At 70.6% G+C, this 40,441-nt stretch carries 35 protein-coding genes, 1 tRNA gene and 1 pseudogene; 24 read left to right on the forward strand and 13 right to left on the reverse strand.

All coding sequences use genetic code 11. The features are described from left to right. Nucleotides 1-153 (reverse strand): nickel-binding protein (locus ACQKIP_RS05845; RefSeq protein WP_427742283.1); only part of this gene is annotated, 153 nt, incomplete at its 3' end. 129 nt (nt 154-282) lie between these two features. Further along, a complete protein-coding gene (locus ACQKIP_RS05850) occupies nt 283-1,338 on the reverse strand; it encodes a LacI family DNA-binding transcriptional regulator (protein WP_365857537.1) in 1,056 nt (351 codons plus the stop codon). Nucleotides 1,339-1,651: 313 nt separating this feature from the next. Here ACQKIP_RS05850 and ACQKIP_RS05855 point away from each other — a divergent pair, with 313 nt between their 5' ends. The 7 genes from ACQKIP_RS05855 to ACQKIP_RS05885 all read left to right on the forward strand — a co-directional run bounded on the left by ACQKIP_RS05855 (nt 1,652) and on the right by ACQKIP_RS05885 (nt 11,679). Beyond that, entirely contained in the window at nt 1,652-2,965 is a 1,314-nt protein-coding gene (locus ACQKIP_RS05855) for an ABC transporter substrate-binding protein (RefSeq protein ID WP_365857535.1), read from the forward strand. Nucleotides 2,966-2,970: 5 nt separating this feature from the next. Further along, entirely contained in the window at nt 2,971-3,972 is a 1,002-nt protein-coding gene (locus tag ACQKIP_RS05860) for a carbohydrate ABC transporter permease (RefSeq protein ID WP_365857533.1), read from the forward strand. Continuing rightward, complete coding sequence (locus tag ACQKIP_RS05865) at nt 3,969-4,916, forward strand: carbohydrate ABC transporter permease (protein ID WP_427742271.1); 948 nt, start codon at nt 3,969-3,971, stop codon at nt 4,914-4,916. The genes ACQKIP_RS05860 and ACQKIP_RS05865 overlap by 4 nt, the downstream gene beginning before the upstream one ends. A gap of 133 nt (nt 4,917-5,049) precedes the next feature. Then, nucleotides 5,050-6,471, forward strand: coding sequence for a GH1 family beta-glucosidase (locus ACQKIP_RS05870; RefSeq protein ID WP_365857530.1), 1,422 nt, complete (start codon nt 5,050-5,052; stop codon nt 6,469-6,471). 104 nt (nt 6,472-6,575) lie between these two features. Beyond that, nucleotides 6,576-8,255 carry an aspartate-alanine antiporter gene (aspT, locus tag ACQKIP_RS05875; protein WP_365857528.1) on the forward strand — a complete coding sequence of 560 codons (1,680 nt, stop codon included), beginning with the start codon at nt 6,576-6,578 and terminating at the stop codon, nt 8,253-8,255. Nucleotides 8,256-8,279: 24 nt separating this feature from the next. Continuing rightward, nucleotides 8,280-9,983 (forward strand): aspartate-alanine antiporter, encoded by a 1,704-nt coding sequence (gene aspT / locus ACQKIP_RS05880; RefSeq protein WP_365857526.1) that lies wholly within the window; start codon nt 8,280-8,282, stop codon nt 9,981-9,983. A 46-nt stretch (nt 9,984-10,029) separates the two neighbouring features. Next, entirely contained in the window at nt 10,030-11,679 is a 1,650-nt protein-coding gene (locus tag ACQKIP_RS05885) for a bifunctional aspartate transaminase/aspartate 4-decarboxylase (protein ID WP_365857524.1), read from the forward strand. 109 nt (nt 11,680-11,788) lie between these two features. On the opposite strand, the pseudogene ACQKIP_RS05890 reads toward ACQKIP_RS05885, so the two are convergent. From ACQKIP_RS05890 to ACQKIP_RS05900, 3 genes and pseudogenes are all read right to left on the reverse strand, one after another. Next, nucleotides 11,789-12,682 (reverse strand): annotated as a pseudogene (locus ACQKIP_RS05890) (chitinase); the annotation flags it as partial. A 356-nt stretch (nt 12,683-13,038) separates the two neighbouring features. Then, entirely contained in the window at nt 13,039-14,433 is a 1,395-nt protein-coding gene (locus tag ACQKIP_RS05895; protein WP_365857520.1) for a sensor histidine kinase, read from the reverse strand. Further along, nucleotides 14,430-15,119 (reverse strand): response regulator transcription factor, encoded by a 690-nt coding sequence (locus ACQKIP_RS05900; protein WP_361186427.1) that lies wholly within the window; start codon nt 15,117-15,119, stop codon nt 14,430-14,432. Before ACQKIP_RS05900 ends, ACQKIP_RS05895 begins: the two co-directional genes overlap by 4 nt. Before the next feature lie 77 nt (nt 15,120-15,196). On the opposite strand from ACQKIP_RS05900, the gene ACQKIP_RS05905 reads away from it, so the two are divergent. Then, nucleotides 15,197-15,727, forward strand: coding sequence for a hypothetical protein (locus ACQKIP_RS05905; RefSeq protein ID WP_365857518.1), 531 nt, complete (start codon nt 15,197-15,199; stop codon nt 15,725-15,727). A gap of 75 nt (nt 15,728-15,802) precedes the next feature. Here ACQKIP_RS05905 and ACQKIP_RS05910 read toward each other — a convergent pair whose 3' ends face one another. Further along, the gene (locus ACQKIP_RS05910; protein WP_365857516.1) at nt 15,803-16,663 is read right to left on the reverse strand and encodes a spermidine synthase; all 861 of its coding nucleotides are present in this window, start codon (nt 16,661-16,663) and stop codon (nt 15,803-15,805) included. A 67-nt stretch (nt 16,664-16,730) separates the two neighbouring features. Next, nucleotides 16,731-17,249, reverse strand: a complete 519-nt coding sequence (locus ACQKIP_RS05915; RefSeq protein WP_427742284.1) for a hypothetical protein — start codon at nt 17,247-17,249, stop codon at nt 16,731-16,733. 275 nt (nt 17,250-17,524) lie between these two features. Between ACQKIP_RS05915 and ACQKIP_RS05920 the strand changes: the two genes are divergently transcribed. Beyond that, nucleotides 17,525-18,970, forward strand: coding sequence for a tetratricopeptide repeat protein (locus ACQKIP_RS05920; protein WP_365857514.1), 1,446 nt, complete (start codon nt 17,525-17,527; stop codon nt 18,968-18,970). A gap of 18 nt (nt 18,971-18,988) precedes the next feature. Here ACQKIP_RS05920 and ACQKIP_RS05925 read toward each other — a convergent pair whose 3' ends face one another. Further along, complete coding sequence (locus ACQKIP_RS05925) at nt 18,989-19,582, reverse strand: histidine phosphatase family protein (protein ID WP_365857512.1); 594 nt, start codon at nt 19,580-19,582, stop codon at nt 18,989-18,991. A 256-nt stretch (nt 19,583-19,838) separates the two neighbouring features. On the opposite strand from ACQKIP_RS05925, the gene ACQKIP_RS05930 reads away from it, so the two are divergent. The 7 genes from ACQKIP_RS05930 to ACQKIP_RS05960 all read left to right on the forward strand — a co-directional run bounded on the left by ACQKIP_RS05930 (nt 19,839) and on the right by ACQKIP_RS05960 (nt 26,522). After that, nucleotides 19,839-20,894: a phosphatase PAP2 family protein gene (locus tag ACQKIP_RS05930; protein ID WP_365858009.1), complete on the forward strand. Its 1,056-nt coding sequence runs from the start codon at nt 19,839-19,841 to the stop codon at nt 20,892-20,894. Beyond that, a complete protein-coding gene (locus ACQKIP_RS05935; protein WP_365858007.1) occupies nt 20,845-21,999 on the forward strand; it encodes a hypothetical protein in 1,155 nt (384 codons plus the stop codon). Before ACQKIP_RS05930 ends, ACQKIP_RS05935 begins: the two co-directional genes overlap by 50 nt. Nucleotides 22,000-22,225: 226 nt before the next feature. Continuing rightward, nucleotides 22,226-23,812 carry a hypothetical protein gene (locus ACQKIP_RS05940; RefSeq protein ID WP_365857510.1) on the forward strand — a complete coding sequence of 529 codons (1,587 nt, stop codon included), beginning with the start codon at nt 22,226-22,228 and terminating at the stop codon, nt 23,810-23,812. After that, nucleotides 23,809-25,173 (forward strand): AAA domain-containing protein, encoded by a 1,365-nt coding sequence (locus ACQKIP_RS05945; RefSeq protein WP_365857508.1) that lies wholly within the window; start codon nt 23,809-23,811, stop codon nt 25,171-25,173. The genes ACQKIP_RS05940 and ACQKIP_RS05945 overlap by 4 nt, the downstream gene beginning before the upstream one ends. A 120-nt stretch (nt 25,174-25,293) precedes the next feature. After that, a complete protein-coding gene (locus tag ACQKIP_RS05950) occupies nt 25,294-25,644 on the forward strand; it encodes a hypothetical protein (RefSeq protein ID WP_365857506.1) in 351 nt (116 codons plus the stop codon). A gap of 190 nt (nt 25,645-25,834) precedes the next feature. Next, entirely contained in the window at nt 25,835-26,458 is a 624-nt protein-coding gene (locus ACQKIP_RS05955; RefSeq protein WP_365857504.1) for a bifunctional DNA primase/polymerase, read from the forward strand. Beyond that, nucleotides 26,449-26,522: transfer RNA gene (locus tag ACQKIP_RS05960), tRNA-Lys, on the forward strand. The genes ACQKIP_RS05955 and ACQKIP_RS05960 overlap by 10 nt, the downstream gene beginning before the upstream one ends. A gap of 96 nt (nt 26,523-26,618) precedes the next feature. Here the strand turns inward: ACQKIP_RS05960 and ACQKIP_RS05965 are convergent. Further along, nucleotides 26,619-27,899 (reverse strand): M6 family metalloprotease domain-containing protein, encoded by a 1,281-nt coding sequence (locus tag ACQKIP_RS05965; protein ID WP_365857502.1) that lies wholly within the window; start codon nt 27,897-27,899, stop codon nt 26,619-26,621. A 337-nt stretch (nt 27,900-28,236) separates the two neighbouring features. On the opposite strand from ACQKIP_RS05965, the gene ACQKIP_RS05970 reads away from it, so the two are divergent. Next, entirely contained in the window at nt 28,237-30,042 is a 1,806-nt protein-coding gene (locus tag ACQKIP_RS05970; protein ID WP_365857500.1) for a putative bifunctional diguanylate cyclase/phosphodiesterase, read from the forward strand. Nucleotides 30,043-30,045: 3 nt separating this feature from the next. Here the strand turns inward: ACQKIP_RS05970 and ACQKIP_RS05975 are convergent, their stop codons facing one another. From ACQKIP_RS05975 to ACQKIP_RS05985, 3 genes are all read right to left on the reverse strand, one after another. Continuing rightward, nucleotides 30,046-31,146 carry an LLM class flavin-dependent oxidoreductase gene (locus ACQKIP_RS05975; protein ID WP_365857498.1) on the reverse strand — a complete coding sequence of 367 codons (1,101 nt, stop codon included), beginning with the start codon at nt 31,144-31,146 and terminating at the stop codon, nt 30,046-30,048. 108 nt (nt 31,147-31,254) lie between these two features. Further along, nucleotides 31,255-31,992, reverse strand: a complete 738-nt coding sequence (locus ACQKIP_RS05980; RefSeq protein WP_365857496.1) for a maleate cis-trans isomerase family protein — start codon at nt 31,990-31,992, stop codon at nt 31,255-31,257. A 12-nt stretch (nt 31,993-32,004) separates the two neighbouring features. Next, nucleotides 32,005-32,853, reverse strand: coding sequence for a maleate cis-trans isomerase family protein (locus ACQKIP_RS05985; protein WP_365857494.1), 849 nt, complete (start codon nt 32,851-32,853; stop codon nt 32,005-32,007). A 321-nt stretch (nt 32,854-33,174) separates the two neighbouring features. Between ACQKIP_RS05985 and ACQKIP_RS05990 the strand changes: the two genes are divergently transcribed. Both ACQKIP_RS05990 and ACQKIP_RS05995 read left to right on the forward strand, forming a co-directional pair. Further along, the gene (locus ACQKIP_RS05990; RefSeq protein ID WP_365857491.1) at nt 33,175-34,131 is read left to right on the forward strand and encodes a D-2-hydroxyacid dehydrogenase; all 957 of its coding nucleotides are present in this window, start codon (nt 33,175-33,177) and stop codon (nt 34,129-34,131) included. 79 nt (nt 34,132-34,210) lie between these two features. After that, the gene (locus tag ACQKIP_RS05995) at nt 34,211-35,614 is read left to right on the forward strand and encodes an amidase (RefSeq protein WP_365857489.1); all 1,404 of its coding nucleotides are present in this window, start codon (nt 34,211-34,213) and stop codon (nt 35,612-35,614) included. Nucleotides 35,615-35,629: 15 nt separating this feature from the next. Here the strand turns inward: ACQKIP_RS05995 and ACQKIP_RS06000 are convergent, their stop codons facing one another. Beyond that, nucleotides 35,630-36,130, reverse strand: a complete 501-nt coding sequence (locus ACQKIP_RS06000) for a DUF3830 family protein (protein WP_361186465.1) — start codon at nt 36,128-36,130, stop codon at nt 35,630-35,632. Between the two features lie 97 nt (nt 36,131-36,227). Here ACQKIP_RS06000 and ehuB point away from each other — a divergent pair, with 97 nt between their 5' ends. The 5 genes from ehuB to ACQKIP_RS06025 all read left to right on the forward strand — a co-directional run bounded on the left by ehuB (nt 36,228) and on the right by ACQKIP_RS06025 (nt 40,322). Further along, on the forward strand, nt 36,228-37,151 hold the full coding sequence (ehuB, locus tag ACQKIP_RS06005; protein WP_365857487.1) for an ectoine/hydroxyectoine ABC transporter substrate-binding protein EhuB: 924 nt from the start codon (nt 36,228-36,230) through the stop codon (nt 37,149-37,151). Then, the gene (ehuC, locus tag ACQKIP_RS06010; RefSeq protein ID WP_365857485.1) at nt 37,151-37,885 is read left to right on the forward strand and encodes an ectoine/hydroxyectoine ABC transporter permease subunit EhuC; all 735 of its coding nucleotides are present in this window, start codon (nt 37,151-37,153) and stop codon (nt 37,883-37,885) included. The genes ehuB and ehuC overlap by 1 nt, the downstream gene beginning before the upstream one ends. Next, nucleotides 37,882-38,529: an ectoine/hydroxyectoine ABC transporter permease subunit EhuD gene (gene ehuD / locus ACQKIP_RS06015; protein ID WP_365857483.1), complete on the forward strand. Its 648-nt coding sequence runs from the start codon at nt 37,882-37,884 to the stop codon at nt 38,527-38,529. Before ehuC ends, ehuD begins: the two co-directional genes overlap by 4 nt. Nucleotides 38,530-38,563: 34 nt before the next feature. Then, nucleotides 38,564-39,334: an ectoine/hydroxyectoine ABC transporter ATP-binding protein EhuA gene (ehuA, locus tag ACQKIP_RS06020; RefSeq protein ID WP_427742289.1), complete on the forward strand. Its 771-nt coding sequence runs from the start codon at nt 38,564-38,566 to the stop codon at nt 39,332-39,334. Nucleotides 39,335-39,563: 229 nt separating this feature from the next. Beyond that, nucleotides 39,564-40,322, forward strand: coding sequence for an IclR family transcriptional regulator (locus ACQKIP_RS06025; RefSeq protein WP_365857479.1), 759 nt, complete (start codon nt 39,564-39,566; stop codon nt 40,320-40,322). Nucleotides 40,323-40,441: the final 119 nt, after the last annotated feature.

Genomic DNA, 40,441 nt, shown 5'->3' on the forward strand with positions numbered 1-40,441 from the left:
ACAGTAGACCGTGCCGGACTGCGGGTCCGCCCAGGCCTTCTCGAAGTGAACGCCTTCTTCCTTCTCGATGGCCAGGTCGGCCTGGTGAGCCTGCTTCAGCTGCTCGGCGGTGATGTCCTTCATCCCGTGGTGGACGTCCATGAACCGGGACATGGCGTCGCACCCCCTTCCGGCGTGCGTGTTCGGGCGCTCAGGGCCGCCGAGAAAGCTCGTCGGCCCCACTCTCCATCCTGCGCCCGTACGACCGCGGATGCGACCGAGCCGGCCCGTGGCCGCCCCGGCTCAGGACGAGGCCCGCTCCACCAGTTCCGTCGGCAGGACCAGCTGGCGGTGCTCCAGGCGGCGGGCCGATGCAGGCCGGTCGTCGGCGATCTCGGCGAGCAGGAGGTCGATCATCGCGCGGCCCATGTCCTCGATCGGCTGGCGCACGCTCGTCAGGGGCGGGTCCATGTGGCGGGCGATCGCCGAGTCGTCGAAGCCGACGAGCGCCACGTCGTCCGGTATGCGGCGGCCCGCCTCGCGAAGGACCTGGCGGGCGCCCGCGGCCATCACGTCCGAGCCCGCGAAGACCGCGTCCACGCCGGGGCAGGCGGCGAGCAGCTCGGTCATCGCCCGGCGGCCGCCCTCCTCCGTGAAGTCGCCCGGCGCGATGAGGCTCTCGTCCACCCGGTGGCCCGCGTCCGTGAGGGCGGCGCGGTAGCCGTCGAGGCGGCGCTGGGCGCCGTAGACGTCCAGGCGGCCCGTGATGGTGGCTATGCACGTGCGGCCGCGCGCCAGGAGGTGCTCCACCGCCGAGTGCGCGCCCGCGAAGTTGTCGGAGTCGACCGAGGGCAGTGCCTCGTCGGCCGAGCGGCGGCCGCTGATCACCGCGGGGATCTCCAGCTGGGCGAGCAGGTCCGGCAGCGGGTCGTCGGCGTGCACCGAGACAAGCAGGACCCCGTCGACGCGGTGGGCCGCGAGGTACTGGGCCAGGCGCTGGCGCCTGCGGTCGTTCCCGGCGAAGATCAGCAGGAGCTGCATCTCGGTCTCGCCGAGCTCTGCCCCGACTCCGCGCAGGACGTCGGAGAAGTACGGCTCGGCGAAGAACCGGGTCTCGGGCTCGGGCACGACCAGGGCGATGGCGTCGGTGCGGTTGGCCGCGAGGGCGCGGGCCGCCGTGTTCGGGACGTAACCGAGCTCCGCGACGGCGGCCTCGACCGCCGAACGGGTCGCCTCGCTCACCCGCGGCGATCCGTTGATCACCCGGGACACCGTCCCGCGGCCCACTCCCGCCCGTGCGGCGACCTCCTCCAGGGTGGGTCGCCCGCCACTGCGGCTGCGTGCACCGTGAGCTGCCATTGTCCGCCTCCCGTCGCACTTCCCCCGGCGAGGAATGTAGAGGAATGTAACAGCCTGATCTTTGCCGGGCGGAAGGGCCGATCATGCGAGCGTCCTCGTAACAGCCCGATAACTGAAGACATATCTCTCTGTCCGGTCCCTTGACACCCCCGCTTCAAGCTACGACTCTTCAACTCATCACTTGTGGGAGCGCTCCCACAGTACCTGACACGTACACATCCCGCACGTTCCCCGCCCGAGCCGAAGAGTCAAGCAACGGGGCAAGAAGTGCAGTTGGCCGGGGGGTCGGCACGTCAGGCAACAGGAGGACGTAATGCGCACGACTTATCGCCGACCCGGTCGGCTGGTGGCCTTCGCGGCCGTGACCGCGCTGGCCACAAGCCTGCTGGCCGGTTGTTCAAGTGACGACGAGGGCGACTCGGCGAGCAGCGACGGCAAGGTCACGCTCAACGTGGGCACGTTCGGCGTCCTTGGCCTGAAGCAGGCCGGGCTCTACGACGAGTACGAGAAGTCGCACCCGAACATCAAGATCAAAGAGAACGTCATCGAGCGCAACGACGCCTACTACCCGAAGCTGCTCACCCAGCTCCAATCGGGCGCGGGCGTGAACGACGTCGCCGCCATCGAGGTCAGCAACATCACCGAGGTCGTGCAGACCCAGGGCGCCAAGTTCGAGGACCTGAGCAAGGCCAAGGGCGTGGACAAGTCCACGTATCTCGACTGGAAGTGGAAGCAGGCCACGACCGACGACGGCAAGACGGTCGGCCTCGGCGTCGACATCGGCCCGACGGCGCTCTGCTACCGCAAGGACCTCTTCGAGAAGGCCGGTCTGCCCACCGACCGCGAGGAGCTCGCCAAGGAGTGGGCCGGCGACTGGAACAAGTACGTGGCGCTCGGCGACAAGTACATGAAGAAGGCGCCCAAGGGCACCAAGTTCGTGGACTCCGCCTCCAGCGTCTACAACGCCGTCTTCGCCGGCGCGACCGAGCGCTACTACGACAAGAGCGGCAAGGAGATCTACGAGAAGAGCCAGGGCCGCAAGGACGCCTGGAACGCGGCGATGAAGGTCGCCAAGGGCGACATGTCGGCCAAGCTCAAGCAGTTCGACCCGACGTGGGACCAGGGCTTCGCCAACGCCAAGTTCGCCACCGTGGCCTGCCCGGCGTGGATGGCCGGCTACATCCAGGAGAAGACCGGCCCGGAGGGCAAGGGCCAGTGGGACATGGCCAAGGCTCCGGGCGACGGCAACTGGGGAGGAACGTTCCTGGGCGTGCCGAGCGCGGGCAAGCACAAGAAGGAGGCGACCGAGCTCGCCGTCTGGCTGACCCAGCCCGAGCAGCTCGCGAAGGTCTTCGCCAAGCAGGCCAGCTTCCCCTCCACCCCGTCGGCGTACGACACGCTGAAGCCGTCGCCCGCCACGAAGGCGTACTTCAACGACGCGCCCATCACGGAGATCTACGCGGACATCGCGAAGAACACCCCTTCGGCGATCTACGGTCTCAAGGACGCCCAGATCGGCCAGTCCATCACGGACATCGGTGTGCTCCAGGTGGAGCAGCAGGGCAAGTCTCCGGCTGAGGGCTGGGAGGCCGCGCAGAAGGAGATCAAGGATGTTCTGGGACAGTGACGCGCATGTCCGAGACCACTGAGTACGCCGAGACCGCGTCCCCTTCGGGGGACGCGGCCCCGGCCGCGTCCGGGACCCGCAAGGGCTCCCCCACGTCCTCGTGGCGCAGTCGCCTGTACCGCTGGGACATAAAGGCGTCGCCGTACGTCTTCGTCGCCCCGTTCTTCCTGTTCTTCGGTGCCTTCGGCCTGTTCCCGCTGCTCTACACCGGCTGGGCCTCGCTGCACCGCCTCGAGCTGACCAACCTGGACGACAGCACCTGGCTGGGCCTGGAGAACTACACCAACCTGCTGCAGAGCGACTACTTCTGGAACGCGCTCGGCAACACCTTCACCATCGGCATCATCTCCACCGTTCCGCAGCTGGCCATCGCGCTCGGTATCGCGCATCTGCTCAACTACAAGCTGCGCGGTTCCACCCTGTGGCGCGTGGCGATGCTCGCTCCGTACGCCACGTCGGTGGCGAGCGCCTCGCTGGTCTTCACGCTGCTCTTCGCGTGGGACGGCGGCATGGTCAACTGGCTGGCCGGGTCCATCGGCATCGACCCGATCAACTGGCGTGAATCGTCCTGGGGTTCGCAGTTCGCGGTGTCCTCGATCGTCATCTGGCGGTGGACCGGCTACAACGCGCTGATCTACCTGGCGGCGATGCAGGCCGTACCGCACGATCTCTACGAGTCGGCCTCGCTGGACGGCGCCTCGCGCTGGCAGCAGTTCCGGCACGTGACCATCCCGATGCTGCGTCCGACGATCCTGTTCACGGTGGTCGTCTCCACCATCGGGGCGACCCAGCTCTTCGGCGAGCCGCTGCTGTTCGGCGGCACGGCCGGCTCCAAGGGCGGCGCCGACCACCAGTTCCAGACCCTTGGCCTCTATCTGTACGACCAGGGCTGGATCAACGGCCATCTGGGCAGGGCCTCGGCCGTCGCCTGGCTGATGCTCGCGATCCTGCTGATCATCGCCGCGGTCAATCTGCTGATCGCCCGACGTCTGAGGAAGGCCCAATGAAGTCCCGCGCCACGGGCCCGACGACCGACGTCGCCGAGGCCCCGCAGACCGACGTGATCGCGAGCCCGAAGACCGCCCCCGCCAGGGGCCCGAAGCCGGGCCGTCCCCTCGGGCTCAAGGCCGGTCGCACGATGCACGCGGGGCCCGTGACATACGTCGTCCTCGCGCTGTTCACCGCCGTCTCCCTCGCCCCGCTGATCTGGACGGCGATCGCCGCGTCGCGCACGAGCGGGCGGCTCGCCCAGACGCCGCCACCCCTGTGGTTCGGCGGGAACCTCTTCAAGAACCTGGAGCGGGCCTGGACGGAGGCGAGCCTGGGTGACGCGATGCTCAACACCACGATCGTGGCGGGCAGCATCACCATCGGCACCGTCCTGTTCTCCACGATCGCCGGATTCGCCTTCGCCAAGCTGAAGTTCAAGTTCAGCGGTCTGCTGCTCCTCCTGACGATCGGCACGATGATGGTGCCGCCGCAGCTGAGCGTCGTACCGCTGTATCTGTGGGTCGCCGACCTGCAGTGGACCAATCAGCTCCAGGCGGTGATCCTGCCGACGTTCGTGAGCGCCTTCGGGGTGTTCTTCATGCGGCAGTTCCTGCTCCAGGCGCTGCCCAGCGAACTCATCGAGGCGGCCCGGATGGACGGCGCGAGCAGCCTGCGGATCATCTGGCACGTGGTGTTCCCGGCGGCGCGGCCCGCGATGGCGGTCCTCGGCCTGCTCACGTTCGTCATGGCCTGGAACGACTTCCTCTGGCCGATCATCGCCCTCAACCAGTCGAACCCCACCGTGCAGGTGGCGCTCAACTCCCTCGGTACGGGCTACATCCCGGACCGGGCGGTGATCATGGCGGGCGCTCTGCTCGGCACGCTGCCGCTCCTCTTCGCGTTCATCCTCTTCGGCAAGCAGATCGTGAGCGGCATCATGCAGGGCGCGGTCAAGGGCTGAGGCGCGCCGTCGCCCGCGGCGCCCTCCCCGCCAGGGCCAGGGCCGAGCAGCCGCCACCTCGGCCCTGGCGCCCGCTCTTCGTTCTCCGCCTTCTCTTCCTGTCCTGATTCCCCCTTTCCATGGGAGCGCTTCCATGCCTGAACCCATTACTTTTCCGGCCGACTTCCTCTGGGGAGCCGCCACGTCCGCGTACCAGATCGAGGGCGCCGTACGCGAGGACGGCCGCACCCCCTCCATCTGGGACACCTTCAGCCACACGCCCGGCAGGACCGTCGGCGGCGACACCGGTGACGTGGCCGTCGAGCACTACCACCGCTACCGCGACGACGTGGCGCTCATGGCGGACCTCGGCCTGAACGCCTACCGCTTCTCCGTCTCCTGGTCGCGGGTGCAGCCCACCGGGCGCGGCCCCGCCGTCCAGCGCGGCCTGGACTTCTACCGGCGGCTGGTCGACGAGCTGCTCGCCAAGGGCATCAAGCCCGCCCTGACCCTCTACCACTGGGACCTGCCGCAGGACCTCGAGGACGCGGGCGGCTGGCCGGCGCGCGAGACCGCCCACCGGTTCGCCGAGTACGCGGGCTTCGTCGCCGAGGCCCTCGGTGACCGCGTCGAGTCGTGGATCACGCTCAACGAGCCGTGGTGCAGCGCCTTCCTGGGCTACGGCTCCGGCGTGCACGCCCCCGGCCGCACCGACCCGGCGGCCGCGCTCCAGGCCGCGCACCACCTCAACCTCGCGCACGGCCTGGGCACACAGGCGCTGCGCGCCGCCCTGCCGGCCCGCGCCAGGGTCGCGGTGAGCCTGAACTCCTCGGTGGTCAGGGCGGTTTCCGACAGCCCCGCGGACCAGGACGCCCGGCGCCGCATCGACAACCTCGCCAACGGCGTCTTCCACGGCCCGATGCTGCACGGCGCCTACCCGGCGGACCTGCTCACGGACACCGCCCGGATCACCGACTGGTCCTTCGTGCAGGACGGCGACCTGGCCGCCGCCCACCAGCCGCTGGATGCGCTCGGCCTCAACTACTACACGCCCGCGCTGGTCTCGGCCGCGAACGACGACGCGGGCAACCCGCGCGCCGACGGGCACGGCGCCAGCGATCACTCCCCGTGGCCGGGCTCGGACGACGTGGCCTTCCACCAGACGCCGGGCGACCGCACCGAGATGGGCTGGACCATCGACCCGACGGGGCTGCACGACCTGATCATGCGCTACACCCGCGAGGCACCGGGCCTGCCGCTGTACGTCACCGAGAACGGCGCGGCCTACGACGACAAGCCCGACGCGGACGGCCGCGTGCACGACCCGGAGCGCATCGCCTACCTCCACGGCCACCTGGCCGCCGTCCGCCGCGCCATCACGGACGGCGCCGACGTCCGCGGCTACTACCTCTGGTCCCTCATGGACAACTTCGAATGGTCCTACGGCTACAGCAAGCGCTTCGGCGCGGTGTACGTCGACTACGAGACGCAGGCCCGCGTCCCGAAGTCCAGCGCCCGCTGGTACGCGGGCGTCGCGGCGGCCGGCGAGCTGCCGCGGGAGGGCGCTCTGGGCTGACCGGCCCGGCTGTACCCCTGAGGAGCCGAGTGGCACACCGTCGCACGGCTCCTTAGGTTTCCCATATGCCACATAACGCAATAGACCAGGCACGGTGAGCGCCGGTGGGCGTACTCCGTGATCACCCCGAGTTCGCGCTGTTCGTCTGCCTCGCCCTGGGCTACCTGCTCGGCAAGGTACGCGTCGGCCCCATCACCCTGGGCGGTATCTGCGGCACCCTGATCGTCTCGCTGCTGCTCGGCGCCTGGGCCAAGGTAGTCGTCTCCGACGACGTCAAGACGATCTTCTTCGCGCTCTTCATCTTCGCCCTCGGCTATCTCGCGGGCCCCCAGTTCTTCGCCAACCTCAACCGCAAGAGCCTGCGGTTCTTCGCGCTCTGCGCGATCGAGCTCGTCTGTGTCCTGGGCATCGCTTTCGGCCTCGCCAAGGCCTTCGACCTGGACGTCGGCACGGCGTCGGGCATCCTGGCGGGCGCGGCCACCGAGTCGGCCGTCGTCGGTACGGCGACCGAGGCCATCGGCAAGCTCGACGGGCTCACCCCGGACCAGATCACCCAGTACCAGGGGCACGTCGCCACCGCGTACACGGTCTGCTATCTCTTCGGCCTGATCACCATCGTGCTCTACACCAGCCAGATCATGCCGATGATGCTGCGCGTCAACCTGCGGGACGCCTCACGCGAGCTGTGGGAGAAGATGCGCGGCTCCGGCGGCGGCCTGGAGTCCGACGAGCGCCAGGCCCTGCCGGGCATGGTCGGCCGCACCTATCTGGTGACGACGGCCGACGGCAGGACCGTCGGCGACCTGGAGTCCGAGCTCGGCGGGCGGATCACCGTCGAGGCCGTCAAACGCGGCAGCAAGACGCTCACGCCCCGCCCCGATCTCGCCCTGACCCTCTCCGACCTGGTCCTCGTGGTGGGCCTGCGGGCCAACACCATCGAGGCGGGACGGCTGATCGGCACCGAGACCCCCGGCATTCCCGGCGTCGACACCCCGCTCGCCACCACCCAGGTCGCCGTCACCGAGAAGTCGTCGGACGGCCTGAGCGTGGAGGAGTTGCAGCGCGCCCATCCCGAGTTCGTCAAGGACGGCGTGTACGTCACCGACGTACTGCGCGGTGACCAGCATCTGCCCGCCGCCGGAGGCACCACCGTGCACCGCGGTGACGTGCTCACCCTGGTGGGCGCGCGATCCGGTCTGAACAAGCTGGTCTCGAAGATCGGTGCGGTCGTCAAGAACGACGCCACCGACTTCATCTACCTGGGGCTCGGGATCGCGGCCGGTTCCCTGCTCGGGCAGGTCGTCGTGCACTTCGGCGACGTGCCGATGTCGCTCGGCACGGGCGGCGGCTGTCTGGTCTCCGGCCTGCTCTTCGGCTGGTTCCGCTCCCGCAAGCAGACCTTCGGGGCGTTCCCGCCGCAGGCCGCGAACACCCTCAAGGACATGGGCCTGGCGATCTTCATCGCCTGTACGGGGCTCGTCTCGGGACCGCAGGCCTGGCCGCTGCTCAAGCAGTACGGGGCGCTGCTGCCGTTCGCCGGGATCGCGATGGTCCTCGTACCCGCGACGATCTCGCTCTTCGTCGGCCGAAAGCTCCTGAAGATCGAGAAACCACTGCTCATCGGCGCCATCGCGGGCCAGCAGTGTTCGACCCCGGCGATCACCTCCGTCACCCAGGTGGCCCAGAGCTCCGTACCTCTGCTCGGCTACACGATCACGTACGCGCTCTCCAACTTCCTGCTCCCCCTGACCGGCCCGATCCTCGTCGGCGTACTCGGCGCCTGAAGCAGTGCACCCGGAGCGTAGAAAATGATCGATTTCCTCAACCGGAACATCTTCCAGCCCCATCCCGAGCTGCTCGTCTTCATCACCGTGGCGATCGGCTTCCTCTTCGGGAAGCTGCGCTACAAGGCGATCGCCCTCGGCGCGGTCACCGGCTGTCTCGTCGCGGGGCTGCTGCTCGGGGCACAGTTCAAGGTCGAGATCGACGGGACGGTGAAGAACCTCTTCTTCACGATGTTCCTCTTCGCCCTCGGCTACAAGGTCGGCCCGCAGTTCTTCCGCGGCCTGAGGAAGGACGGCCTTCCGCAGGTGCTCAACGCGGTCGTGGTCTGTGTGACCGGCCTGCTCGTCTGCTGGGGCTTCGCCGCGATGCTCGGCTACGGCCCCGGGCTCTCGGCCGGGCTCCTCGGCGGGGCGCTCACCCAGTCCGCGGTCATCGGTGTCGCGGGCGACGCGATCTCCAATCTGCCGGGGCTCAGCTCCGCGCAGGTCAAGAGCGAGTCGAACCTGGTCGCCATCGGCTACGCGGTGACGTACCCCCTGGGCACGATCCTCTGCGCGATGCTGCTCGCCAACGTCCTGCCGAAGCTCTACCGCAAGGACCTGGCGGCCGAATCCGCCGCCCTGGCAGCGGAGTTGGACGCCCCCGGCGACAACCCCGACCTGGCCGAGGGCTACTACGAGGTCGTGCTGCGCGCCTACACCATCCAGCGCCCCGACCTCGCGGGCCGCACCATCGAGGACTTCGAGAACCAGCAGCGCGAACTGGGCCGCCGGGTCTACATCACCCGCGTGCGCAGGGAAGGGAACATCCTCGACCACGACCAGCAGCTCGCTCTGCGCGAGGGCGACGTCGTCGCGCTGAGCGCACTGCGCGGCTCGCTCGTCGAGTTCGACGCGCGGACGCACATCGGCGCCGAGACCGACGACGTCGAACTCCTCGGCTACCAGACCGAGACGCTGCACGTGGTGGCCTCCGAGAAGGCCCGGCTCGGCCAGAGCATCGGCGACCTGCGCCGCGAGCCGTTCATGGTCGGCGTCTACGTCGACAAGCTCTACCGCTCCGGATCCGAGTTCCCCTACCGCCTGACCACGAAGCTGGAACGCGGCGACACCCTGATCCTCACCGGACCCAAACGCCTGGTGGACCCGGCGGGCAAGGAGCTCGGCAAGGCCGTGCCGACGTCTTTCGCCACCGACATGATCTGGGTGGGCCTCGGCATCTTCCTCGGCGGCTGCATCGGTATCCCGGCGCTCACCGCGGGCGGCGTGCCGATCTCGCTCTCCACGTCGGGCGGCGCGCTCATCATGGGGCTCGTCTTCGGGTGGATCCGCGGCAAGTACCCGACGTACGGCAACGTACCGCCCGGCGCCCAGTGGTTCATGGACACCCTCGGGCTCTGCCTCTTCGTCGCGGTCGTCGGCATCAACGCGGGCCCGAGCTTCACCTCCGGGCTCTCCACGGCGGGCTGGGGGCTGCTGCTCTTCGGCGCGATCGCCACGGTGATCCCGCTGATCGTCGGTTTCCTCTTCGGGCACCACGTCCAGAAGATCCGCTTCCCGATCCTGATGGGCGTCCTGGCCGGCGGCCAGACGACCACCGCGGCGATCGGCGCGATCAACGAAACCTCCCGGTCCCAGATCCCGACGCTCGGCTACACGATCCCGTACGCCATCAGCAACGTGCTCCTGACCATCTGGGGCGCCGTCATCGTCCTGCTCCACCACTGAGCCCGCCCGACCACCGATCACTCCGTACGCATGTGAGGAACGAGCCGTGCCCAAGACCACCTTCACCCGCGAGGAAATCCAGTCGTTCGCCCAGCTCAGCCCGTTCGAGCTGAAGGACAAGTTCATCGAGATCGCCCGGGCCGTGCAGGAGGACAAGCCGGGCCAGAAGGAGAAGTCCATCCCGCAGATGCTCAACGCGGGCCGCGGAAACCCCAACTGGATCGCCACCGGACCCCGCGAGGCGTTCTACGCGCTGGGCTACTTCGCGCTCTCCGAGTCCCGCCGCGTCTGGACCGCCGACAACCTGGGCGGCATGCCGGAGAAGACGGGGTCGGGCGCCCGCTTCGACAGCTTCGTACGGCAGCACCCGGACCTGCCGGGCATCGACCTGCTCCAGAAGTGCGTCGAGTACGCCGTCGAACGCTTCGGCTTCGTCAGGGACGACTTCGTCCATGAGCTGACGGACTGCTCGGTCGGCGACAACTACCCGGTCCCCGACCGGATGATGACGCACGCGGAGCAGATCGTGCGCGGCTACGTCGCCGACGAGATGTTCGACCACAAGCCCCCGGCTGGCAATCTGAGCCTGTTCGCCACCGAGGGCGGCACGGCCGCGATGTGCTACATCTTCGACTCGCTCATGAAGAACGGCGTCCTGCACAAGGGCGACAAGATCGCCCTGATGGTGCCGGTGTTCACGCCGTACGTGGAGATCCCCGAGCTCGACACCTACGAGTTCGACGTGACGTACGTGCAGGCCAGCATGTTCGCCGAGGCGGGCGTGCGGGAGTGGCGCTATCCCGAGGAGGAGGTGGCCAAGCTCTCGGACCCCGCCATCAAGATGGTCTGCCTGGTCAACCCCTCCAACCCGCCCTCACTGGCGCTGAGCCAGCGGGTCGCGGACCAGATCAAGCAGATCGTCGCCACCTCGAACCCGAACCTGCTGATCGTGACGGACGACGTGTACGGGACGTTCGTCGAGGGCTTTCGCTCCATCGCCGCCGACCTGCCCCACAACACGCTGCTCGTCTACTCCTACTCCAAGCACTACGGCTGCACCGGCTGGCGGCTGGGCGTCATCGGCCTCAACGACGACAACGTCATCGACACGCTGATCGCCGCGCTTCCGCAAGGCGAGAAGGACCGGCTCGCCAAGCGGTACGGGACGCTGACGCTGGAGCCCGAGAAGATCAAGTTCATCGACCGCCTCGTCGCGGACTCCCGGCAGGTGGCCCTGAACCACACCTCGGGCCTCTCGCTCCCCCAGCAGATGATGATGGTCCTCTTCTCCCTCTTCGACATGCTGGACGAGGGACAGGCGTACAAGCAGCGCATCCGCGCGATCGTGCAGCAGCGGCTCCAACTCCTGCTCGAAGGAGCCGACATGAGAGTCTCGGAGGACCCCAAGCGGGCCGGCTACTACATCGAACTCGACCTGCTCGCCGAGGCGGAACGCGTCCACGGCAAGGACTTCGCCGACTTCCTGGAGAAGAACTACGAACCGGTCGACCCGCTGTTCCGCCTCGCCGAGCAGACCCATGTGGTGCTCCTGAACGGCGGCGGCTTCGAGGGGCCCGAGTGGTCGGTGCGGGTGTCGCTCGCCAACCTGGACGACCTCGACTACCTGAAGATCGGGCATCATCTGCGGGCGATCTTCCACGACTACGCGTCGGAGTGGCAGGCGTCCACGGCTTAAGCGCGGGAAAGAGGTGGGCGCCCCGACCGGGTGGGGGGAATGCGGTGATTCCGGTCGAGGCGCCGTGGGGGGCGGTGGTTCTGGGGCGGTGGTTCTAAGGGGCCGGGCTCTACTTGTAGGCGCCGAGCGCCTTCGTGAAGGCCAGCGGCTCCTGCTCGACCGACGAACAGGTCGGCTGGGCGCCTCCGCCGCCGCCCTCACAGGCCTTGTCGCGGGTCGAGGACCACATGGAGAGCCAGCCGAGGCCCTTCTCCTTCGCGAACTTCACCAGCTGCGCGGCGTCGTCGACATTGAAGACCTCGGTGGTGACGTCGTTCACGCCGATCATCGGGGTGACCGCGACGGCCTTCCACGCGGCCTCGTCGGACAGGTCGAGGGCGCCCTTGATCTGCTTCTGCGTGGCGGTCGCCGCGTCGATGGCGTACTGGCCCATGTCGCCGCTGTAGGACGGCCCGTAGTCCATCGCCATGATGTTGACGGCGGAGACCTTGACGCCGTTCTTCTTGGCGTCGGCGACGAGGTCGACGCCCGGCTGGGTCAGACCCTCGGGCATGACGGGCAGCGTGAACGACACGTCCAGACCCTCGTGGTCCTTCTGGAGCTGCGCGATGGCCTGCGCGCGGCGGGTGTTGGCGGCGGTCTCGGGCAGGGCCGCGCCCTCGATGTCGAAGTCGACCTTGGTCAGCTTGTACTTGTCGATGACCTTGCCGTACGCCTCGGCGAGCGCGTCGGCGCTGTCGCACTTGAGGCCGAGCTCGGAGCCCGCGGCGCCGCCGAAGGACACGCGTACGTCGCCGCCCTTGGCCCGCAGTGCCTCGATCTGCGCGGCGACCTTGTCGTCGTCGAGCCCGGTGGCGCCGCCCCACAGGGGCTCGCAGCTGCCGCCGGAGGTGATGAAGGCGAGGTTGAACTCCTTCACGCCGGTCTTGTCCGCGGTGTCGACGAGGTCGTACGCCGGGGCGAGCGAAGTGTCCACGAACGGGGAGAACTTGGCGCCTTCGGCTGCCTTCGCCGCGGGCTCGGCGGGGGTCTTGCTGGCCAGCGCCGTCCCGGAGAAGGCGAAGGCGCCGCCGCCGACGAGTGCGGCTGCCGCGAGCCCGCCCATGACCTTGGACCTGGTGCTCACCGTGCGCCGATGCGTGCTGCTCATCGCGTGCCTGCCTTAGCTGTGCGGGGGGTGGGGGTGCGTGCAGCACGCTAGCCCCGCAGGATCCGGCTTTTGGGGCCAATCGGACCCCCGGTCCGGATCTTAGGACGGGCTTAAGGAAGCGATCGGGGACGGTTAAAGGTCACGCTCGACGCGGCGGCTGCGGGGCAATCGGGTGGGTGGGCGGGAAAGATCCGCCGCGAAGCGGCGATTCAGGGCCGGCGCACGCTGGGCGCACGCTTGCGACGGCGTACGGACCCCCCGTGGCCACGGCCCCCGGCCACGACTCTGCGCCCGTCGAGCTGGATCCAGATGCGGACCTCCGTGCCGCCAAGGACGGACCGCCCGATGCGGACATCCCCGCCGGTGGACTCCGCGAGCTGCCGGACGATGTCGAGCCCCAGGCCGGTGGAACCGTCGGCCCCCGACCCGGCGCCCCGCGCGAGCGCGGCCTCGGGGTCGGCGATGCCCGCCCCCGCGTCCGAGACGAGGACGATCACGGCGTCCTCCCCGCTGTGCACGTCCACCGCGAACGCCGACCCCTCCCGCGTGTGCCGGAAGACGTTGCCCAGCAACGCGTCCAGGGAGGCGACCAGCTCGGGGCGCGCGACCGGTATCCACACCGGTCGCTCCACGCCCGCCACGCGCACCTCGCGCCCCTCGTCCTCCGCGAGCGCCGACCAGAAGGCCATCCGGTCCCGGATCACCTCGGAGGCGTCGCAGCCCGCCCCGGGGCCGACCGCGGCGGTCTGCGGTTTGGCGTCACGGGCGGTGCGGATGATCGTGTCGACCTCGCGCTCCAGCTTCTCCACGGCGATACGGGTCTGCTCGGCCGCGGGGCCCTCGCCCAGCGAGGCCGCGTTGAGCCGCAGGACCGTCAGCGGGGTGCGCAGGCGGTGCGAGAGGTCCGCCGCCAGTTCCCGCTCGTTGGCGAGGAGTTGCACCACCTGGTCGGCCATCGAGTTGAACGCCACCGCGGCAAGCCGCAGTTCGGTCGGCCCCTCCTCCTGCACCCGCGCGCCCAGCTTTCCCTCGCCGAGGGCGCGCGCCGCCCCGACGAGCCGCTTGGCGGGCTGCACCATGCGTACGCCGAGCCGGTCAGCCACCGCCACGGAGCCGATGACCAGCGCGACGCCGACGCCGGCGAGCACCAGCCACGCCGTGGTCACTCCGTTGCTGACCGCACCCTCGGGCACGAAGATCTCGACCACGGCGATCCGGGTGGAACCCAGGGCCATCGGCTGGAGCAGCGCGAAGCCGCCGTCGACCGTCACCGTGCGGGCCCGCCCCTCTTTGCGCGTGGTCTCCACCGCGTGCGCGTCGGCCCGTGCGTCGCCGATCTCCAGGGCGGGCGCCTTGTCGACGGCCGGTACGTACACGGCCATCCGCCCCTCGCCGCCCGCCTCGGACGTGGCGACGGCCCGGGTCAGCTGATCGCGGTCGGTGGTGATGGAAAGGGTGGGGCCCATACCGGCCGCGTGCCGCTCCGCGTTGGAGAAGGCCCGGTCCCGTGCCATCTCCTGGATGACCAGGCCGAGCGGCACCGCGAACGCCACCACGACCATCGTCGTGACGGCCAGGCACACCTTGACGAGCGCCCACCTCACAGCGGTGGCTCCAGCTTGACGCCGACACCCCGCAGCGTGTGCAGATAGCGCGGCCGGGCGGCCGTCTCGCCCAACTTCCTGCGCAGCCACGACAGATGGACGTCGATGGTCTGGTCGTCCCCGTAGCTCTGCTGCCACACCTCGGCGAGCAGTTCCTTGCGCGGTACGACGACACCGGGCCGCCCCGCGAGGAAGGCGAGCAGGTCGAACTCGCGCCGGGTCAGATCGAGCCGCGTTCCGTCCAGCTCCGCCTGGCGGCGCAGCGGATCTATGGCGAGCCCGCCCACCCGTATCTCGCTGCTCGGCGGGGTCTCGCCGGCCGCGACGCGCGAGCGGCGCAGGACCGCGGCCATCCGGGCCGAGAGGTGCTCGACGGAGAACGGCTTGGTCAGATAGTCGTCGGCGCCGTCGTTCAGGAGCCGGACGATCTCGGTCTCGTCGTCACGCGCGGTGGCGATGATCACGGGGACGTCGGTGATCCCGCGGAGCATCTTCAGCGCCTCGGACCCGTCGAGGTCGGGCAGACCGAGGTCCAGGATCACCACGTCGAACCGGAAATGGGCCACCTCGCGCAGCGCTTCCAGGGCCGTGCCGACGCTGCGCACGGTGTGCGATGCCTCGGTCAGATGCCGGATGAGAGCGGAGCGTACGAACTGGTCATCCTCGACGACGAGCACACTTGCCATGGGCGGCACCGTACGCCATATGAGTGATGCCGGTCTGCCGGGACGCCGGTGGCCCCTGTGGTGCAGTATGGCTCGCGATGCGCAGAGGACTCGTACACGCAATAGCTTGGTCGCTCGCCACGGGCGCGGCGGTCACGCTCTCCTGGTGGGGCGTCCACACGGTCATGGCGGGCACCGCCTACGACCCGCCGCGCGCCGTTCCGCTGGCCGCCGACGGCGACCGGGCCGAGCCGCTCTCGTCCTCCACGCACCGCCCGGACCCGACGCCGACGCCCTCGCCGTCGAAGTCGAAGAAGCCCCCGAAGACCACGAAGTCGCCCGTGGACAAGCCGTCGAAGCCGCGGTCCAGCAGGCCGAGCACCCCTTCGGCGCCCGCGGCGACACCCGGCAGCGTGAAGAGCTACGCCTCCGAAGGCGGCCGGGTCGTCTTCGACCTCGGCAAGGATTCCGCGACGCTGGTCTCCGCGACCCCGGCGGCGGGCTGGTCGGTTCAGGTGTGGAAACAGGACACCTGGATCCGTGTGGAGTTCACGTCGGGCGCAGAGAAGGTCTCGGTGTTCTGCACGTGGCACGACCACGCCCCGGCGGTAGAAATCAACGAGTACTGACCGGTTGGTTCGGCGGATGCCCCAGAGTTGAGAAAGTTCCGGCCCGGCGGGCCGGAAAAGCCCCGCGGACCGTCCTCAGCGGAACACCGAGGGCGGCGGCGCGGGCGACGCCACGGCGCTCGCGTCCGTGACCGCCGCCGCTCCCCCGCTGAAGTCGACGAGCGCCCTGCCGTGCTCGACCCGTGCCGGATGCGAGTCCCCGGCACTGCGCCGGGTCAGCTCGGCGATCGGCAGCGGCCGGTCGCAGCCCACGAGGACCGCGTTGCCGAATCGCTTGCCGCGCAGGACCGCGGGATCCGCGATGAGCGCGAGCTCCGGGAAGAGCGCGGCGGCGGTGGCGAGCTGGCCGCGCAGATGCGCGAGCGGCGGGCCGTCGGCGAGGTTCGCGGCGTAGTACCCGCCGGGCTTCAGGACCCTGCGTACGTCACCCAGGAACTCCGCACTGGTGAGGTGCGCGGGCGTGCGGGCGCCGCTGAATACGTCGGCGACGACGAGGTCCGCCCAGCCGTCCGCGATCTTCGCGAGCCCTTCGCGGGCGTCGGTGCCGCGCACCCGTATCCGCGCCTGCGGGTCCAACGGCAGCTCGCGCCGGACGAGTTGGATGAGCGCCGTGTCGCGCTCGATGACCTGCTGGGTGGAGCGCGGGCGGGTCACGGCTATGTACCGGGCCAGCGTGAAGGCGCCGCCGCCGAGGTGCAGGGCCTGGATCGGCTTGCCGGGCGGCATGACGAGGTCGGCGACGTGACCGAGCCTGCGCTGGTACTCGAAGTCGAGGTACGCCGGGTCGTCGAGGTCGACGTGGGACTGCGGGGCACCGTCGACGAGCAGCGTCCACGCGCGCGGCCTGTCCCGGTCGGGCATCAGCTCGGCAAGCCCGCCGTCCACCTTCTCGACTATGGCTTGCGCCTCTTCCCGGGATCGCCTGTTCCTTGCCATCGGACCATTATCGGCGTACGGGGACGGGGCGGCCCGATGACCTTGGGGGCACCGCGGCGACGCGGGCTCAGCGGCAGTTGTCGGCGGCCTCGATGGTGCGGGCCGCCATGCCGAGCGCCGCGCGCAGGACGGCGGGGTCGGTGACCGGATCGGTCTCATCGGGGGACAGCAGCCAGCCGGTGCCGGCGACCGGGGGCGGCGGCGGCACGGGCTCCGGCTCCGTGTGCAGCCGGGTGCCGCGGCCGAAGGTCTGCGTACAGGCGCTGCCCGGCAGGTCCCAGCCGTCGGCGGTGCCGGGCGGCACCAGGAAGCCGAGGGTGTCGCAGCCGCCGTCGTGCAGGACGGGGCCGACCGCTTCGGCGGCTCCGCGGCGCAGGATGTCGACGGCTTCGAGGCCCTGGCGGGCCGGGACGGTGACGAGATCGCAGAAGCCGGCGGGCTCACCGGGCCGCGCACCCTGCTGTGCCGCCTGCCCCGGTCCCTGCCACGGCCCCTGCCGCGGTGGTGCGCTGCGGTCCTGGGTCGGCAGGTGCCGCGCCGTAGTCAGCGACGCCCGCGATTCGCCGTTCTCCATGCCGATCTCCAACAAGGGGACCCCTCCTCGCAAGGGCGGGAGCCGCGTCGCTCCCTCTCCCCATGGTTCAACGCGGGACGGCGTCAACAGCTACGGCGTAATGCTGCCGCAAAGGATGGCAGTTCATGGCAGATCATGGGTGAGATATCCGGTTTGTAGCCAAACTCTGCGTGAAGGGACCATCACGCCGGGTACGTTCGTGCTTCGCCGGAACAGGGGCAGCACGCATCGCCGGATCCGCAGGATCCGGCGCAACTCCGGCACGATCCGTACGAGAGGGTCAGGCCATGGCGTCGTCATCGATGGCATCGTCAACTCCGTCCGCACGACCGAATCTTCGCTTCCGGCAACTGCGCGGACAGCGCTCACCGGGCGAATTCGCCGCCGTGATCCGTCGCGCCGCTCACGAGATCGGTGAGCGCGTCAGCTGCGACGCCCGTTACATCGGACGCGTCGAGGCGGGTGAGATCCGCTGTCCCAACTACGCGTACGAGCGGGTCTTCCTGCACATGTTCCCCGGCCGGACGCTCACGGACCTGGGGTTCGCGCCCCGCTCCGCGGTACGCGGCCGGGGGGCGCGCACCGAGTCCAGGGCGCCCGCGTCACACACCACGATCCATCTGTATGAGTCTTCTCCGTCCGGGCCGACCGGCCCCGAAACGCACGAGTGCGACCCGTACGAGATCCAGAGCCACGAGGAGAGCGACGTGCGGCGTCGCGCATTCATGAGCGGCACGGCCTCCGCGGCCGCCGCCTCTTTGGGTTCCTTCGGGCTCGCCGCCCCGAGTCCGGCCGAGGCCACCGCACGACGCGGCGGCCGGGCGGGCGAGGCCGAGGTGAGCGCGGTCGAGGAAGCCGTACGACAGATCAGGCTGCTCGACGACCGGCACGGCGCCGACGGCCTCTACCGCCGGGCCGCCACTCCGCTGCGGACCGCCTACGCGCTGCTCGACGCGGGCACCAACCGCCAGTCCACGGCGGACCGGCTGCACACGGGCGCCGGTGAACTGGCCATCTCCGTGGGCTGGCTCGCGCACGACTCGGGCCGTTTCGACGACGCTCGCTCGCACTACGCGGAGGCACTCGCCACGTCCCGGATGGCCGCCGACGCGGCCCTCGAAGCACACGCCTTCTGCAATACGGCCTTCCTGGCGCGGGACGCCGGACGGCCCCGCGAGGCGGTGCGGGCCGCACAGGCGGCGACGCGGGCAGCCCTGCGCCTCTCGTCGCCGCGGCTGCTCTCGCTCATCTCGCTGCGCGAGGCCGGGGGCTGGGCGGGGCTCGGCGACCGGGCCGGCTGCGAACAGGCGCTGGCCCGCGCGCACGCCCTCTTCGACCGGGGCCCCTCGGACGCCGACCCGGAGTGGATGACCTTCTACGGGCCCGCCGAGCTCGAAGGACTCGAGGCGCAGTGCTGGTCGGCGCTCGGCGACTGGAACCGTGCCTCGCGGCACGCACGGCGTGCCGTGAGCGTGGCGTCGACGCAGACCCCGCAGTTCACCCGGAACATCGCGCTCTACACCGCGGAGCTCGCCGACGACCTGGCGCGCGCCGGGCGGCCCGACGAGGCGGCCACCGCGGGCATGCGGGTCCTCGCGCTCCTGAACGAGGTGCAGTCCTCGCGCATCCAGTCGATGCTCGCCACGACGGCCAGGGTGCTGCTGCCGCACCGGCGGGCTTCGGGGGTGTGCGGCTTCCTGGAGCGGCATGCTTCATTGCCGCGGGTGGTCTGAGCCGCGGTTCTCCGGCCGCTATGCCAGGTGGCCCGTGTCGTTCCATGACTCGATGGCCGGCTCTCCGTAGGCCCAGCCGAGGGTGGAGAGCGAGGTCGGGTTGAGGCGGATGCGGGCGGCGAAGTCGATGCCGAGGCCCAGCCAGCGGGCGCCGATGGACCGCAGGATGTGGCCGTGCGCGAAGACCAGGACGTCGCGGTCCGCGCCGCGCGCCCAGTCCACCACCTCGTCCGCGCGGGCGGTGACCTGTGCCAGGGTCTCGCCCCGGGGGACGCCGTCGCGCCAGATGAACCAGCCGGGGCGCACGCCCTGGATCTCGGCCGGGGTCATGCCCTCGTAGGAGCCGTAGTCCCACTCCATCAGCGCGTCCCAGGTGGTGGCGCGGTCCCCGAAGCCGGCGATCTCGCAGGTCTCGCGCGCGCGAGACAGGGGGCTTGTGCGCACCTCGACGTCCGGGAGGCCGTCGAAGGGGGCGCGGTGCAGGCGCTCGCCCAGGAGCTTCGCGCCGTCGCGGCCCTCTTCGAGGAGCGGGATGTCCGTCCTGCCGGTGTGCTTCCCGGACAGGGACCACTGGGTCTGTCCGTGCCGGGCCAGCAGGATGCGCGGTGCCATGTCGAGCCTTTCCGAGCCGACGGCCTGCGGTGGGGACCATCGGCCGTCATAGAGCGAATTCTGCGGACAGACAGCTGTCCGTGCCCTCCATCATCACTCACGCGCGATGTCGCGATCATCCGTGCCCACGAGGAGCAACCCGCTCGGCGATCTCAGCGTCCTAGACAGCCGGGGACCGCCTCAGGACGGTTTCGCGTACGCCGTAGGGTGAGGCGGCGAACACCGCATGAACAAGAACGGATGGGGGACCGACCGGATGCCGCAGACCGACACTCCGGGCACCGGAGGCACGGGCGGGCTTCGGCTTCGCTGGTGGACGGAGCTGCCGCTGATCCTGCTGGTGTACGGCGCGTACTCGGCGGGCCGGCTGCTCGCGCGCGGTGACGTGTCCACCGCCGTCGATCACGGCATCGGCATCCTCCGCATCGAGCAGTTCCTGCACATCAATGCCGAGAGCCCGCTGAACCGTCTCTTCACCGACAACTCCTGGATAGGCGTCCCCGCCGACTTCTGGTACGCGTCGCTGCACTATCTGGTGACGCCGCTGATCCTCGTCTGGCTCTTCCGCAGCCGCGCGGTCCACTTCCGTGCCGCACGCGCGTGGCTGATGGTCTCCACGATGATCGGCCTGGTCGGCTTCACGCTCCTGCCGACCTGCCCGCCCCGGCTGCTGAGCGCGGGCCACGGCTTCGTCGACACCATGGCGCAGTACAGCGACTACGGCTGGTGGGGCGGCGAGGCGAGCGCCCCGCGCGGGATGGGCGGCATGACCAACCAGTACGCGGCGATGCCCAGCCTGCACGTGGGGTGGGCGCTGTGGTGCGGGGTGATGCTGTGGCGTCACGGGCGTTCGCCGCTGGCCAGGGTCGCGGCGGTGGGCTATCCGCTGATCACCACGATCGTCGTGATGGGCACCGCGAACCACTACTTCCTCGACGCCGTCGCGGGCGCCGCCGTGATGGGCGTCGGCCTGCTTCTCGTACGGCCGGTGCTGCGGCTCGCGGACCGGGTCAGGTCGAGGGTGCGGCTGCCGCTGGCGGTTGCCGGGGCCTCGTCGGGTGCGGGTGCGGTGGCCGCGTCGGGTGCGGGCACGGTGGCCTCGTCGGCTGCGGACGCCGGGGCGGGCGGGGCGGCCGTCGCGGGCGCGCCTGCGGTCTCGTACGCCCCAGAGTCCTCAATTGTCAGTGCGGGGTGCCAGACTTCGACGGGTGAGCGAATTCCCCGGCCGCGCAAGCGGCCTGCCGAGCCAGGCGCCGAGCCCAGTGCCCGACCCGCCGAAGCGGGGGACAGCACTCCGACAGCGGCTCGCTGAGCTGCGCGGCCCCGACGTCCCCGCTCAGCCGCTGGACGCCCGGGCGCTTGCGGCTCTCGCCGCCAATCCGGGGTGCCGGCGCCGGGCGCTGCTCGACGGGGCGGGCGTGGACAAGGCGAGCCTCGCGCAGTCGCTCGGCTCCCCGGCTTCCTTCGGGCAGTCGCAGTTCGCCTTCATGCGGGGCAACGCCTTCGAGGCGAAGGTCAAGGCGGACGGCGGCGCCGAGCTGCTGCGGCTCGCGCACGGCAGGCTCGGGGGCGGGCCGGAGCCGGTGGCCGGCGAGTCGTCCGTCCCGGATCTTTCCGCGGTGGGCCCCGAGGGCCGCGCGGCGCGCACCTCGCTCGCGCTGCGCGAGGCGACGTCCACGCAGGGCTGGACCCTTCTCGACCACCCGATGCTGGCGCTCGACGTCGCCGGGACCCCCGCCTTCCTGGAACCGGACGCGGTGGTGATCCACCCCGACGGCACCTGGACGGTCGTCGAGATCAAGTCCTTCCCGATGCTGGACGGTTCGGCGGACGCGGCGAAGGTGGGCGCGGCGGCGCGCCAGGCCGCGGTGTACGCCCTGGCCCTCGAGCAGGTGGCAGCGCACCTGGACCCCGCTCCCGAGGTCCGCCATCACGTGCTCCTGGTCTGCCCCAAGGACTTCTCGAACCTCCCCACCGCGTCGGCGATCGACGTACGCAAACAGCTCTCGGTGACGCGGCGCCAGCTGGCCCGCCTGACCCGCATCGAGGACATCGCGGCGGCGCTTCCGGAGGGCACCACCTTCGACGTGAACCGACCCGCCGCCGACCTGACGGCAGCGGTCGAATCGGTCCCCGCGACGTATGCCCCCGAGTGCCTGGCCGCCTGCGAACTGGCCTTCCACTGCCGGGCACGCTCCCGCGAACAGGACGCGGTCACGTCCCTGGGCCGCTCGGTACGGGGCGAACTGGGCGGCCTGACCACGGTCACCGGCGTCCTCTCCGCGGCGAACGGCACCACGGGCGACCCGTCCGACCCGGCGGTGGCGGCGTTGCGCAGAGCGGCGGCGCTGAGGCAGGAGGCGCTGGCCGTGGCGGGGGCCTTTGGCGATTACACGGCGGAGGGCACGCCATGCTGACCCTGGCACCCGCCCGCGCCCGGCGTCAGCGCCCCGCGGCAACCGCTCCCCTCCCGCCCGCCCGCACTCTCCGGGGCTTCCCGGCAACCGCTGTTCTCCCGCCCGCCCGTCGGCCGGCCCGTTCTCCGGCGCATGGGTCTTGCGGGGTAATCGGACGGGTGGGCGGGGAAAAATCGCCGCGAAGCGGCGGGGCAACCACGCACGACCCGCGCGGGAGGACGGCCTGATGTCGCTGATCGACAACCTGGCTCGCCTGGAGGCGGTAGCCACCGGCCGGGCCCAGCCGAGAGCAACGGCCCGGCACCGCCACCTCTCGCAGCGCCCCCTCGTGCTCGTCCCCCTCACCACCGCGGGCGAGGCAGGCGCCCCGCTCGGCGCGCTCGTCGGCACGGAGCGGACCTCGCCCCGCGTACTGGTCGTCCCCCAGCCCCGCGACCGCGACCTCCGCTTCACCTTCCTCTCCCAACTCGCGGACACCGTCCTGGAGTACGTGGACTCGTTCACGGCCGACATCGAAGCCGCGGAACGCAGCGAGACGGACCCGGAGACCAAGAAGCGCGTCAAGGTGGAGGTCGAACTCTGCCGGGACGCCCCGCAGCTGATCGTCCCGAGCCGCGCCGGCATCGACTTCGTACGGCTCATCGGCCGCTCCACCCGCTTCCGCCGCACCGCCGAGCAGGACCCGGAGACCCCGTATCCCGCCCCGCCCCGCGTCCCCCTCCTCGGCCGCTGGCTGACGCACTTCGGGGAGCGGGCCCGCGTGCCCGGCTCCTCGCTCCTCGTCGCCATGACCGAGCTGCTCTCCCGGCACTGGGCCACCGGCCAGAGCAGCCTCGAAGACCAGCATCTGGGCGCCCTGCTCGCCTGGATCGAAGCCTCCGAAGGCACCTCGGGAGCCGACGCCGCGCTCCGTGCCGAGCTGGCCCGGGACAAGGACGGCCAGCTGCTCTGCCCGCCCGCGGGCCCCGCCACGGACCCGGCGTTCGACAACCGCCTCCTCGCCCCGGCCATCGAGCGCTACGACCGCGCGCGCGGAGCCCTCGCCGCCGCCGAGGACGGCATCGAGGCGGACACCCGTCTCGGCGCCCTGGCCACGGCGGAGCGGGAGATCCGCTCCCTGATCGAGAGCAGGACCAGGCCCACCTGGGACGCGGTGTGGCGCGGCCTGGACGCGCTGTGCACCCTCCCCGAGGCCCCGCACGCCGAGGACCGCTGGACCCGCGACCGCTGGTCGTTCACCGGGCACCGGGACCGCGTGACGGCGGGCGAGCCCCCGCAGCCCCGTATCGACGACGCGGTGACGGCGGCGAACAAGCTCGCGGCGCGCGAGCGCGAGCAGGCCAGACTGGAGGCCCAGGAAGCGCTCGACGACCCGCTGGTGATGGCGGGCCGCCGGCTCGCGGGCGAGGCGTTCGCGGGCGAGGTGACCGAGGTGGTCATGGCGTACAGCGAGAGCAAGAGCCCGCGCCCGCGCCCCCTGGTCACGGTCCGCACGGACGACCGTCCGCACCTGGCCGAGCGGGCGAAGGTGTACCGCTCGCTGCAAGGCAAGCCGCAGACCGCCGAGTTCGTGACGTACGAGGGCGAGGGCCTGGTCGTCCTGCGCGTCCTCGACAAGATGGGCCGCGGCAAGGAGCCCGAGTCCGGCTCCGTGCCTGACAAGGGCGACCGGATCTGTTTCACGCTCTTCGAGCACGAGCAGCGCGGCGGCCCCAAGCTCCCCGACCCCGAGGAGACTCCCTGGACCCACGGCGGCCCGCCGGGCGACGCCGCCGAGCGCCCTGACCCCGTGACGACGGAGGACACCCTGTGAGTCCGACCGCCCCCTTCGACCGCGCCGCCTTCGACCCCGGCGCGGCAGCCGCCGTCGCCACGGACGCGATCCTGCACGACACGCTGCACGGCGCGCGCCGCGGTGTCGTCGTCGACTCGCCGCCCGGCGCCGGCAAGTCGACCCTCGTCGTCCGCGCGGCCCGCGAACTGGCCGCCGCGGGGCGCCCCCTGATGGTGATCGCGCAGACGAACGCACAGGTCGACGACCTGGTCCTGCGCCTCGCCGAGAAGGACCCCGAGCTGCCGGTCGGCCGTCTGCACAGCAGCGACCCGGACGCCTACGACAAGGCCCTGGACGATCTGCCCTTCGTCCGTACGTCCACGAAGGCCGCCGACCTCGCGGGGATGGACGTCGTCGTGTCGACCGCCGCGAAGTGGGCGCACGTCGAGGTCGACAAGCTCGACGGGCCCTGGCAGCACGCCATCGTGGACGAGGCGTACCAAATGCGTTCGGATGCGCTGCTCGCCGTGGCCGGGCTCTTCGAGCGGGCCCTGTTCGTGGGCGATCCCGGCCAGCTCGACCCGTTCTCGATCGTGGGCGCGGAGCAGTGGGCGGGCCTGGCGTACGACCCTTCGGCGAGCGCGGTGACGACGCTGCTCGCGCACAATCCCGAGCTGCCGCAGCACCGCCTGCCGGTGTCCTGGCGTCTTCCGGCGTCGGCGGCCCCGCTGGTCTCCGCTGCCTTCTATCCGTACACGCCCTTCCGCAGCGGCACGGATTACGGTGACCGGACGCTCGACTTCGGCGTGCCGTCGGACGGTTCGGGCCCGGACCGGGTGATCGACGAGGCGGCGGAGTCGGGCTGGGGGCTGCTGGAACTGCCCGCACGGAACACGCCGCGCACGGACCCCGAAGCCGTACGCGCGGTGGCTCAGGTCGTCCGGCGCCTCCTGGACCGGGGCGGCGCCGCGACATCGGAGCGCGACCCGGACCCCACGCCCCTGACCGCCGACCGCATCGCCGTGGGCACCGCGCACCGCGACCAGGCGGCGGCGGTGCGCGCGGCCCTCGCGGAGCTCGGCGTCGCGGACGTCACGGTGGACACCGCCAACCGGCTCCAGGGCCGCGAGTTCGACGTGACGGTGGTCCTGCACCCGCTCTCCGGCCGCCCGGACGCCACCGCGTTCCATCTGGAGACGGGCCGCCTGTGCGTCCTTGCCTCCCGCCACCGCCACGCCTGCATCGTGATCTGCCGGGCAGGCGTCAGCGAGCTGCTGGACGACCACCCCTCGACGGAGCCGGTCCAGCTGGGCGTCACGGTGAAATTCCCCGATGGGTGGGAGGCAAATCACGCGGTACTGGCCCGCCTCGCCGAACACCGGGTGGCCTGGCGACCGTAGGCGGGGCTCGCGGCCCCCGACCCCCGAACCCCCCGAATCCCAAGGCCCACGGCCCTCTTGCGCAGCAAGGGAGAATGGAAGATGGCCTTACGGCCGGACACCGTACGAGGAGGATGAACCATGGCGGAGCCCGAGCGGCACCGGACCGAGCAGCGTCTGCGCCCCGCGCCCCTGCTCTTCGAGCCCGCGGAAGCCGTCGCCGACCCGGAGCACTTCTTCGACCTGGAGTCGATGGAGGACCCGCGGGAACTGCTCGCCAGAGCCACCGAGCTGACCCACGCCTTCCGCGCCGCGACGGACCGCTCGGTCGAGTTCCAGGCGATCGCGGCCGCACAGCTCGCCGACCCCCGCCGCTTCGACCGCCTGACCCCCGCCGCGATCGCCGAACGCGCCCAGTGGACCGAGGACTACGCCAAGAAGATGGTCGAGTTCGGCCGCGACCTGCTGCGCGGGGGCGGTACGGAGGCCTGAGAGAGGCCTGAGAGAGGCCCGGGAGGAGACCCGGGGGAGGGCCGGCCACCCCCGCCACCCTCGGTTCCAGCACACGGAAGATCGCGGGGCATATGCCAGGGAGGGCAAGGTACTCCCCTGCGCACCCCGCTGTCCCGGTTTCCGGCAACTCTCGGAAAGGGAACGCTCACCGCCGGTAAATGTAGTTGCCATGAGCAGTACACGTCTCCACCCCGGCCCTGCCCCCGCCGACACCCGAAGCAGCTCCGACGTCACGATCGAGGGAGCCGCCTGGCTCGCCTCCGCGGAAACGTATCCGCGCAGCGCCCTCACCCACTGGCGCAGCCGCCCCGCCGCCCCGGCCGTACTCCCCTGCGGCTCCGTCTTCGACGTGGTGAGCGTCCCGGCGGTCTTCGGCCGCCGGATGCTGGACCGCCTCTGGGACGAGGGCCCCGGCTCCGGCCCCGTCGCCGCGCACCGCGGCCGCATGCTCCTGTTCGCCGCCCCCGGCACGGCCCAGCGCCTGCCGTCGCTCCTGGAGTGGGAGGAGTGGGGCAGCGCCGTGCCCGGCATCCTCTGCCACGGCACGGGGGACGCCGTGACGGTGCCGCCGATCACCTCGGAAACCCGGGCCCCCGCCGCCCCGGCCACGCACCTCGAATCGCGCTGGCTGGTGGCCCCCGACGCCCGGCATCCCTGGCTTCCGGGACCCGAGGTGGTGCTCTGGGCCTGCGTCCGCGCGGCCCGCGCGGCGGCGGGATCCGCGGTGCGTATATCGATTTTTCCTGGCGGCGATCAGGATGCTAAGGTCTACGACGTCAGCAGGCGCCGCTAGCTCAGTTGGTTAGAGCAGCTGACTCTTAATCAGCGGGTCCGGGGTTCGAGTCCCTGGCGGCGCACAGACAGAAAGAAGCCCCTCGCGCAAGCGAGGGGCTTCTTTCATGTCCGCGACGGCCGCGATGTCCGCGCCCGGCCCCCGGCGCGGAACGTCCCGCTCACCCCACCGACACGTTCACCGTCCACGCCCCCGTGGCCGTCCGCCCCTCCACCTCGATGCGCACGTCCTCGTCCGGCACCGTGAAGCTCTCCCCCACGCTCACCGGCGCGTCCGCGAGCGGCGGATACACCGAGTCGCTCCAGCACGCGTCCGAGTCCGGGTGGGCGTCGAGGACCTCGACCGGACCGCCCCCGGACGGCGCCTCGTTGCGTACGCGGTAGACGAGCACCCCCTCGGTGCAGGTGGCACGGTCGTTGCCCGTCGCGCCGCGCGCCTCGATGGCGAGCGCGCTGCCGCGCCCCGTGCGCACGACCGCCAGCTTGGTGCCGCCGACACCCCCGCGCGCGGGCCGCGTCGACAGCGGATCCAGGGTCAGCCGCTGGCCCCCGCTCTCCACGCACATCACCTGCCGCCGGTCCAGCCAGCCGAGCTTCCACTTGTGCCAGCCGAAGAGGTCGGGCGAGAGGCCGAACTGGCTGCCCATGACGTCCCAGTCGCCGACGTGCGTGTCCCAGTCGCCCTCGCCGTCCGTCGGCCGGTGGTAGAGGTCGGGCAGGTCGAAGACGTGGCCGGTCTCGTGGGCGAGGACGTTGCGGTCCGGCGGATGCCCCTCGAAGACCGTGACGATGCGCTTGATGTCCGTGCCGTCGGCCCGCATCGGCCGGTCGAAGTTGACGACCTTCGTCGCGTCCGAGTCGACGCCGGGCGCGTCCGGGTCGGCGATCAGATAGACGACGTCGTACCGCGAGAAGTCGACGTGCGGATCGGCGGCGGCCACCGCGTCCCGCAGATAGGCGCTGCGCCGCGCCGGGTTCCAGTCGCGCTGTATCGCGTACGAGGTGGAGTAGTCCGGCATCTCGACCCACTCGCGCTGTGCGTGCGGGCGCAGCGCGAACTTGCCGTAGGAGGCGCGGTCGAAGAACTCGCTGGTCGCGGGGAAGTAGTCGGCCGCAAGCTCCTCGGGGGCGCTGCGCGGCGGGGAGTCGGGGAAGGACAGGAAGACCATCACCGCGTCGAGGTTCCGGTTGGGGCGCTGGTAGGCGGTGTTCCAGGTGTCCAGGCCCTCCGAGTGGTGCGCCGGCGTGCGCTGGAGCGCGCAGGGCATCGCCGGGGTCTCGGCGACCGCGGGGCCCGCGACGAGCCCCGTGGCGGCGACGGCGGTCAGGGACGTGAAGGCGGCAGCCGCGCTGCGCCACCGGAGTCTCTCCCCTCCACGGGTGAGTCCCCAGGGGGGTAGCTGACGCGGCACGTCCACCTCCGGGTGCGGATTACGGGGCATCCCACCCACCCTGTGTTGATTTATTTAAATACGCCCTGTTTGTCTGACCCGGCCGGGTGACGATCGGGCATTTTGGCGCCCTCCGGTGCTCACCGAACGTCACAAGTGGTCCGGGGGCAGATTGAGACGCAAGGGAAGCGGTACAGGGGCGGGCAGAAACGATCAGCCGCCGGGCGGGTGCCAAACCCGCCCCGGACATGCGCCTGTCCTATGCCCGGCGAGGCCGCCACGCGGTACCGCCCTGTGGCTGGAAGCGCCGTCCGGCCAGCCCCTATGATCGGCACACCTTCCTGCGCGGGCCCGGCCTCGCCGAACAACTGCACTGCGGGAGCAAGTGGTGAACGGAACGTCTGAAGGCCAAGCGCCCACAGCGGTCACAGCACCCGACCTCGCCAGGGCGCCCACTACGGAGCGTCGCCGTGCGCGGCAGCGACCCGATCACCGGGCCGCCTTCGCCGCGGCCCCCCTCGCCCTGGGCGTCGTCGACGGCGAGGGCCTGCTCGTCGACGCCAATGACGCGCTCGCCGAGCTGCTCGGCGCGGCCCCGGAGGATCTGACGGGGCGCCTCGCCGCCGATCTGGTGGATCTGGCGTCGGACGCCCGCACCTGGCACGCGTACCGCGAAGTGCTCCGCGGCCGCCAGGCGAAGCTGCGCTGCACGCGGCGCCTGAAACACCCGGACGGGCACTCGCTCTGGATCCAGCTCACCGTCTCGCCGATGCCCGGCGGCCGCACGGTGCTGCTCGCGGCCACCGACATCAGCGCACGCCGCGAGCTCCAGGCCCGGCTGCGGCATCTGCAGATGCACGACCCGGTGACGCGGCTGCCCAACCGCAGCCTGTTCTTCGAACGCCTCGCCGCCGCGATCGAAGCGGGTGCGTACGACGACGCGGGCACCGGACGGATCGGCCTCTGCTATCTGGATCTCGACGGGTTCAAGGCCGTCAACGACACCCTGGGCCACCGGGTCGGCGACCGGCTGCTCGCGGCCGTCGCGGAGCGGCTCACGCGGTGCGCCGACGAGGCCGGTCACGGCAGGGCGTCGACGCCGCTGGTGGCGCGGCTCGGCGGCGACGAGTTCGCGCTGCTCGTGGAGGACTCGACGGGCACGGATCAGCTGTCCGACCTCGCGGACTCGGCGCTCAAGGCGTTGCAGGACCCCTTCGACCTTTCGGGCCAGCGGCTCTCCGTGTCGGCGTCGATCGGCGTCGTGGAACGGCGTGCCGCCGGGACCACGACCACCTGTCTGATGCAGGCCGCCGACACGACGCTGTACTGGGCGAAGTCGGACGGCAAGGCGCGCTGGACGCTCTTCGACCCCGAGCGCAACGCCCACCGGATGACGCGGCAGTCCCTGTCGAGTTCACTGCGTCCGGCCGTCGACCGCGGTGAATTCGTCCTGGACTACCAGCCGCTGGTGCGCCTGGAGGACGGCGGCGTGCGCGGGGTGGAGGCGCTGGTGCGGTGGCAGCATCCGCACTTCGGGCTGCTCACGCCGAATCGGTTCATCGGACTGGCGGAGGAGGACGGCTCGATCGTGCAGCTGGGCCGCTGGGTGCTCCGGACGGCGTGCCGTCAGGCCCGGCAGTGGCAGCTCGACCATCCGCAGCGGCCGCCGGTGTTCGTGAGCGTCAATGTCGCGGTGCGGCAGGTGTGGGACTCGGACCTGGTCGCCGACGTCGCGGAGATCCTGGCCGAGACGGGCCTGGCCCCCGAGCTGCTCCAGCTGGAGCTCACGGAGTCGGCGGTGATGGGCTCGGCGGGGCGCCCGCTCCAGGCTCTCCAGTCGCTCAGCGACATGGGGGTGCGGATCGCCATCGACGACTTCGGCACGGGGTACTCGAACCTCGCGTATCTGAGCCGGCTCCCGGTGTCCGTCCTCAAACTGGACGGTTCCTTCGTGCGCGGCTTCCAGTACGACGCCGAGGCGGGCGAGGGGCACATCAACCCCGCCGACGAGGTCATCGTCGAGGCGCTTGTGCAGCTCGCGCACCGGCTCGGCCTGACCGTCACCGCGGAGTGCGTGGAGACCACGTCCCAGGCGGCACGGCTGCGGCGGATCGGCTGCGACACCGGGCAGGGGTGGCTGTACTCCCGCCCGGTGGCGCCGGATCGTATCTCCGCGCTGCTCGCCGCGGGCTGAGGGCTACGGGGCTCCGGGCAGCCCGTAGGCGTCGGCGATCAGCTCGTACGAGCGCAGCCGTACGTCACCGCTGTGCGCGTTGGCGGTGATCATCAGCTCGTCGGCGCCGGTGCGCTTGGCGAGGTCGTCCAGGCCGGTGCGGACCTGGTCGGCGGTGCCGTGGATGACGTTGGAGTTCCAGCTGTTGACGAAGTCCCGCTCCATCTCGCTGAACGCGTACGCCTCGGCCTCTTCGGGCGTCGGGACGAGCCCCGGCTTCCCGGTGCGCAGCCGGACCATGTTCAGCGCGGCGGCGAGGACCTGGCGCCGGGCTTCGTCCTCTTCGTCGGTCGCGAGGGCGGATACGCCGATCAGGGCGTAGGGGGCGTCGAGTACGGCGGAGGGCTTGAACGACTCCCGGTAGAGGTCGAGCGCCGGGATCGTGTTCTGCGCGGAGAAGTGGTGCGCGAAGGCGAAGGGCAGTCCGAGCACTCCCGCGAGCCGGGCGCTGAACCCGGAGGAGCCGAGCAGCCACAGGGGCGGGCGGTGCGGGGACTGGACGCCGCCGGGCGAGGTGGCCTGGACGGGGCCGGGGACGGCGTGGATACGGCTGTACGGGTGGCCGTCGGGGAAGTCGTCGTCCAGGAAGCGGGTGAGCTCGGCGAGCTGCTGGGGGAAATCGTCGGCGCCTTCGTTGAGGCGGTCCGTGCGGCGCAGGGCAGCGGCGGTCGCGCCGTCCGTGCCGGGGGCGCGCCCCAGACCCAGGTCGATCCTCCCCGGAGCCATCGCCTCCAGGGTGCCGAACTGCTCGGCGATGACGAGCGGCGCGTGGTTGGGCAGCATGACGCCGCCCGAGCCCAGGCGGATCCGCTCGGTGCGGGCGGCGAGGTGGGCGAGGATGACCGCCGGGGACGAGGAGGCCACGCCCGGCATGGAGTGGTGCTCGGCCACCCAGTAGCGGTGGTAGCCCCGCCGCTCGGCAAGGCCGGCGATCTCCACGCTCTTCTTCAGGGCGTCGGTGGCGGTGCGGCCCGCCCCCACGGTCACCAGGTCGAGCACGGAGAGCGGGACCGGCGCACTGCCGTGCCGCTCGCCGCGGATGTCGTCGCTCGGGTCCACTGTCACGGGGTCCTGCCTCCTGCTGCGCGTACCGGTACTTCCGCAGCGTGAACAGGAGGCAGACTCCGCTTTATTCCCCGTCGGCACGGCCCGGCACGTCCCGGCCCGGCAGGCCTACCCCCGCGCCTGTACCACCGGCTCCTTGGTGAACAGCGCGCCCAGTGACGGCGCGTTCACCCGGCGGGCGGCCAGCCGCAGGCCCTCCCAGACCGTGACCTGGTTCGCCGTCAGGACCGGCTTGCCCAGCTCCTGCTCCAGGTCGTGGACGTACGCCGCCGTATGCAGTGCGGTGTCCGGAAGCAGCAGGGCCTGGGCGTCGGGGTGGTCGCCCGCGCGGGCCATGGCGCTGACCTCGTCCCAGCCCCACGTGCCGACCTCCGCGGCCGTGATGATGCCGCTCCCCTGCGTCGACACGACCTCGGTCCCGGACGCCTTCAGGAACGTGGCGAAGAGCCCGGCCACGTCCTCCGGATACGTCGCGGCGACCGCGACCCTGCTCGCGCCCACCTCCTGCACCGCATGGGCGAAGGCGAACGACGTACTGGACGCGGGCAGCCCCGCCGACCGGGCAAGCGTGCGGACCTGGTCGTGCGCCCCCTCCCAGCCGAAGACGAAGCTCGCGCTGGTGCAGGCCCACACCACGGCCTCCGCGCCGGCCAGGCGGAGCTCCTCGACCCCGGCGGCGAGCCGTTGTGGTGATCCCATCTCCAGGAGCGCGTCGACCCGGTGGGCGTCCTCACCGATGTCGGTGTGGACGACCTGCAGTCGGACGTCGCTCCCCAGCATCTGCTCCATGCGGGGGTAGTCGTCCTCAGCCGAGTGACCCGGATAGAGGAAACCAAGTGCGGTCACTTCCAGCCTCCTTCAAGGCAGCGGTGGTGGTCCTTCGGGCAGACCCTCGGACAGGCCCTGCGGCGGGTCGACCGGCAGCACACCGGGCAAGGAGCCCGGCCCGGTGACCGGGCCCGCACCCGGCCTGGCACTGGGATTGATCAGCGCCTGGTAGGGCCCTACGGCATGGGTACCCAGACGGCGCAGCGCCGACCACATCGTCACCTGGTTCGCGGAGATCACCGGCATCCGCAGCTCGGCCTCCAGCTGCGGAATGACGTCGTAGGTCGCGAGGTTGGTGCAGCTGATGAACAGGGCGTCGGCCCCGCCGAGGACCGCCCTGCGCGCCATGTCCGCCACGTCCTTGTACGGCACTTTCCAGATGTGCCGGGTCAGGCCCAGATAGGCGCGGCCGGTGACGGACACACCGGATTCGGCCAGATACTCCTCCAGGGACTGGGTGACCGACCAGGTGTAGGGCGTGACGAGCGCGATGCGCCGCGCGCCCAGATCGTCGAGCGCTTCGAGCAGCGCGCCCGAGGTGGTGACCGAGGAGACCGCGCCCTCGCGGCGCATGGCCTCGCACATCGCCCGCTCGCCGGCGATGCCGCCGACGAAGCTGCCCGACGTACAGGCATAGGCGAGGACTTCGGGTTCGGCGGCGCTCAGGGCACGTACCGCCTCGGCGAGCGTTTCGTGCTCGCTGACGAGTCGTGCCAGGTCAAGGCTTACTTCGACGGGCACGTACGGCGTGCGTGTCAGGTGCAGGGAGACCTCGTCCGGCACCCAGCGCCAGAGCTCCCTGTCGAGTGCGAAGTCGAATGGTGCGACGACACCTACACCGCGTTGAGGGTGCGGTCCGCCAAGGAAAGAGACGTCCATGAGCAGGCCCCAAATTCGTGCGTGCGTGCATGTGAGGGACCGGCCGGGGGCCGGGAGATGAGCGGAACCGGCGACGCGCCGGGACGTCGGGATGGGGCAAAAGGCGCGAAGAGAGCGCTACAGAGTGTGCTAAGACCTCGTACGGAGCGTACTCAGCCTCGGGGTGCTTGTGATAGAGCACCTCTGTTGACGAAGGTAGTTTCAGGTGCGAGCGTGGTCAATCCGCGCATCTCAGACGGCTCTGGCCGACACAAAACTCAGGGAAGCGGACTCTCATTGCGAAACGGTTTCTCCCAGATGTCCGAATCAAGCTCTGATCCGATGTCCGAAACAACCGTTCTGGTCCTTGACGCCCCGTCCCCCGCTCCGCCGCCGCGCCTGGGCAGCCTCACCGGACGCGCCCGGATCCTGCACGCGGACGCGGACACCCTTTCGGCCCAACTCCCCCGGGCCGACGTACTCCTGGTGTGGGACTTCCTCTCGGGCGCGGTGCGTGACGCCTGGCCCGGCGAGGGACCCAGGCCCCGCTGGGTGCACACCGCGAGCGCGGGCGTGGACCGCCTGATGTGCCCCGATCTCGTCGAGTCCGACACGCTGGTCACGAACGCCCGCGGCGTCTTCGACCAGCCGATCGCCGAGTACGTGGCCGCGCTGGTCCTCGCCATGGCCAAGGACCTGCCGCGCACCCTGCGGCTCCAGGAGGCGCGCACCTGGCAGCACCGCGAGACCCAGCGGATCGCCCGCACGCGCGCGTGCGTCGTGGGTTCGGGACCGATCGGACACGCCATCGTCCGCATGCTCAAAGGCCTCGGGATCATCACTGCCCTGGTGGGGCGCAGCGCTCGCAACGGCGTGCACGGCCCCGACGAACTCGACCGGCTCATGGCGCGCGCCGACTGGGTGGTCTGCGCGGCGCCCCTCACGGACGACACGCGCGGCATGTTCGACGAGCGGCGCTTCGGCATGATGCAGCCCTCGGCGCGCTTCATCAACATCGGGCGCGGCGCGCTCGTCGTGGAGGACGCTCTCGCCGCCGCCCTGTCGAAGCGTTGGATCGCGGGGGCGGCGCTCGATGTCTTCGAGCACGAGCCCCTGCCGGACGACAGCCCCCTGTGGACGGCGCCCGGCCTTCTCGTGTCGCCGCACATGAGCGGGGACGTGGTGGGCTGGCGCGACGAACTGGGCGCGCAGTTCGTGGAGTTGTACGAGGAGTGGGCGGCCGGACGGCCCCTGTCGAACGTGGTGGACAAGAAACGCGGGTATGTCCCCGGGAATTGATCCCTCCCCGGATCTCCCGCCCTTCTCCCGCCCCCTCACCCCTGAAGCGAGCCTCTTCCCTCCCCCCTGAGGAGCGTGCATGACCGAGCTCACTGATCTCACCGCGGTACAACTCGTCGAGGCCTATCGCAAGGGCGAATTCAGTCCGGTGGACGTGACACGGGCGGCGCTGCGCAGGGCCGAAGAGGTGCAGCCCGTGGTGAACGCCTTCGTGCGCATCGACGGCGACGAGGCGCTCGCGCAGGCCGGGGCGAGCGCCGAGCGGTGGCGGCGCGGTGAGCCGAGCGGTCTGGTGGACGGGGTGCCGGTCTCGGTCAAGGACATCCTGCTGCAGCGCGGCGGACCGACGCTGCGGGGGTCCAGGACGGCGCGCACGGAGGGCCCGTGGGAGGAGGACGCGCCGTCGGTGGCGCGGCTGCGCGAGCACGGCGCGGTCTTCATCGGCAAGACGACGACGCCCGAGTTCGGCTGGAAGGGCGTCACGGACAGCCCGCAGAGCGGGATCACGCGCAATCCGTACGACCCTTCGCGCACCGCGGGCGGTTCGAGCGGCGGCAGCGCGGCCGCCGTGGCCCTCGGCGCGGCGCCGGTGTCGCTGGGCACGGACGGCGGCGGCTCGGTGCGCATCCCCGGCTCCTTCTGCGGCATCTTCGCGCTGAAGCCGACGTACGGGAGGGTACCGCTCTACCCCGCGTCCGCGTTCGGCACGCTCGCACACGTCGGCCCGATGACGCGGGACGCGGCGGACGCGGCGCTCCTGATGGACGTCATCAGCGGCCCCGACCCGCGCGACTGGTCGGGGCTCGCCCCGGCGGCCGACAGCTTCCGCGCGGGTATCGAAGGCGGCGTACGCGGCCTGCGCATCGCGTACTCGCCCTCGCTCGGCGGTCAGGTCGCGGTGCGGCCCGCGGTCGCCGCGTCGGTGCGGCAGGCGGTGGAGTCACTCGCGGCGCAGGGGGCGTACGTCGAGGAGACCGACCCGGACTTCACGGACCCGGTGGAGGCCTTCCACACGCTGTGGTTCAGCGGCGCCGCGCGCGTGATCCAGCATCTGCCGCCGGACCGCAGGGCGTTGCTCGACCCCGGTCTGCGGGAGGTCTGTGCGCAGGGCGCCCGGGCCAGCGCGCTCGACTACCTTGCCGCAGTTGACGTACGCATGGAGCTCGGCCGTCGCATGGGCGCCTTCCATCAGACGTACGACCTCCTGATCACTCCGACCTTGCCGATCACCGCTTTCGAGGCTGGAGCGGAGGTACCGAAAGGTTCCGGCCATCGTCGGTGGACGGGATGGACGCCGTTCACGTACCCCTTCAACATGACGCAGCAGCCGGCCGCGACCGTCCCCTGCGGGGTGGATCGCGACGGGCTGCCCATCGGGGTGCAGATCGTGGGGGCGCGGCACGCCGACGCGCTCGTCCTGCGGGCCGCGCACGCGCTGTACGAAGCGGGCAGCGCGACGATCGCGCCGCCCGCCGCCGTCTGAGGCTCCGGGCTCCCTCTACGCCCGGCGGAAATTCAGCGTCTCGCCCTGCGCGCCGGCGCGCCACAGGTCGTTGCAGGCCTCGGCCATCCGGTCGAGGCCGTCGACGACCTGTCCCCAGACGATGCCGGGGACCCAGCCGACGTCTCCGTTGAGCAGCAGGTTGTTGCGTTCGTAGAAGAGGGCGAGGTCCACGACCGTGGCACCCGCCTTGACGTCGGCGGCCGGTTCGTACCCATAGGCCTGTGTGCCCAGCTGTGTCCCGTTGAACGAGAAATAGCAGAGGTCGCCGGGAATGGGGGTGACCGTCGGATTCTCCAGGGGCGGCTCCCGGTCCGCGAAAGCCGGGAAAAGGGCGTAGATCTCATTGCGGGCGTACTTCGCGTGATAGACGTCTTCGCCCAGCGGAAGCGCCTCCCACACCGCCGCGCAAGTCAGCGGCGCCCGGTCGTCGAGCAGTTTTGCCGTGCACGTAACTCCCCGCTTCGCGAGGGAGACTTCGATGAATCGGTCTGCCATGTGTCCCATGCTCCTCCCTGGGTCAAGACCACAACGATTGCATCGGGGGCCGAAATTGGCCCGCATATTCGGCATCGTTTCGGGTAGCCGCGCGCCCATGGCTCCACCACATGAGAACAACGAGGGATTCACAGGCAGCAGGCTCCGCCGCCGCTCCCTGCTCGCAGGAGCAGCGGCGCTCGGAGCTCTCGGGGCTGCGGGGTGCGTGAAGGTTCCGGAGGAGGGGAAGGTCGAGGGCGGGGATCTGCTGAGCAAGCTCCGCGACAAGGGGACCGTGAGGATCGGCGTGGCGGGCGAGCTCCCGTTCGGCTACATCGACAAGCAGGGCGAGGTCACCGGGGAGGCGCCGGAGATCGCCAAGGTGATCTTCCCGAGGCTCGGCGTGCCGAACGTCCAGGCCGTCCCGACCGAGTTCGGCGCGCTGATCCCGGGGCTCACCCAGGCGCAGCAGTTCGACGTCGTGTCGGCGGGCATGTACATCAGCCCGGTGCGCTGCGCGGAGGTCCTCTTCTCCGATCCCGACTACCTGATGCTCGATGCCTTCATCGTGAAGAAGGGCAATCCGCACGGGATCAAGCGGTACGAGGACATCGTCAAGAAGAAGCTCAAGCTGGCCAGCGGCACCGCGTACGCCGAGATCGGCTACGCCGAGGCCGCGGGGGTGAAGGACATCCTCATCCTGCCGGACCCGGTGGCGGGCCTCGCCGCGGTCGAACAGGGCCGGGTCGACGCCTTCGCGGGCACCGCCATCACCACCCGTGACGTGGTGAAGGGCAGCAAGCGGGCCGAGGTGACCGAGGCCTTCCAGCCCGAGGTGGACGGCAAGCCCGCCTACGGCGCGGGCGGTTTCGCCTTCCGCCTCTCCGAGAAGAACCTCCGCGACGCCTTCAACAAAGAGCTGCACAAGATGAAGGACAGCGGCGAGCTGCTGCGGGTCGTCGGCCAGTTCGGCTTCACCAAGACCGAGATGACCAAGCTGACGCTCGAAGACCTGTGCCCGCCCGTGAAGGGAGCCTCCTGATGATGACGTGGGACTTCATCACTGCCTGGTTCCTGCCCGGTCTGTGGATCACCGTGCAGATCACGGTCTACAGCGCGGCCCTGGCCTTCGTCATCGCCTTCCCGATCGGCGTGCTGCGTACGTCGCCGCTCTGGATCGTGCGGTTCCTGGCCGGGACCTACTTCGAGATATTCCGTGGCACGTCGGCCCTGGTCTTCATGTTCTGGATGGCCTTCACGGTGCCGATGCTGTTCGGCTTCAGCTTCCTGCCGATGGCCGCCGGTGTGCTGGCCCTCGGGATGACGTACGGGGCCTACGGCTCCGAGATCGTGCGCGGCGCTCTCGCGGCCGTGCCGGTGGCGCAGCGCGAGGCGGGGGTTGCGCTGAACTTCACCAAGGCGCAGCGTCTGCGCAAGATCGAGATCCCGCAGGCCTGGCCCGAGATGCTGCCTCCCTTCAACAACCTGTTGATCGAGCTGCTCAAGGGCACGTCCCTGGTCTCCCTCATCGCGGTGGCCGACATGACCTTCGCGGGCAACCTGTGGCGGCTCGTGACCGCCGAGAGCGCGCCGGTCTACACCGTGCTCCTGGTGGTCTACTTCATCCTCGCCTTCCTCCTGACGCGCGGTATGCGGCTCCTGGAGCGGCACGCGAAGGCGCGGATCGGCCAGGCGCCCGAGAAGCTCGGTCTCTTCAGCGGACTGCGGGCCAAGACGCCTGCCGATGCCGTGATCACGGTCGGGGGTAACAAGTGAACTGGGACTGGTCCAACGTCGAAGACTTCATGCCGAAGTTCTGGGACGGGGTGCTCGTCACCCTCCAGGCACTGGGCTGGGGCACCCTGATCGCGTTCTCCCTGGGTCTGGTCTGGGCGATCGCACAGCGCTCCGACCAGGCGTGGATCCGCTGGCCGGTGACGGCGGTCACCGAGTTCATCCGGAACACTCCGCTGCTCGTGCAGCTGTTCTTCCTGTTCACCGTCGTCCCCGAGTTCGGCCCCACGATGTCGCCGCTCACCACGGGCATCGTCGGCCTCGGCCTGCACTACTCGACGTACACCGCCGAGGTGTACCGCGCGGGTATCGACGGCGTTCCCGTCGGCCAGTGGGAGGCGGCCACCGCGCTCAGCCTGCCCAAGCGCCGCACCTGGACCGCGATCATCCTGCCGCAGGCCATCCGCCGCGTGATCCCCGCACTGGGCAACTACGTGGTGTCGATGCTCAAGGACTCCCCGCAGATCGCCGCCATCGGCGCCCTGGACATGCTGGGCGAGGCCAAGGGATTCACCCAGGCGACCTTCACCTACGAGGCCATCAGCGTCGTCGGCGTCGCCTTCATCGTCATTGCCTACCCGGCTTCCGTTCTTCTCCGAGTCTTGGAGCGTCGTCTTGTCCGCTGACAGCAGCACCTCGAAGGAAACAGTCAATCCCACGGTGGACGGCAGCGAGCTGATCCGCTTCGACAAGGTCACCAAGCGCTTCGGCAGCCATGTCGTCCTGGACGAGCTCGACTTCTCCGTGGCGTCGGGCAAGCACGTCACGCTCATCGGCCCCTCCGGATCCGGCAAGACGACGATCCTGCGGCTCCTGATGACCCTGATGAAGCCCGAAGAGGGCACGATCAAGGTCGGCGGCGAGTACCTCACGCACGAGACGAAGAACGGCAAGCTCGTGCCGGCGAGCGAGAAGTACATCCGCGAGGTCCGCAAGAACATCGGGATGGTCTTCCAGCAGTTCAACCTCTTCCCGAACATGAAGGTCCTGCGCAACATCACCGAGGCGCCGGTCCAGGTGCTCGGCCTGGGCAAGGACGAGGCCGACCAGCGGGCCCGCGAGCTGCTCGAACTGGTCGGGCTCACCGAGCACATCGACAAGTACCCGAGCCAGCTCTCCGGCGGTCAGCAGCAGCGCGTGGCCATCGCGCGCGCCCTGGCGATGCGCCCGCAGGTACTGCTCCTGGACGAGGTCACGTCCGCGCTCGACCCCGAGCTGGTGGCCGGTGTCCTCGACGTCCTGCGGGACATCGCGCACACCACGGACATCACCATGCTCTGCGTGACCCACGAGATGAACTTCGCGCGTGACATCTCGGACCAGGTCCTGATGTTCGACTCGGGCCGGGTCATCGAGGCCGGGACCCCGGAGAAGATCTTCACCGAGCCCGAGCACGAGCGGACGAGGGAGTTCCTCAGCGCGGTCCTGTGACCGCGGACCGTCATCACCCGCAATGACCCGCCGGTGATCCGCCGACGATCCGCCGATGGCCCGCACGAGAGCCCGGGTGATGACGCTGGCATATGCCAGAGTGGCGCGTTCCTGCTGACAGAGCCGGGAGCGCGCCACATTCTCGTCAACATCCGCTCCTCACCGGCCTCTTGGCGGCTATCGTGGACGGAGCCCAGCTGTCCGGAACCGTTCCACGCAGGGGGATGCCGTGGCGCTGAAGCACGAGCCGACCACGCCGCAGCACTCGGTGCAGAGCGCCCTGAGAGTGCTCGACATCGTCGCCCGGCACGACACCGGCGTCACCGAAACCGAACTCGCACGGGAGACCAAGCTCCCCGCACCCCGCCTCGCCGCCCTGCTGCGCATGCTCCGCCGCGAGGCGTACGTCGACCGGGCCGCCGACGGCGCCTATGTGACCGGACGCTCCCTCAACCGTCTCGGCGCCGCCGAGGGCCGCGAGCAGGCACTGCGGGACAAGCTCAAGGTGACGCTCGACGGGCTGCGCGACACGATCGGCGCGGCCGTCTACATCAGCCGGTACGAAGACGGCGAAATCAAGATCACCGACTTCGCGGACGGCCCCCGCACGCCGAAGGTCAACGAATGGGTGGACTTCCGCTCCTCCGCGCACGCCAGCGCGGTCGGCAAGAGCCTGCTGACCCAGCTCGACCTGAACGGCCGCAGGGACCACCTCTCGCGCCACAAGATGGCCCGCCTCACCTCGCGGACGATCACGAACGAGCGGGTCCTCCTGAACCGCCTCGCCGCCCAGCCCGCCACGGTCCCCGTCCTCGACCTCCAGGAGTACGCGGTCGGCACGGTCTGCGCCGCCGTCCCCATCACCGCGGGCGCCGCGGCAGGCTGCCTGGCGCTCTCCCTGCCGCTGGAGCACGCGCACCGGCTGCGGGAGGCGGCCAGGACGCTCAATCGCGAGGCGGCGCCGGTGCTGCTCTCCCTCGCGATCTAGGGGCTCGTCCGGGGGCTGCGGGCAGCGGTTCTGAGCACCCCCCGGGACCAGGTATTATTTTCGAGTCAGCAGGCGCCGCTAGCTCAGTTGGTTAGAGCAGCTGACTCTTAATCAGCGGG

The organism is Streptomyces sp. NPDC059900 (assembly GCF_050270335.1).
Classification (GTDB): Bacteria; Actinomycetota; Actinomycetes; order Streptomycetales; family Streptomycetaceae; genus Streptomyces.

What these genes read in the sequence shown, in the direction of transcription:
- ACQKIP_RS05850 (WP_365857537.1), bottom strand. Translation starts at nt 1,338, where the DNA reads ATGGCAGCTCACGGTGCACGCAGCCGCAGTGGCGGGCGACCCACCCTG.
- ACQKIP_RS05855 (WP_365857535.1), top strand. Translation starts at nt 1,652, where the DNA reads ATGCGCACGACTTATCGCCGACCCGGTCGGCTGGTGGCCTTCGCGGCC.
- ACQKIP_RS05860 (WP_365857533.1), top strand. Translation starts at nt 2,971, where the DNA reads ATGTCCGAGACCACTGAGTACGCCGAGACCGCGTCCCCTTCGGGGGAC.
- ACQKIP_RS05865 (WP_427742271.1), top strand. Translation starts at nt 3,969, where the DNA reads ATGAAGTCCCGCGCCACGGGCCCGACGACCGACGTCGCCGAGGCCCCG.
- ACQKIP_RS05870 (WP_365857530.1), top strand. Translation starts at nt 5,050, where the DNA reads ATGCCTGAACCCATTACTTTTCCGGCCGACTTCCTCTGGGGAGCCGCC.
- aspT (WP_365857526.1), top strand. Translation starts at nt 8,280, where the DNA reads ATGATCGATTTCCTCAACCGGAACATCTTCCAGCCCCATCCCGAGCTG.
- ACQKIP_RS05900 (WP_361186427.1), bottom strand. Translation starts at nt 15,119, where the DNA reads ATGGCAAGTGTGCTCGTCGTCGAGGATGACCAGTTCGTACGCTCCGCT.
- ACQKIP_RS05905 (WP_365857518.1), top strand. Translation starts at nt 15,197, where the DNA reads ATGCGCAGAGGACTCGTACACGCAATAGCTTGGTCGCTCGCCACGGGC.
- ACQKIP_RS05910 (WP_365857516.1), bottom strand. Translation starts at nt 16,663, where the DNA reads ATGGCAAGGAACAGGCGATCCCGGGAAGAGGCGCAAGCCATAGTCGAG.
- ACQKIP_RS05920 (WP_365857514.1), top strand. Translation starts at nt 17,525, where the DNA reads ATGGCGTCGTCATCGATGGCATCGTCAACTCCGTCCGCACGACCGAAT.
- ACQKIP_RS05925 (WP_365857512.1), bottom strand. Translation starts at nt 19,582, where the DNA reads ATGGCACCGCGCATCCTGCTGGCCCGGCACGGACAGACCCAGTGGTCC.
- ACQKIP_RS05930 (WP_365858009.1), top strand. Translation starts at nt 19,839, where the DNA reads ATGCCGCAGACCGACACTCCGGGCACCGGAGGCACGGGCGGGCTTCGG.
- ACQKIP_RS05940 (WP_365857510.1), top strand. Translation starts at nt 22,226, where the DNA reads ATGTCGCTGATCGACAACCTGGCTCGCCTGGAGGCGGTAGCCACCGGC.
- ACQKIP_RS05950 (WP_365857506.1), top strand. Translation starts at nt 25,294, where the DNA reads ATGGCGGAGCCCGAGCGGCACCGGACCGAGCAGCGTCTGCGCCCCGCG.
- ACQKIP_RS05955 (WP_365857504.1), top strand. Translation starts at nt 25,835, where the DNA reads ATGAGCAGTACACGTCTCCACCCCGGCCCTGCCCCCGCCGACACCCGA.
- ACQKIP_RS05965 (WP_365857502.1), bottom strand. Translation starts at nt 27,899, where the DNA reads ATGCCCCGTAATCCGCACCCGGAGGTGGACGTGCCGCGTCAGCTACCC.
- ACQKIP_RS05985 (WP_365857494.1), bottom strand. Translation starts at nt 32,853, where the DNA reads ATGGACGTCTCTTTCCTTGGCGGACCGCACCCTCAACGCGGTGTAGGT.
- ACQKIP_RS05990 (WP_365857491.1), top strand. Translation starts at nt 33,175, where the DNA reads ATGTCCGAAACAACCGTTCTGGTCCTTGACGCCCCGTCCCCCGCTCCG.
- ACQKIP_RS05995 (WP_365857489.1), top strand. Translation starts at nt 34,211, where the DNA reads ATGACCGAGCTCACTGATCTCACCGCGGTACAACTCGTCGAGGCCTAT.
- ACQKIP_RS06000 (WP_361186465.1), bottom strand. Translation starts at nt 36,130, where the DNA reads ATGGCAGACCGATTCATCGAAGTCTCCCTCGCGAAGCGGGGAGTTACG.
- ehuB (WP_365857487.1), top strand. Translation starts at nt 36,228, where the DNA reads ATGGCTCCACCACATGAGAACAACGAGGGATTCACAGGCAGCAGGCTC.
- ehuC (WP_365857485.1), top strand. Translation starts at nt 37,151, where the DNA reads ATGATGACGTGGGACTTCATCACTGCCTGGTTCCTGCCCGGTCTGTGG.